Here is a 57,472-nt window from a genome sequence, read left to right as displayed (position 1 = left end):
GGAAAACGTCAACATCTTTTGAAAGTTTTTTCTCCACCAAATCTTCAATCACCGCAAAATACTCTCGATATCAATCAGATATAAAAAAATTATTTTTCTCCAACAACTCTACCGTTTATACGATTCACGGTTCGTTTCCACTCCAGACTGTATCTTTTTCCATATTTTGCCTGCCTTCTTGACCCAAGGCACAAAAACAGCCATGATAGAGGCCATGGAATTATTGTCCCTCCAGGAATTGATCGCTCTTCCCGCCGACTCTCCGATAGCCGCGGAAATTCATGTTCAATTGACTCAGTGTCTGAAAAAGACGACTCGGAACAACAAGCCTTATCTGGACGTCACCCTGGCCGACGGAGAACAATCCCTGACGTTGAAAGTCTGGGAGGACAAGCCATGGTTCACCGATTTCATCCAGTCACAGCCAAAATCTTTCCTCTCTATCAAAGGAATTTGGAATAAAAACAGTTACGGGCACGAGGGCAATGATTTGCAAATCCGCCCCCTCTCTCCGGAGGAAACCGATATGCTTTTTTTAGGCAGTCCGGAGTTGAAGAACAAGCAGGATCGCGATTGGGAATCTATCGTGGAGCTGATAGGCAGCATGAGCGACCCCCGCTTACATGCCCTTTGTACCCTATTTTGCACCAAATTCAGAGATCGACTGAAGAGAACGGCAGCCGCCCGCAACTACCATCATGCCCGAAGGGGAGGAATTATCGAACACATCGGGGGGATGATGTGTTGTGCTCACGCGGTTTGTTCCGTGTATCCGGACTTAAACCGCGACCTCGTTCTTGCCGGATGCCTCTTCCACGATTGCGGAAAACTCTGGGAAAATTGCTATCCCGAAGGCGATTTCTCCATGCCTTATACGGAAGTAGGCGAACTGCTCGGCCACATTCCATTCGGCATTGAACTGGTCAATAAACTCTGGGCGGAGATTATGGACAGCCCGGAAAGTTCCGGATGGCTGGCTCTTGACCCTCCATCGGCTCTCGTACGCCTGCACCTCCTGCATATGATTGCTTCCCATCACGGCGAGCTGGCTTTCGGCTCCCCCGTCCCCCCCAAGACACCGGAAGCAGCTGTCCTGCACTACATCGACAACCTTGACGCCAAGGTGGAAATGTTTCGTTCCGCCTACACGACGAGCGAACAACTCTCCCCCCATGTCTTCCAGCGCAAAGCTCCGTTGGCAGGCAACGAAGTCCTCCCTCTGCCCGCCTATACAGAACTTCCCCCGGCACCCGCATACACGGAACCGGAGGAAGAACCAAACGGGGAAACCTTATTCTGACAAAAGCGCCTCATCACTCCTTCAGACACGGAGCGTTTCGACGGCCGTTGCCATTCTTTCCAAAGCATCCAGCATGGAGCTTCGCTGGGTGCCGAAGTTAAACCGTACACACTGGGGAGACCCGAAATCTGCACCATCGTTCAAAAAAACACCGGCTTTCTCTATGAAAAATTCCTGCGGATTGGAAAGCCCCAGTGCCGAGCAATCCAGCCAAGCCAGATAGGTGGCCTGCATCGGCACCATACGAATATCAGGCATGCGGTCGGACACGAACGCATAGAGAGTCTCGCAATTTTTCCGCAGGTAAGCCAGCAGGGCATTGCGCCAAGGTTCCCCCTGTGAATAGGCGGCACGGGCGGACAGGTAGGCGAAACAGTGGATGGAGGGCTGGAGATGGTCGCGCGTGCGATCAAATTTCTTCCGTAATTCCGGGGATGGAATCACAACCATGGTATAGCCGATACCGGCGATATTGTAAGTCTTGCTGGGCGCCGTCATCATGATGGTGCGCTTGAGGTAGCGTTCCGGCAGAGAAACAGCCGTCTCGTGAGTGACCGAGGTATCCATCATGAGGTCACAATGGATTTCGTCCGAGCATAGAATCAAATCATGGCGTTCGCAGAAGTCGGCCACACGCAACACTTCCTCGCGCGACAAAACTTTCCCCAATGGATTCTGAGGGTTGCAGAGAATGAACATCTTCGTGTCCGGGCGTACGGCTTCTTCCATGGCATCCCAGTCGAACAACCATTCTCCCGCTCGGAAAATATGCGGAACTTCGATAGACTCGCATTTGCCATGGGCATGCGCATGACGGATCGGAGGATACACGGGCGTACAGCACATCACCGAGTCTCCGGGATCGCACACGGCCATGACCGATGTGCTCAAGGCCGGAACGCAGCCTCCCATGTGCAGGATCCATGAAGGATCAATATCTGCGCTATGGTTACGCTTCATGTAGGAGACAAGGACGTCCGCCATATCGTCGGGAGGCAGGGTGTAACCGAACACGCCGTGCTCCACCCTGTCCTTGAGGGCATCAATGACACAAGCCGGAGATTGAAAATCCATATCGGCAATCCAGGCCGGCGTCGTTTCGGGATGAAGATCCCACTTGACGCTGTCGGTTTTCCGACGGTTAATACAGCATTCGAAAATAGAGTCGTCGATATTATTGTGCATTGGTTTTAATGATTCAAAAGTTGACTGCCACAACGCAGCAAAACGGTTGCCGAACTCACGGACAAGATCGGCCTCCCTCTCCGGGGGGGGCTGAATTTCACGTGCGAGGCAAGTCATCCTCACCCCCTGGATTCCGCACGGGGTAATCCACTCAAAAGGAGGTAAACTGGAGGGAAGAATATTCATCGCAAAACCATGCATGGAAACCCACTTCCTGACACCCACTCCAATGGAGGCGATTTTCCTGTCCTCCACCCACACCCCGACAAGCCCTTCCCTCAATCCGGCAGCAACCCCCCATTCGGAACACGCCGCAATCAACGTTTTTTCCAAACTCTCCACGTATCGGTGCAAATCACGGTCAAAGGCATCCAAATGGAGAACCGGGTACCCGACAAGCTGACCAGGGCCATGGTAGGTCGCCTGGCCCCCCCTGTTGATCTCACGGACAGGATAGGGAAGATGAGCCGTGTCACGAAGACTCGTCCGGTCACGCGTCCTGCCGATCGTATAAACGGGAGCGTGTTCCAGAAGCAGCAAGTCGGGTTCCTTGCCGGGACATGCCTGATGTTCGGTAACAAGACTTTCCTGCAATTCGAAAACCTCGTCGTAATCACGCAATCCGGGTAACCAAACTACATTCATGAACCCAGAAAAACCAAACAAGCATTAACGACATCCCAACGCCGTCTTATATTGTAGAATCCCAGAACAAATGGATTCGGCAAGGAAATCCCTATAACTTTCCGTGCGAGCCAATGTCGCTTCCCGAGCATTGGAAAGAAAGCCACATTCCACCAAGATAGCTGGATGCTGGATCGTGCAGAGCACCGAATATCTGGCGCGCTTGATCCCGCGGTCAAACGGCCTCATCCCCTTGGTGACGGATTTCTTCCCTCTTATCAAATTCCCCTGTACAGCCGTTGCTAACGCAATATTGGAACTATCTTGCGAATTACCGGCAAGCGCTTCCCGACGCACATTGCGGGACATGGAGGAAGATGTCCCGGCCGGAGCCAAGGTAAAGGTTTCAATGCCATTGGCAGAAGACGAGCCGTCATTGAAATGGATGCTCACAAACACAGCATTGCGGTAACGGTTGGCAATTTGTACGCGTTCCTGAAGGGTCAGATAACGGTCAGTCTCTCGTGTCATGACCACCTTGTAACCAGCCTTGAGCAATTTACTGCGTAAAAGACGCGCAACTTGAAGATTAAGGTCTTTTTCCAAAGACACTCTATTTCTGGCTCCACTGTCATGACCTCCGTGTCCCGGATCAATTATTACAGTATCCAGCATTCTGCCATTACGAATATATTTAGGGCGTAGAACCGGATCGACAATCTTCGTCACATCAATCCGCGAAATAAGAAGTCCTTTGACCGGATCCTCAGCAATCGGATAGGAAAGTACAAATTTGACACCGTTCATGTACATATCCTGAGAGGCAGGTCGTACCTTGAGCCGATACTCCTTCATTTCGTACACCCGCGAGGAACCTTCCTTTTTCTCCAGAGAAAACCCGTAGAAGGAGCGCAAACTGGACATCGTCACGTAGGAGATCCCATTCTTTTCGACAAAGTCCCACCCCAAGGCACGTGCTCCCATTGCCACAAGAACCAGGGCAACGCAGCAAAAGACCATGAATGTATGTCTGAAACCTGCCATACGGAGAGAGATTGACTAAAATTATCGTTTTTCACTTCCTGTCTCAAGAGGAAAATAAGAGCTTTCACAAATTTCACGGCTTGATTTCTTAAAAAATATACAGAAATATGCAAATGTGAGCATTCCTACAAACCTTGAAGCATTCAGGAAGACCGTTCTGACAAGGCCTCTCCTGTTTGCCGCCTTGGCGCTAGTTACGGGAATTATGGCCGGAAACGGTTCCCGGGGATGGATTGCCGCAGGCCTCCTGATTTCCTTTTTTCCCATAGCAGTCAGCCAATGGAGGCTCGCCATCCTCTGTCTTCTCTGCGTCCTTGCCGGATGTCTGCGGATGGACAGTCTTCAGAGGCAATCGGCCATGTCGTTCACATCCCGCCTGAACAATCCGGATACCATTACCTCAGTCACAGGATCCATTACAAGAATCTACACCTCGACAGCATGGCTGGAAACCGATGACAACCATGAAAAGCTGGAAATCCGTTTCCCGGAAACATCTTCCCCATCCATCGGAGAACACTGGACCTTCCGGGGCATGGCTATTCCTATTGATCCTCCCCGTACTCCGGGAGCCTTCGACCGCCGCTCCTGGCTGCTCAGCAATGGAATCGCTTGCCGGTTCAACGCCTTCGAAGGAAGTCTGTCCGGAAAAGGACATTTCAAAAGCCGGCTACTGGCCCTCTCCGAAAAATGCCGCCATGCCGTTGCCAGCATTCTATCCGAACACGGAGCCAGGAAAGACATCCCGACGCAAATTATGATTTCGGTGCTCCTCGGGGATAAAACATCACTTTCGAACGATGTCATGGACGACTTCCGCACCAGTGGCAGCCTCCATATTTTCGCAGTCAGCGGACTCCATGTCGGCCTGGCCGCCGCCATCCTCTTCTTCTTTCTCTACCTCCTGCCCATTCACCCGATCAAAGCCAAAGCCCTCTCTCTGATTTTGCTGGCCGTGTACGTATTCATCACCGGCATGCCAACCTCCGCCGTCCGCGCCTACATCATGATTGCCTTTTTCGTGCTGGGAATGTGTCTCCGCAGGGAAACCCATCCACTCAACACCCTGGCCCTGGCAGCCATCGTCATCCTGTGCGTAGATCCACGGCAATTATTCACCCCCGGATTCCAGCTTTCCTTTCTGATTTTCGGAGCTATTGTCCTGACTGCCGGACTGGAAAACCGCTTACGGCCCTGGTGGAATCCCGATCCCTTCATCCCTCCCAAAATCTACTCCGCCACAGAACGATTCCTCGTCCGCCAGGAACGCAACACAAGATTGATTCTGGCGGTTTCCTTTGCCTGCTGGCTGGTTTCCATTCCCATTACTGCCGTTCACTTCGGAACGTTCAACTTGTATTCTACGCTAGCCAATCTCCTCATGGCGCCGTTCCTCGCTCCCTTGATGGGATTCAGCATATTAAGCATCCTCATGCACTGGCTCCCCATGGCCTCAGCACTATTCAACGCCTGCGCCCGCGTCCCTGCCGCCATTCTGCTCTCCGTCTCGCAATGGATTGCCGGCCAACCCAATGCCCTTATGCCCTGGACGAACGGAGCCTCTCCCTCCGAAGCCATCGTCCTGGCTCTGCCGGGACAAGCGTATTGCATCGCCCTAGGCAACCCCGGAATTCTCATCAATTGCGGCAACGAATACGCCGCCCGACAAATCGTCACTCCGGCTCTCAGAACCTGCGGTTTCCTGCCCCGTTACCTGATATTGACACAGGCCTCACTTCCTCTGACCGGAGGCAGGCAAGCCCTGTTGCAACAGTGGCCGGACATCCAACAGCTGGATATCTCCCGCATGACAGACACAAAACCGGTCATCCTCCGGCACAAACGCTCCGGATGTTTCACCATTTATCCGGCCCATAAAATCTTCTCCACCGGTATCGCCGCAGACAATACTCCGACCATCCTGTGGGAAAACCACGGGAAACGTCTTCTTTTCATTGGAGATGCCCCCATGAGCAACCTTCTCATGCTGCCGGAACACTCCATCCACGCGGATGTTATCCTTATCGGTCGCAACCGTCACGATCCTATAGACGCCCCCGAATGGATACTCCGAACCGGAGCCAGGGATATCGTTTGCCTTGGGGAACGGGAACCGGCATTCGACCTGCTTCCCAACTCCGTCAGAATCCATCACCTCACATCACACAATACACTAATAATAAATATGAATCATAATTCTCCATCCGTTACCCCATGGCGAAATAACGAGTTGGGACATGAAATTTTTCCACCTTCAACGGCAGGCCTTTACTCTCTTACAACCGAACCGTAAAGGGTAAATCCCGTCGATTCTTCAATCTTCACCGGCACGATTTCTCCTATCATCGCGGACAAGCCGTCCAGAATGACAGGCTTATTCTGGGACGTACGGCCCGTCAACCTTTCGCGGTTTGTTTTGGACGGGCCTTCGACAAGAACCTCCTGCTCCGTTCCTACCAATGCATTATTGCGCTCCACGGCAATTGCATTGACAACCGCCAGGAGATCCTGATTTCGCGCCTCCTTGACACGTTCCGGCAATTGTCCGTCCATCTCGGCAGCGGGCGTTCCGCGACGGGGAGAATAGCGGAAAATAAAGGCGTTGTCGTAGCGGATGCGCTCCACCGCCCGGCGCGTTTCCAGATAATCCTCTTCGGTTTCACCGGGGAAACCAACAATAATATCCGTCGTAATCGCCAGATCAGGTCGTGCGGCTCGCATTTTTTCGCATAATTCCATGTAGGCTTCATTCCTGTATGGACGGCGCATAAGCTTCAGGATGCGGTCGCTTCCGCTCTGCATCGGAAAGTGGATGTGGCTGCACAGTTTAGGCAGGTACGTATACGCCCGAACCAAGTCATCACGGAACCCGATGGGATGTGGCGACGTGTAGCGAATGCGTTTCAGTCCCTCAATGTCGTGGATCCGTTCCAGCAGACGGACAAAAGCCGACTTGCCTTCCTCAAGGCCGAATTGGCGCCCGTACCTGTTGACGATCTGTCCGAGAAGGGTGACCTCTTTGACCCCGTTGTCCACCAGCATCTTCACCTCATCCACCACGTCGCCGATCGGACGGCTGCGCTCCGCCCCGCGCGTGTACGGAACGATGCAGTAAGAACACTTCATGTCACAACCCTGCATGATGGAAACAAAAGCCGAAGAACGGACACCGGGATCGACATGATCCCGGATGGCATTCTGGGAATCCTCCTCCTCGTCTACATCACAGACGTGGGAACCCTGAAGGGAAAGCGCCAGATTATCCATCCGGCGTTCAAGACGGCTTTTCAGGATATCGTCCACATAGCGGAAAACCTTGTGGTACTTCTGCGTCCCGATGACGAGATCCAGATGAGGGAGTGATGAGAACAACTCATCCCGGCGGCTTTGGGCCATACACCCCATCATGGCATAGACGACATGGGGACGGTTTTTCCGAAACTTGCCCATAATGCCCATTTTCCCAAGAGCCTTCTGTTCCGCCTGATCACGCACCGAACACGTATTGATCAGGATGGCATCAGCCTCTTCCTCTTGATCCGTAATCGTATAGCCTCCCTGAATGAACATGCGGGCCACCTGTTCGGAGTCGCGCTCGTTCATCTGGCAGCCGTATGTCTTGATGTAAACCTTGGGCATGGAAATGGAAAGTTTGGATTCTTCAGCCGCGTACAAGCGTCACGACGCATTCCAGATGCTTCGTCTGCGGGAACAAGTCAAAGGGCTGAACGGACGTCACCCGGTAACCGGCTTTGTCAAATTCCGCCAAGTCACGTATCTGGGTTGACGGATTGCAGGACACATAAACCACCTTGGCCGGGGCAAATGCAAAAAGCTGGGTCAGGAAGTTCAAATCGCATCCCTTCCTGGGAGGGTCGATGACGACAGCCGTCTTGCCGGACGGAAAAGTCACCTGTTCGAAAATGGCACTCGCATCCGCGGCAAGGAACTCTGCATGGTCGATTCCGTTCGTCCGGGCATTGCTGCGGGCCCAATCAGCCGAACTTTCGCTCACCTCAACCCCCAGTACTTTTTTGAACCGGGAGGCAAGCGTCAAGGCAAACAACCCGGAACCGCAATAGGCATCCACCAGATATTCTTCCCCACCGGAGGAGGCTTCATCTGCCACATACGATGTAAACAAGGGCAGAATGTACGGATTATTTTGGAAGAAGTCTCCAGCCAGGAAATGGAATTCGAGGTTCCCTACCTTTTCGGAAGCGATACTCCCGTTATTGGTAATAACCGTCCCCTCGGAAGCCCTCATCAGGATGGTCGCCCCTTTCTTGAACTGGGATGCCGCTTTCTGATAGTTCTTCCGCACTTGCGGCAAAGCCTCGTTGATACATTCCAGAGCGATTTCACACTGCGGCACATCGACAATATCACGCCGGGAACCAACCCTCAGGAAGCCAATCGGCCCCAGGCCTGCCTGAGAATTCTTCGGCTTGTCGAAATGGGGGGTAATTTTCGAACGGTAGTGATAACGGACGGGCGAGGCTATCGCCGGCTTGACGTCAAGCGTCAGCCCGGCCTGCAAACGCAACAGGTCGGCAACCTGGCGGGTCTTCCACTCCAGTTGCTTGTCGTAGGAAAGATGCTGATACTGACAGCCTCCGCAAAAACCGAACAACCTGCATTGCGGCTCCACCCGGTCAACAGACGGAGTCAGTACCTCAACCAAATCGGCGGAGGAACAATTCTTGTCATTGCGCCACACCCTGGCCTTCACACGATCACCGGGAAGGGCAAACGGGACAAAAATCACCCAGCCGTTGTCACGGGCAATGCCCTCTCCGGAATTAGACAATGATTCAATCTCCAATTCCAGTTCATGATGATAAGGGTATGGCTCGGGATGAAATTTTTTCGGGGGTTGTATATCGGCCATGAGTCAATGGGAAAGAATAATCGAGGAGTAGGGAAATGAATCAAAAAGTAGAAACGGGAGAAGGCGAAGCAGCCGCAGGATTGATCTTGCCATCCAACGTCAGAGGCAGAACATCGGGAAGAGTCGGAGTCCGGAGACCGTTCGGAACCTCTCCGGGGAGCGGCCCAGAAGGAATGGCGTAATCATCCGGATCGGCGGACGGATCCCGGACTTCGGAAGGCAACGACAAAATTCCAAGGGAACCGGAAGCCCCCGCCCCCTGGCTGCCGGGCAAGACAACGGGAACCACCCGGCTGTCCTCTCCATCCTTTTTGTCAGGAGAGGCTGCAGGCTGTTCAGGAGCAACCTTCGCCTCTCCATCGCTGGCAGGAGGCGTCTGGTTTGTGGAGCAGGAAGAGAAGGACAGACTCAGCAGTGCTCCGGCAATGAACGTCACGTGTCTCATGAGGCCTGATTGTTGCAAGAGGGAGGCCGGGACGCAACACCAATGTCACTCCTTCATTCATTTTTACCATCAATGCCGGTGAATATGATGGCACGGGTCGAAGAGATCGTGTTCAATAGATTCATCCATATGCACCCGACTATGAAAAATGGCACTGTTTACCTGGTAGGCGCCGGTCCCGGAGATCCCGGACTCATGACCGTCAAAGGCAAAGAATTGATCGAAGCTGCCGATGTCCTCGTTTACGACGCTCTCATCTGCCCCGACATCCCGACGTGGGCACCTTCCGGATGCGAACGCATATACGTCGGCAAGCGCTCTTCCAACCATGCCCTTCCGCAGAATGAAATCAACCGTCTCCTTGTCCGTAAAGCCCAAGAGGGGAAAAACGTCGTACGCCTCAAAGGAGGAGATCCCATGGTTTTCGGACGAGGAGGAGAAGAAGCCGAAGCTCTCCAGCAAGAAGGGATTCCCTTCGAAATCGTTCCCGGCATCACATCGGCCATCGCCGGCCCGGCCTACGCCGGCATTCCGGTCACACACAGGAAGCATTGCACCCAATTCACCGTCTTCACCGGCCACGAATCGCCCGATAAACGGGAATCCATACTTGACCTCGAAGGGATTGCCAAAGCAAGCGGCACCAAAATCATCCTCATGGGCATGAGCCGCCTCGGCGAAATCATGAAAGGCCTCATTGCCTGCGGGCAAAATGCCGACACTCCTGCCGCAGCTATCCAATGGGCCACTACAGGACGTCAGAAAACGGTTGCCGGTTCCGTCAAAACACTAGACCAACTCGTCCGGAAAGCCGGACTGTCATCACCGGCCGTCATCGTCATCGGCGATGTCGTCCAGGAACGCGCGTCTATCAATTGGTTTGAAAAACTGCCACTCTTCGGCAAACGCATCGTCGTCACCCGGACAAGGAAACAAGCCGGAGGTCTCAGCAAAAAACTCCGTTCACTGGGTGCCGATGTCATTGAGCTGCCCACCATCCAGATCACCGATCCGACCGATATCAGGAGCTTCGCTGAAACTGTCGTCGATGCCCACTCTTACGAATGGCTCATTTTCTCCAGTCCGAACGGCGTCGAACGATTCTTCAAAGCCTTCTTCGCCGCTTTCAACGATATCCGCCACATCGGAGGAGCCCGCATTGCCGCCATCGGCCCGGGAACGGCAGCCAAACTTAAGGAATACGGACTTGCTGTCGACCTCATGCCTCAGAAATCCGTTGCGGAAAGCCTGGTCAAGGCCTTCAAAGATGCCCGACCGGAAATCGGAGGCATCGAACACAGGACCATACTGTGGATCCACGCCGAAGGAGCAAGAAACGTCATCGCCACGGGACTTGCCGACATGCAAGCCATCGTCGACGAATGTATCGCCTATAAGACAGTCGCCGAAACGGACGACATCCAGGGAGCCCAGGAACGCCTCCGCCACGATGGGGCGGATATCATCACCTTCACTAGTTCTTCTACGGCGGAAAACTTCTTCAAGCTTGATCTTCCCTGGCCGGACAAATGCAAGGCAGCCAGCATCGGCCCCGTTACGACCAAGGCTCTTACGGAACTTGGTCATGCACCTTCCATCAAGGCTTCGCAATACGATATCGACGGACTTGTGACCGCCATCGTCAAAGCCGTCGGCAAGAAGTAACCGTCCCAATCCCATCCCACGGAAACATAAAGGGCGAAGAGGGTACTCCCTCTTCGCCCTGAAAATGTCGGTACGTTGCAGAAATAGCCTTAACGCAACCCCATGATCTCCAACTCCGCATTATTCTGCGTTCTGGCGATATTCTTGAGCAGCAGTTCCAAGCCTTCCCAGCCGGGCAGCACGGCCAACTGGCGGCGTACCTGGAGGATCTTCTGGAACTCCTGTTCGTTATACAGGCGGTCATCATTACGAGTACCGCTCTGACTCAGACTGATAGCGGGATAAATTCTGCGTTCGGACAATTCCCTGTCCAACCGGATTTCCATATTCCCCGTTCCCTTGAATTCTTCAAAAATCACTTCATCCATACGGGATTCCGTGTCGACAAGACAGGTCGCCAAAATCGTCAGGCTGCCCCCCTCTTCCACATTGCGGGCAGCTCCAAAGAATTTTCTCGGTTTTTCCAGAGCATTGGAACCAAGGCCACCGGACATAATGCGACCTCCGCTCTGGTTAGCATTATAGCCACGCGACAGGCGCGTCAGGGAATCCAGAAGAATAACAACGTCCTTCCCCTGCTCCACCAGACGCTTGGCCCGTTCAATCACCAGATCGGAAACCTGGGCATGGCGGCGCGAAGGTTCATCGAACGTAGAGGCAAACACGGACACTCCCACCGTTTCTTCAAAGTCCGTCACTTCCTCCGGCCGTTCATCAAGCAAGAGGACAATCAGTTCAATATCACGGTAATTGGCGTGAATCGAACGTGCGATCGTCTTGAGCAAAATCGTCTTTCCTCCACGGGGGGGAGCCACAATCAAGCCGCGCTGGCCCTTGCCGAAGGGAGTCACCAGATCCAGAACCCGCATCGCCGGTGAATCGATTTCTTTATTCTCCAGAATAATGCGTTCCCGCGGAAACAACGGCGTCAATTTGTCAAAGTCCTTCACGGCGCGATATTCCTCGACAGGGATACCCTCCACCTCCAGCACTTCGCAAGCAGACAGATATTTGTCATGCGGACGCAACCGGCGCAAACGAACCTTGACCATATTACCGACTTTCAGGCCATGTCTCCGAATCAACTCACCCGATACATAAATATCATCGGGAGACGTGCGAAAACTCTTCACCGGATCACGCAACATGGCATAATTATCCTTGGCCTGCTCCATGACTCCCTCTACAACCAGGTCACGCCCTTCACGCAGATACAAGCGGCCCAATTCAAAAACCAATTGGGATTTCGTCAGTCCGCCGATATTGCGAAGCGAAGTATTTTCGGCCATTTGCTGGAGCTCCGTCATGGAATGCAGCCTCAGTTCATTCACGGAAAGAATGGGCAACGGCTCCACAGAAGAGACAGCTTCCGCAATTTGTGAAGGTTGGACACTATCTGCATATTCGGGACTCGCCCCATCTGTTGGGACAATAGTTTCCACAGCTCCCGCCGGAACGACGTCCTGGACGGGGTCCTCCTGATCAAGGTTCAATTCCTGTTGTTCTTCATTCATGAAAAAAATGATGATATAAACGTTCTGTCTGGCTGTAGAGGAGAGATTCGGGTCCTTCATTCCAAAGAACCATGTCCGCCCGAGCCAGCTTTACGGATAATGGCAACTGAGCTGAAAGAATCGACTGGATCAATTCACCGCCAAATCCGTTTCGTCTGGCTAAACGCATACGCTGGGTTTCCGGAGATACACCCACGACACATACCGCGTCTTGACCATAATCCGCCCCTCCTTCGAAAAACAGAGGGACATCAATGACAAAACCCTTAACAGCTTCATTCTGCCGCATGGCATCCACCCGTGCAAGACATTCTTGTTGCAGTACCGGGTGGATTAACGCCTCCAGGCGGGAACGTTCCTCCGGATTTCCAAAAACGAGTTCCCGTAACCAGGAACGATTGACGGAACCGTCGGCCTGCAGGCAATCCGGTCCAAAGGCTTCCAACAACAGAGGCGCCACGCTACCGCTTTCATAGAGACGTCCCACTTCTCTGTCACAGTCAAAACAGACAATCTTCCCATTCCCCAGAGCCAACAAATGCCGGAGAACGGTCGACTTACCGGAGGCCACCCCTCCTGTCAATACAAGCACTTTCATCATCATTGCGATAGATTGGCTTTCTTCTTCCTATCGTTCGGATCACGTTCATCCCACAGAATAAAAAGCAGGCACAGGATAACCTGTGCCTGCCTGCAAAACAAGCCGTATGGCTGGCAATCTCCTTCGATTACGGAACCGGCGGAAGAAGGCCGGAATCAGCTCCACCGATCATGGCGGTATCGCCAGGGGAGGCAGGGGTATCCGAAGCGCCACGACCACGAATCGGCTGGCCGGTAGCATCAATGATCTGACCTGTCACGAAGATCATCAGATTCTTCTTGATGTGGCTTTCGGAATTACCGCGGAAGAAGCGGCCGACAAAGGGAAGATCACCGAAGATCGGTACCTTGTCTTCAACCATCTGGACATTTTCGGAAATCAAACCACCGATGGCAACCGTGTGACCGTCGTAAACGAACAGGCTGGTCTTCACGCTACGAGTGGAGAAGATGGGCTGTTCAATACGGTTATCCGTCAACGTGATGGAAACGGGCTGACCGTCGCTGCCGACACCAGTGGACTGAATCGGACTACCGTAGTTGACGAATCCTTCGAACTCAATAATGGAAGGTTCGAAGCCCATTTCAATCACATAGTCGTTTTCACCGACCTGGGGTTGCACCTTGAGAGTCACACCAACAGGTTTCATTTCGAATTCCGTCGGAGTCGTCGGCGTCACCGGGAACGAGTTCACGGTGGGCTGGCTCGAACCAGTCAAACCGTCGAGAATCGACGACGAACCACGATAACTGTCATTGTAGTTGTTACCCGTACTCTGGGGAAGTTGCGGGGGTTCGAATGCAGTCGGGTAGATAAACTCGCGAATAATCTGGATGGTTGCTTCATCACCGGGCTTGGCCGTCACGCTGGGAGCCGTCAAAACATCGGAACCCTTCTTCTGGTTCAATCCACGCATAATAGCCTGGAAAGCACCTTCATCGTAAATACCGGTCATGGACAGAATGCCGGGAGCCGGATTAATAGCAGTAGCTTCCGTACGATTCTGAGTACGCAACAAGTTATCGATGCCGTCTCTGGAAATGGCAGCGCTACCGGAGCGGACACCACCTGTAGCGAGACCGTTCAGGTTATTAGCCGAATTGATCGGCCAATTGCCGACATTCGAGTTCGGAGCAGAAACGAAGTCATTGGACGTCAAGCCGGAACTGGAACCATTGCCACCACCGACAAAGAGGGAACGGGAATCATTGGCGGAGAACGGAGTCACCACCCAGTCAAAGCTGAGTTCATCCGTGTTTTCCTGAGTGATTTCCACAAACTTGGTCATGATTCTGACCTGCTTGTTCTTGCCCTTCAGGTTTTCAATCAACTGCTCAACCATATCGAGGTTGGCCGTGGAGTTGCGCACCAAAAGGGTGGAGTTACCTGCGAAGTAGGAAGCAGAAGCTCCATCAGGGAAGGAAACGCCAGCGTTCTTCAACAAGGTCGTCACCGGGGGCCGAGGACGGATGCTGGAGGAACCACCGGATGACGATGTATCGGCAAACGGATCGGCCGCTGCACCGTCTCCGGATTCACCGGAAGCGGAATCCAGAGAGGAAATAAAGTTCGGCGGAACAGTGAACGTACGGGTGTAGAAATCCGTATCATTGCCACCGGCAGGAAGAATAGCGACAGCATAGTCTTCCACCTTATAACGCAGACCGGCATTCTGGCAGATGAATTTCAGCACTTCGATCATCGGAACGTTGCGCAACTTGAGCTGCTTGATACGCTTGGTCTTGAGCTCAGGAGCGGGAGCGGGAGCGGGTGTTCCGGCATCGGCCCCTTCGGTTCCTTCGTCAAAGGAAAGATCAAGAGAGGTTTCGGTAGGAGCGGGACTGCCGCCAGCCTGGGAATCACTGATCACAAAGTTGATACCGCGTTCGCCATTCGCACCGGGATTATTATCAAGCTGCTGGGAACGGTTTCTCAGGAATTCAATGGCTTCTTCAACAGTCGTGTCCTCAAAATCGACAACAGGAATGATGATCGACTTGAGTTTCATCGTATTGGCCGTAGCACCATATGCTTCCACCGGCTGGGAACTGCTATTGTCGCCATCTGTAGGCACTTCCAGAGGAAGAGGAGTTTCCCAAGCCTTGGTTACTTCGGCGAGCATTTCGGCACGAGTCTGATCGTAGGCGGCACGGTAGTACTGGTCGCGGCGGCGATCCACCGTTTCCATACCACGACGGGCGGCCGTATTGTACGGATCAATGCGGAGCACTTGCTGGAATTTGCTCTTGGCAGCGTCAAACTGCCCCAAGTCAAAGAACCCGTATGCCATGCGGAGCTGCTTGTTGACTTCTTCCACATCCTTGACGTACTGAGGAGTCTTGGCCGGATTCGTGCGGACAGGATCGTCCAGGTAATCAAGTTCACGCTGGGCAAGCTTGTTGCAGGGGTTGATCTTGAGCGCATCCATGAGAAGCTGGCGGGCTTCGTCATACTGGCCGATCTTCACATACTGCTGGGCAAGGGCAACGCTGGCTTCCCCAATGCTTTGAACAATGAAAGCGCGGCGGGAATCCGTAACGGGAGCCTTGGGCAGAATGTCGAGAGCACGGTTGTATTCATCCAGAGCTTCCTTGTACTTCTGGTCGCGATAGTACTGGCGGCCTTTTTCCAAGGTACTCATGGACTCCTGCGTGCGTTCTTCACGACGAGCCTGAGCCCTGCGGGCGATATCGGACTGACCACCGCCATAGTAACCGGCGGCAGAGGTACCGGCGGCGCTGGAGGCGCCTACGGCTCCGTAGTCACCGGCCTGCACAAAGGGGCAGGAGGCAGCGATGGCCATCAAAGCGATGAGGCTTCGCTTGGAATGATAGAGAGGTGCTTGATCCATAGTTAGGTAATTCTTTTTGCAGATTTTCGAGATTTGTGAAGCTTTTTTTTCAGAAAAGCGCCGATTTGTTTATTATTTGCTCAGGTTCCAGGTTCTGTTCTTGCCATCGATTTCGGCTTTGAGAATAGCCGATCTCGACTTAAGGTCAACGGTTTCCAAAGTGTAAACCGTCTTGTCGTCACCAGGAATCGTGAAAGTTTTTCCTTCTTCAACCTTGATGGTTTCACCAGACTTGGGTCCGGCGGAAATAGTTAACTCAACCGATTTATCTTGGATAACGGCAGGATATTTATTCCCCTTCCGGATCTCGTAAATGGTTCCTGCTTTCGTGGGTTTTAAATCTTCCACGATAGCAACAGACTCATTTTCCTTGATTCCGGTTTTGGACTCAAATTCCTTTTTGGTTACTTCCTTCAACTTGAAGCGCCCCGGATCCTGCACGGCAGGTTTACCTTCTTTGGGCGTGGGCATGGTGGCGTCAACTTTAACGTCTTCACGCCACAATGTGGCACCATTACGCGCCAGCGCCTTGAAGGTGTAGTCGGGAGGCATGTCGTCGGAAGAGAACACGAGCTGATAGCCGGTAGCAGAAAAGCCGGTCAAGCCAAGTTTGGCAATCAGCAGAGGATGACTGTTGGGGTCTTTAGGATTCGTCTTGGCTTCGAATTCCTCTCGAATTGTAAATCCATCTCCATCGGGATCCTGCGTCAGCGCATCAGAAAAACGGAGGATATCCGCCAAGCCGTTCTCCAGGAACCATGTATTGGGAATCGGAGGATGAATGGGAGGTCCGGCATTAATATCGATCGGAGTCGTATCACCAGACTTCAACCACAGTTCCGGAGCAACGAACAGATCGAAATTCTGAGCACCAACCTTGGGGCGTTTGATCTCATGATTTTCGTTCAGATAAGCCTCCAGCTCCAAGGACTGATCCACTCCGGGAACGGATACCTTGTTACTGGAAACGGCCGTGTCTACCTTGTAGGTCTCATCGAGATTGACATAGGTCAATGCGCCAACACCGAGACCTGCCAGGCCCAGGATTCCGCCGACAGCAAGAGCTACTTTATCGTATTTTTCTGAAAAAGACATAACTTGATTCTATCGATGGGGGTTATTTGTTCTTGGTTGCAGTTTCGGGCTGTTCAGGGAAGTAGATGAGACTCACGACCAAATGGACATTGACTTTCTCATTTCCCAGTACCTGGCGAAGGATTTCCACCGACTTGGGTGCATCATTCTCTTCATTGCTGTCGGCCGGCCTCACATCACGCTTGACCTCTCCCGTTCCCACTCCTCCGGCCAAAGATATACCGGGAGAGGAAGGTTTGACAGCCGAGGCCGCCGCAGAGGCAGTCTTGGGCTTCTCATAGGAAGGAGGCGTCTGGATTTCATTCTTAACGCGGAGAGCGGAAATCGTGAAGAGATATTGGTCGTTCGTCGTAATATCATTCAGGAACGTAGCCACCGATTGGCGGTCTCCCATAAATGCGACTTCGAAGGTCAACGGCTGCCACAACTCGGAAGAAGCTTTTTTACCTCCACGAGGACGGGCAGAAACTTCCGGCCTGGCGTTACTTTTAGCCTTGGTATCTGCGCCCACTGCTTCAATTGCAAGAGGAGCACGGTACACGCGCATGAATTTGCTCACTCCACTTTCGGCAAGCTTGGTCAGGAAGTAATTCATTCCCAGACGCTCAAAGTTTAACATCGGAGCTGCCGTCGAAGGCGGAGCCGATGCCATATAGGCATTGAAGCCCATATACTGCGCTTCAGGAGCCACAATAATGTTCTTGGCCGCACAGGCATTCTTCCAATCCGCCGTCATCTTTTTCAAGTCATTCTGGAACGCCTGGGCGTCAATATTCTCCAAAACGCAATTTTTGCGGAATGGAGCATAAAGAGCCTCAATAGACGACATGCTTTCCTTGTAATCCTTAAGGATTTCCGACGATTGCTTCAACACCTCCTCAGTAGGAGGCATGGCATCCCGGGCCATGGATTGAATGCTGCCTTCCGCCGAACGGATTTTTTGCTGAAGTATTTCGGCTTCCGAATTCTTGGAGATGCCCACGGCGGCAATGCCCGCTACGAGAACAACCCCGATTCCTCCGGCAATAATGGATGCTTTGTTTTCTTTGATCCAACTGCTCATAATAGTGTTCGTTTAACTTTTACCGTGGGTGATTAGTTCTGTTGTTCTTGAGTCGTAACCGGCAAGGGACGCTTGAGAGGCAACACCAGAGAGAATGACTTGACGAAATTATTGCTCGTCTTGGCATCGCCTGCAGCAAGAACCTGTCTCATTTCCAAAGGAGAGCCATCGGGCTTCTTGAAGGTAAACAGGGACTTGTCTCCATTGGCTTCGATCTTCTTGCGGATGTCCTGAATGACGGATTCTCCTCCCAAGGCATTGCGAACAAAACCTTTCAAGAGAATGGCATTGACTTCAAGCCGCTTGGGGGCACTCGCCTGCCCCGCCCCCGGGCGTTTGGCAGCAGCCGAAGCATCCGGAGTAGTAGGAACGACAATGGAACTGGCCTTTTCCGTCGCAAAGGTATCCTTCACGATGGCATCGCCCGACATTCCGTCAATGTTGTTGGGATTGTAATTGGTCAACGGCGAAAAATCCGTTACCCAGAAAGCATCGCTAGGAGCCGTATCCACAAACTCGGAGAGCAGGGACGAATAGCCGTAACGTTGCAGGGAAAGAAGTTCGTACTGGGCCAACTTGCCGTTGAGATCGTTGATGGCAGTCTTGTTTTTCGCAATCTTGTTTGCCAACGCCTGCACGCTTTCTTCTTTTGCACCAACGACTTTTTCCACTGCTACGGCACGTTCCAGACTCATGAAGGAAGCTGCCGTATAAATACCGGCACCAATCACGGCGATAACAACTCCCATGATCACCTTTGGCAACTTGCGCTTGGCCTCACGTCTTCTACCGACAGCAGTCGGAACCAGATCGATATTGATCGCAGCACGTCCCACGGCATCCAATGCGGTACCGACAATGCCGCCCAACATGTATGCCTCGGCAGCCACTTTGTCCACATTGACCTGCGAACCTACGCCCACATTGTGCAACGGATTGAAGAATGCAACCGGGATTCCCAGACGTTCTTCAAGGAATTCTTTAGTATAGGGAAGAGAAGCTCCGCCGCCGCACAAATATGCCTTAACAGGGGCACTACCATGCATCTGGGCCCGGTAATGGTTCGTCGTACGCTGGATTTCGGAAGCAAGGCGGGTCATCGCATTGCGAATACTCGTAGCCAAGGCTGCCACTTCAGGATCCATTCCCTCCGTCTGTCCATTGGTCATGGATACGAGGCCCTTGGTAACCTTGGCCTGTTCAGCCTCCATAAAGCTCGTATTAAACTCACGGGCAATAGCGGACGTAATGAACACGCCGCCGGCTGAAATACTGCGGGTAAAGAAACGGCCTGCCTCACAGTAGATCAAGTCCGTCGTCTTGGCTCCGATGTCGATAATCATCGCCGGGTCATTGTCATCCGGGTAACTGTCACGATACGCATTATAGATTGATGCCACAGCGCAATCAACCTGGCCGGTAACTAATCCGTGGGACTCGACGACATCATCAAGACTATTGAGGGCGTCCGCCTTGACAGCGACAAGAACAGCTTCCTGCTCCAGTCCGTTGGAAGGAAGAAGATGGTAGTCCCAGATTACTTCATCGATCGGGAACGGTACCTGCTGCTGGGCCTCAAACTTAACAAGCTGGGTCACATCGGCATTATCGATCGGGGGCAGTTTGATGAAACGGATGAAAACGGATTGTCCGGAAACGGAGTAGTTGACCGTACTGCCTTTAACTTTGAGTTCGCTGACAAGCTCTCCGATGGCGGAACTCATCTGTCCAAGGCGCATGGATTCCTCGGAAGGATCAAGATCAAGGACTCGCGATCCATAACGGCTCAGGGCCAGACCGTTCTTGCCGGAACGGGTAAAGACGCCCATCGTTACCCGTTTGGACCCCACGTTTAACGCTACAATTTGTCGGCTATCAGACATGTACTGGTGGTGTTAGGATTTCGTAATATACTGAGAGAGATAACATAAGTATTTTGATCATGCAACAGGGTTACTCGGTAGCACCGCCTGAGGAATTCTCGTCGCTCTTGGGGGAGATTTCCGGGTAACGGTCATACCAGAGCATCATGAAAGGAGTCTGGTTCTTGCTGAGAAGAGGATAGTTTTCGCTGAGGGTAAGAGATTGGCTCTCCCACCAGTTTTTCTTGCGTCCTCCCGTTTCCGGATAAATGGTCTTGTCACCATAAGAAATAGAAATTCCTGTCTTTTCGAAGAGAGAACCCAGCACGGTTTCCGAACCGGTCAGACGTTTGACGGAAGAGGGAGAAAGGAAAACGCAGGCGTAGAATGTTTCCCCGACAGGGACATTCACATAGGTAATTTCCTTGGTCAACAGGAGGGTTCCGGCAGGACGTTCATCCGGGGGAGTTTTGACAGCCACATAAAATTTGACTTTCAAATCGTTGAGAAACAGAGGCGCCTTCCTGGTTACAGAATCCCGCGCATCGACTTTGATAGCAGCTTCGAGGTAGGCCCATGCCTTGGGCTTGAATCTCATATCCCTCGTCTGAGCCTGGATTGTCGGGGAATCCATGGACTGGACACGTTCAATCTTCACGGGGCCGACCACCTTCACCACCGTTTCTGCCTGAGCAGAGCCCGAGAATAGAGAAAAAGCGCCAGCTACGGCCAACATCATTTTAAGAGCAGTCTTCATAGGAGAATTCAATTCTTATCTCTACTACAATAAATCCCCCCCCATGGCTAGCAAAAGCTTCCAATTTCTCCTCCTTTAGCAAAAAAAAGCATTCTCAAGCCCTCTGAAGGCGGGTAAACCGCGATTTTCCCTATCTCTACCGAATTACCATGCACGCATTCTTGGTTCTTGACCTCAAGCCATCGTAATTCCATTCTGCCCCCGCCATGGAACCTTACGATCTACTGGAAAATTTTTCCAATGCCTCCGGCATCTCCGGTCATGAAGATGAAGTGAGAGCCCTATTCGTCTCCTCCCTCCAGGGATGCGGTCGCTTCTACACCGATAAAACAGGGTCCACCATCTGTGAACACGGAGACTCCGGCCCGCGCATCATGCTGGCGGCACACATGGATGAAATCGGGTTCCTCATCCAAAACATCACTCCGCAGGGATTCCTCCAGATAGTCCCCATCGGAGGTTGGTGGACGCATACCCTGCCCAGTCAACGCGTCATCATTACCACTCGTTCCGGCGAAAAAATCCGAGGAGTCATCGGTTCCAAGCCTCCGCATCTTCTACCCGAATCCCAAAAGAAATCCCTGATGACCATGGAGGCCCTCTTCATCGACATCGGAGCCGAATCCGCCGACCAGGCCATCCATGAATTCGGTGTTCACCCCGGGGATCCCGTCACCCCGGACTCCACCTTCACCTACCTCCGCAACAAAGGAAGAGTCATGGGTAAAGCATTCGACAACCGCGCAGGCCTCGCCGCCATGACCGCAGCCACCCTCAGCCTCACCCGAAGCGGTCACCCGAACATCCTCCTTGCAACCGCCACCGTCCAGGAAGAAGTCGGTATCCGTGGGGCCAAAACAGCTACCCAGGCAATCCTCCCGGACTGCGCCATCATTCTGGAAGGCCCTCCCGCCGACGACACTCCGGGGTTTGCTCCGTCGGAATCCCAAGGGAAACTCGGAGGAGGCGTCCAAATCCGCCTTTACGATCCGACCGCCATTACCAACCCGCGCCTCGCCCGCCTTGTAGAAGAGACCGCCCTCAACGCCGGCATCCCCTACCAGCTCACCGTCCGCCGATCCGGAGGTACCGATGCCGGAGCCATCCACCTCTCCGGACAAGGAGTTCCTTGCATCGTTCTTGGTATTCCCGCACGCTATATTCATGCCCATAACGGCATCATGTCACTAGCCGATTTTGACGCGGCCATCGCCCTTTGCGAAGCCCTTGTCCGCCGTCTGGACGCCAAGGCTGTTGCCTCCCTCACGCAATATATATAAAAACACAAGCGGCTCCCATGTTCGCCACATACATCCACGACCTCAACCCCATCCTCCTCCAACTGGGAGAAACGATTGCCATACGATGGTATGGCATTGCCTACCTGATGGGCTTTGTCGCCGGGTACTTCCTCCTCAAGTACCTCTCCGGAAAAAACCTTTATCCTATCGCCCAAGAGAAACTCTCCGACTTCATCACCTGGACCGCCGTCTTCGGCGTACTTCTCGGAGGCCGTCTCGGCTACGTCATTTTCTATTGGATCCCCAACCGGGGACTGGACGCTTTCCTGGCCGACCCTCTCACCGCCGTCCGCGTCTGGGAAGGAGGCATGGCCAGTCACGGAGGTATCATCGGAGTCACGCTTTTCACTCTCTACTATGCGCGGAAGCACGGCATAAACTGGGTTGCCATCACCGACGGGCTTGCCATTGTCGCTCCGGTAGGGCTCTTCTTCGGACGCATGGCCAACTTCATCAATGGAGAACTCTATGGACGCATTATCCACAGCCACTCATGGGTCGGCATGAAATTCCCCGCCGAATTGCATGAAAACATGCAACTGCGCCACCAGGCTCTTCAAAAAATCTACGACGAATGCCCCGACTCCATCCTCCAAAACCTGGCAGCGGCATCTCCTTTGCCCGACCGAGCCGACGCCTATTCGGCCCAATGGATGATCGAACGCGTTCGTGATACCCCGGCCATCAAAGACATCGTCGGATCCGTCCTGCCCGAACGCTACCCGTCTCAGCTTTACGAAGGCCTGGCCGAAGGCATCATCCTTTTCACTGTCCTTTGGGGTATACGTATCCTCTACCCCAAAGCCTACAACGGCATCTTCAGCGGCATTTTCTGTTTCCTCTACGCCATAGGACGAATTATCGTCGAAAATTACCGGGAGCCGGATTCCCCTGTCTGGTTCAATCTCACTCGGGGTCAATTCCTTTCCCTCTTCCTCTTCCTGATCGGAACCGGCTTCTTCATCTACGCGTTCAAAACGAAAAAAACCGTCCAGGCCGTCAATTAGCCAGATCATCCAAAAACTTTTTTCTCCAAATACAAAAAAGGGCTTGATCCGACTACATAAAACAGGTAGATTCCGCCCGCACCACGTGAACGGGTAGGTTCCGGAGCGGTCAAACGGGGCAGACTGTAAATCTGTTGTCTTTCGACTTCGCTGGTTCGAATCCAGCCCTGCCCACCATTGTGGTTCAACAAAGCCCTTCGTTAGAAGGGTTTTTTTATTGCCTTAATCAGGATAACGGGCCGGATTTGCCCCTTTCTCCCCAATCGTCCGTGTAATACAACGATTTATCATGGTAATAGGAAACAATTGACGTATCATGTGCTTGGCAAATGAGATATTTGTGTAACCCAGTCTCCCTCTTGCGTCCGGGCTAATCCATACCAATCGTTTATCCATGAAAACGCATCACATTTGGAAGAAGTGTCATATCGGGCTTCTGTGTATCGTATGTGCGTTTTTCATTGAGGTGAAAAGCGCGTCAAGCGCAGAACATACCGAACATTCCCTAAAACGGGCCGTTGAAGGAAACTTTCTGATGGGAGTCGCCCTCAACACCCGCCAAGTTAACGGACGGGATCAACAGGCAACCCGGCTCATCAAGCAGCACTTCAATTCCATCGTGGCAGAGAATTGCATGAAGAGTTCCGCCATCCATCCGGAAAAAAACCGATTCAACTTTGCCGATGCAGATAAGCTGGTGCATTTCGGCGAAAAAAACGGCATGGTCGTCATTGGTCATTGCCTCATCTGGCATTCCCAACTCGCTCCATGGTTCTGTATTGACGAAAACGGAGCCAAGGTATCTCCCGATGAACTTAAAAAGCGCATGAGGGACCATATCCATGCGGTCGTAAGTCGCTACAAGGGACGCATCAAAGGCTGGGACGTTGTCAATGAAGCTATTGAATCCAACGGTTCCTGGCGCAAAAGCCCCTTTTATGAAATCCTGGGAGAAGAATACATTCCCCTTGCCTTCCAGTATGCCCACGAGGCAGATCCCCAAGCCGAGCTATACTACAACGACTACGGCATGGATGCAAAAGCCAAGCGCAACAAAGTTGTGGAACTGATCGGAATGCTCAAAAAGCGGGGTTTGCGCATTGATGCTGTCGGCATGCAAGGCCATATGGGGATGAAGTATCCCGAATCGGACAATTTCGAGAAAAGCATCTTGAGTTTCAGCAATGCCGGAGTCAACGTCATGATTACGGAATGGGATATGAGCGCCTTGCCAAACGTTCAAACCGGTGCCAACATCGCCGACACGGTCGCTTATCGGAAATCAATTGATCCATACACCGATGGTCTGCCGGATGCCATATCGCAAGCGTGGAACAACAGGATGAAAGAGTTCTTCAATCTTTTTCTGAAACACTCCAATGTCATTACACGTGTCACGGTATGGGGATTGACGGACGGAGACTCATGGAAAAACGGATTTCCCGTCCGGGGCCGCGTAGATTATCCCTTGTTATTCGATCGACACTACATGCCCAAACCTTTCGTTCAGGAGATTATGGAACACCAAGCGGATCCCTCAAGATAACTCCATGATTCACCCGCCCCGCCTATCCCTCGCCAAGGAAACAGATCTACCGGATATCTTGAACCTCCAGTATCTGGCCTACCGCAGCGAAGCGGAACTGGTCGGAGATCACCGCATTCCTCCCCTGTTGGAAACTCTGGATGATTTGAAACGCCAATATGAAACCGGCACAATCATCTGTTCCATGCACAATAATGCAGGACTCCTCATCGGCTCCGTCCGAGGTACAATTCGAGACAAAAATCTTTTCATCGGCAAAATCATGGTCCACCCTCGCTACCAGGGGCAAGGCTACGGGAAGCAACTGTTGAATTATATAGAGCACAAAGCTCCCGATACCGTCGTTCGCTTCGAACTTTTCACCAGCAATCTCAGCAAACGCAATCTGTCCCTCTACCTCTCCATGGGGTACTCTGTTTTTCGGGAACAAGCTGTCGCACAAAAAAAATGGGTATTCGTTTTTATGGAAAAAATCATACCAAGGGCCATAATCTTCCCCATCCGTGAAGAGCCATAAATTCCACTGCAAAAACCACAATCGCCCCTAATTCTAAAAAAAACTTTCAACGGGAAACTCTTCGAGTACAATACATGCGATTTATGAACTGGCTCCTATCAATTGCACTGCCTGCGGCAGTATTCGCGACCTCTGCCTCCTCTCAGGAACAAACTCTTAAGGAACAGGAACAACGCCCCAACATCATTATGATCATCACAGATGATCATGCCTATCAAACTCTTGGCACCTGCGATAAGGATTCTCCAATGCCTTATCCCAATTTCCACAAAATGGCAGATGAAGGCATGGTCTTTGATCGCAGCTACTGCGCCAACTCGTTGTGCGGTCCATCCCGCGCCTGCATTTACACAGGGAGGCATTCCCATATGAATGGCTACCTGTTCAACGAACATGCCAAGCCTTTTGACGGTTCCCAGCCCACCTTCCCCAAAATGCTTCAGAAAGCCGGCTATCAAACGGGGCTTGTCGGCAAATGGCACTTGGAATCCAACCCGACCGGATTCGACTACTGGGAAATCTTCCCCGGTCAGGGCAACTATTTCAATCCCGACTTCATCACTCCCGGAAAAGACGGCAAAAGGATCGTCACCCGCGTCCCAGGCTATGCCACCGAGCTCGTAACCCAAAAGAGCATCGACTGGCTGGATAAGCGAGACAAGGACAAGCCTTTCATGCTCGTCGTCGGCCACAAGGCACCGCACCGCAACTGGTGTCCGTCCATCCAGAACCTGGGACGAGCCAAACAATTTGCCGACACGATTGATCCCCCCTCTAACCTGAAGGACGACTTTTCCGACCGTCCCGACTTCTTGAAAAAGACGGAACAAACGCTCGCCAACCACTTCGATGTATGGTCCGACGAACACCTTATCAAAGAAGTCGTTCCGGAAGACATCCGCAAAATGATCGTATGCCCCAAATACGAATGGCCTATGCCCGAATGGGGGCGGATGAACCCTGAACAGAAAAAAGCCTGGTACGACTACCATAAGGCCCGTACCGAAAAACTAGTTAAAGATATCAGAAGCGGCAAAATCAAGAACAAGGACGATATCCTTCTTCAACGCTGGCGCCACTACATGGAGGATTATCTCGGCACCGTCCTGTCCGTCGATGAAAGCATCGGCCAACTCATGGACTACCTCGACAAAAACGGTCTTGCCGAGAATACTATCGTTCTCTACTGCGGCGACCAAGGTTTCTACATGGGCGAACACGGCCTCTACGACAAACGCTGGATTTTTGAAGAGTCCTTCCGCATGCCCCTCATCATGCGCTGGAAGGGGCATATCGCACCCGGAGTCCGTTCCGAAGCCTTCGTTCAGGAAATCGACTATGCCCCTACCTTCTGCGATGTAGCCGGTATCGCCACGCCAGAAAACATGGCAACCTTCCAGGGGAAGAGTCTCACTCCGCTCTTTAAGACCGGAGAACACAAAGACTTCTCCGACCGCCCCCTGTACTATGCCTTCTACGAAAACCCGGGCGAACACAACGCCCCCCGCCACGACGGGCTGCGTTCCGGCAAGTACACCTTGTCCTACCTCTGGACCAGTGATGAATGGATGCTTTTCGATAACGAAAAAGATCCTGCTCAGATGCACAATGTGTACAACAAGCCGGAATATGCCGAAGACACCCGGAAACTCACCGAACTCTACAAACAACTCCGTCAAACATATCAGGTGCCGGATGGATTCCCCGGAGCCAAAGGCAAACTCAGCGTCACCCCCAAGTGGGACTGTGCGCCCAAGGGGAGTAACGCCAATCCCGAACCCGCCTCCACCAACTAATAAAGCATCAGCACAAATACGATTCCAAAGTCCCCCGTCCCAACCTTGCCTTCAAAAGTCCGGACGGAGGACTTTTTCACATCCGACTCCCCGCCATGAAAACGTACATAGCACTTATTCTGGGATTGTTCTGCCAGATTTGTTTCGCCGGCAGCCTTTATAACATCATCCCCGAACCTGCCGAGGTTACCCCCGGTACCGGCACTACAAAAAACCTCAGCGTCATCCGGGCCCAGAAAACAGCAGGGCTTGGGGATGAGGGATATACCATGGATATCACACCTGGAGGAGTCATCATCCAATTTTCCACTCCCGATGGGCGGGCCATGGCGACAGCCACCCTCTTCCAGTTGCGGGACCAACTCTCCGATATCCCCCAAGGCATCCCCTGCGGTAAAATTGCAGACCGCCCCAACTTCCCTTGGCGCGGCATGATGGTCGACGTCGGACGGTATTACTACCCCATGTCCGAGCTTCTCAAGTTCGTAGATGCCATGCACTACTACAAATACAACGTCCTCCACCTGCACCTCACGGAAGACCAGGGATGGCGTCTACCCGTCGTCCCCGGCTACGATAAATTGCGCACCATCGGAGCCGTCCGTCCCTCCGCTCCGAAAAACCAGAACAATTCCCTGCTCGCCAACGAAGGAATGTACACCAAAAAGGAACTCGCCGATCTCGTCGCCTACTGTGCCAAACGCGGGATCAAAGTCCTGCCGGAAGTTGAAATGCCCGGCCATAACATGGCCCTGGCCGCTTCCTATCCCGAATTCTGTTGCAACAGTAAAAAAGCCCAGGTCTGGACGCATGGAGGTGTTTCCTCCAAACTCATTTGTCCTCAAAAGCCGGCTACCAAAAAATTCATCACCGACGTCTTCAATACCCTGGAATCCATTTTCCCGTTTACCTATGTCCATATCGGCGGTGACGAATGCCCCATGGGCGATTGGAAAAATTGTCCGGACTGTCAAAAAGCCAGGGCAGCCAAAGGCCAGGGCGACGACGTCCATGCGGAAATGAGCGACTTCACCACCTCCCTCACCCAACAGCTGGCCCAAAGAAAACGTAAACCCATCCTTTGGTACGATATTAACAAATCGTACTATCACAAGGGGGAAACCGTCATGTCCTGGCTGCCGGGAGAATTCCCCCGTTGCATCGACAAAACTAAAGAACAGGGTATCGATCTCATCGTCACACCCCAGTTCAAATACTATCTGGCACGCTGCCAGTTTAACTACCCCAAGGGGGATCCCCGCTTCAAGCCGGAAGGCAGTCCCATCCTGCTAAAAGACTGCTACAACTTCGATCCCCGCAATGGACGAACCAAGGAAGACACCAGTCACGTCAAAGGCATCCAACTCTGCATGTGGGCCGAATGGATTCCCTCCGCCGAACTCCTGATGTACATGACCTTTCCCCGCGCCATCGCCGTCTCCGAAAACTGCTGGGGAGAATTCAGCAAGCACCCCTCGCTGGAAGAATTCGAGAAAAAGCTCGAATCCCACAAAAAACACTTTCAGAAACGCTTCGGCTACACGTTGGAACGCAATATGACCAACAAACCCTTGCGCGAAAATTCCATCACTCAGAAGGAAATCGACCGCATCAACTCCAACTACGAAAAAGGCCAGAGACAGGTCTCCTGAAGTCATTACCGGCTTCCTCTAGATACCGAAACTCAAAAAGAAGCGGAGCTGAGCAACGCAGCTCCGCTATTATTTATCAAGCCGAAACACATGTTTATGGAAAGACAGGAGGTTTCTGCCCGGCAGGCAGGCCGGTATCCTTCCCATCCGTCAGCCAATTGATCGTAACGGGCACGAATTTCAGATTTTTGATGTTGTTCGCATTTTCCTCATAGAGCACCCCCACCACGCCGGGAGCCACCATCGCCGTACTGGAATAGGCAAAACCGCCCTTGCCAAGCAATTTGCTTACAGGCCATGTTTTACCGTTGTCGTAGCTCATGGCAATCGTACCTTTGACGCGGCGTCCGGCACCGGGAGCAGTAAAAATCAAGCGACTTTTATTCCCATAGGCCGTCTGGTCCGACAGAGAATACGTCATCAGGGAATTCTGTGTACTGTCACAAAATAAATCCGGAGCATCCTGTACCTTGCCCCATGTCTCACCTCCGTCTTCCGACCAGACGATACGACGGCAATTGCCGCCACCCCAATGGCGAGCCACCATGACAACGCCACCGTTATCCGTTTCGGCAATAGAAGTCTCATTCACCATTCCCTGCTGATTCGTCGTCGGGTTGCCAAGTTTCCAGTTCTTGCCTCCGTCATCGCTGTAAATGCAAGAAATCACCCACTTCCCGAAAGGGCCTTCATTTGCCGGTATCAGTAGCCGTCCACGATGAGGACCATTCTTCAATTGCACACCCGCATTAGGGCCGAAAGCCATAATATCCACTCCGGCAGGCCGCTTAGTAGTCTGAGTTATCTCTACAGGCTTGCTCCAGGAAGTCCCACCATTACGGCTCTGAATCATGAAATTGCGAATACACCGCGAATCATCCCACCCATCGGGGATATTTCCTTGACGCTCCGACACTCCTTCCGGATACCGCTGGAAAACCACTGTGATTGTCTTACTCTTTGCATCATACACTGGACTGGGATTATTAAAAGTCGCACCATGTGATTTGGCAATCGCCCGCGGACGGCTCCATGTTTTACCTCCGTCCTTGCTGCGGCTCATAATGATATCGTTCTGACCTTGGTCCGTATTTTTGTACCTCCCCTCAGCAAAGGCAATCAATTGCCCCGGTCCCATACTGATCAGGGCAGGAATACGGATCGAGGCGTAGGAATTGCCATGACCTGTACTAAAAACATTGACCGCCCTGTCACAGGGGAAAACCTCCTGAACCGCCTCTTGAGTAAAAACGGGCAATGCCACAGCGCATATGATACCGGCAACCGATCTGACAATAGATTTCATCATGCCCTTTATCATATACGCACACCTGGCCCGGCACAGCATCATTCCAGCTCCATGATAAAAGACCATATCCAAACCAGATATCCTGCCCTTTCATCTCACCAGTACTGTCCGGATGAAAACAGCAATCCGGCATGAAATCGACTTACCGTAAATTTTCATATCAAATCAGATTAATCTAAATATATGACAATAAAGAATCTATCTCACTCCCTTATCATTTTATGGATGATAATTAGAAGCATCATACACGTATCATCCTATCTTTTCTGATAAATAAAAAAGCCTTCATCCGTATTTTTTTAAGGTTTCCCCACTCACTCCGAGCACACACCAAATAAGATATTCCGACCGCAATCACCCCCATCTTCCTCAATCCATACTCTCATGATTTCATGAAAAGTCTCTTTTCAATCCTTATTGGCCTTCATCTCTCCCTCCTCTCTCCGGGGATAGAATACCACGTATCGCCGAATGGAAACGACAACCATGCAGGTTCGCCGGAAGCTCCCTTGAAAACCATTTCCGCAGCTACCCAGAAAGCAGCTCCGGGAGATATCGTTACTGTCCACAAAGGCATTTACAGGGAAACGGTATCTCCACCACGGGGAGGGCTTTCTCCAGAACAAAGGATTACCTTCCGGTCAGCACCGGGAGAAAGGCCCGTCATTAAGGGTTCAGAGATCGTCAAGGGATGGATTCAAACTGATGATCCCAATGTCTGGAACATCAAACTCCCCCATTCCTTTTTCGGTAAACACATGCACCCTTTCCGGGAATTGATCGAAGGAGACTGGTTTTCCAACCAGGGACGCAACCATCACACGGGAGCCATTTTTGTGAATGGCAAGGCTCTTTTTGAAATGGACACCCGAGAGAAAGTGCTGAATCCCAAGCCCTTTCCCGGAGCCGTTTATCAGCAGGACTCCTTGAGGACATGGTTCGTCGAATCGGATGACGATGGTGTTACTCTCTGGATCAACACCCAAGGGGAAAATCCCAATGAAGCCCTTACGGAAATCACGACGCGTTCCACCTGTTTTTATCCAGAGAATGAAGGCGTCAACTACATCACTCTTCAAGGTTTTGAAATCTGCCAGGCTGCCACCCAGTGGGCAGCCCCCACCGCCCACCAGGTCGGTATGGTCTCGACCAACTGGAACAAGGGATGGATCATAGAAAACAATATCATCCACGATTCCCGTTGCAATGGTATCACTCTCGGCAAGGATGCAGCTACCGGTCATAATCTTGAGTGTACTCAAAAGGATAAAAACGGGACAATTCATTACATAGAAGTCATTTTCAGAGTCCTCCGCAAGGGCTGGAACAGGGAGGATATCGGCTCCCACATCGTCCGTAACAACACGATCTACAACTGCGAACAAACCGGCATCTGCGGAAGCATGGGCTGTGCCTTCAGCACGATCGAAGGAAACCACATCTATGACATCTGGACCCAGAGGCAATTCTCCGGTGCAGAAATCGCCGGCATCAAATTCCATGGAGCCATCGACGTAACCCTGGCCGGCAACCACATCCATCAGACAGGCCGGGGAATCTGGCTGGACTGGATGGCACAGGGGGGTCGCGTAACTCGCAATCTCCTGTACAAAAACGATCAGCAGGATCTCTTTCTGGAAGTGGATCACGGCCCCGGCATGATTGACAACAACATTATGCTTTCCCCGCAAAACCTTCTCTGCGACTCGGAAGGATATGCCTTTGTCCACAATTTCTTCGGCGGTTTTCTCCGTATCTTTCCAGACCATTCCCGCTTCACACCCTACCACCTCAACCACTCAACGGACATCAAGGGGCTGGAAATCATCCGGGCTGGAGACGACCGGTATTACTACAACATCTTCGCACCCCTGCATGGGCAAAAAACAACGGGGCTGGAAGCACTTGCACAATATCCCTACCCCTCCCGGATCAGTGGCAATCTCTATTTTGCCGATCTCAAACCAGCACCCGGAGAAACGGATGCCATCGAAACCACTCTTCCGGCAAAAGACATCAAACTCGCATTCGATGAAAAGAACACGCTGCGTGCCATCTCACTTCCGTGGAATCAAAACATTTCCCTGAAACAGCTTCCCCCTGTCACCACACAATTGTTGGGAAGAACCCACATCGCCAAATGTCTGTACGAAAATCCGGATGGCTCCCCCATGACGATCGACCATGATTTCCAGCGCGCTTCCAGAAATGTGCCTTCGTGTATCCCAGGCCCATGGAGCAGTCTGCCCATGAAAGCCCCCATGGAGATCCAATCTCAACCAGCCCCATAATCATGAAGCCAACCCCAGCTATCCTGGCGGTAATTTTACTGTCAGGTATCACAACCCATGCGAAAGTCACCCCGCTTGCCCATTACAACTTCGGGCGATCAGGAAATGTCACGTACGCTGTTGCACCGGAATCGTTGCCGTCCTCCTCTGGAGACGATGTCCTGCGCTCTGTTGGCAAGCCTTTGTTCTATGCCGATGCGCCGGCAGACAAAGCTTTGCAGGGCGAAGGTTGCGTTCTGTTCAAGGAGGGAGCCGGCTATGCCATCAACAAGGCACTGGGGACTTCTCCCGGTAACCGGAACCAGCTTCTGGAAGTCTGGGTTAAAGCGGTTGAAATCCCGCAAAACGATGTCTTTCACCAGGTTCTATGCAATGGAGAAGCCGGAAAAGGTTGTTCCATAGGCATCCGGCAAGGAAAATGGGCCATCGACTCCAAAGAATCCGTCTCACTCGGCAAAGCACAGCAGAATCAATGGGTACACCTCGCCATCGTCGTGGAAGACGGCAAGGGAATAGCCTATCAAAATGGAGAACAAGTGGCCACATTCTCCACCCCTGCGGAGTATGCCCCCCATTTTTCCATTGCCGCCAGCGCCGGGGGGATGCAGGAAAGCTTCCAGAGTATGGTTTATGAAGTACGTGTCAGCACGTTTGAGAAGGGGGAATTCTCTGCAGAGACAGACCTGTTGTTCAACAGGCAATCCATGAGCGAGGAAAACGTCAAACGCCTGGAGGAGCGGAAAACACTCATCCGGGAACTGGAAAGCCCTGCTCCCGGAAAAGAAATCGTACAGGTGTTTCCCGAAGAGAAGCCCTCTTGCGACTGGCTACTCTCTCCTGAAGCGAGCTCCTGCAAACTACTCGTCCGGAAAGCGAAAGAAGGTGGTTCAACGCGCTTCCAATTAACCAACGGACTGGTCAGCAGGACATTCCACCTGGGAGACAATATCGCCTGCATCAGTTACAAAAACCTTTCCAACGGAGCTGAATACATCCGTGCCGTCAAACCGGAGGCGCGTCTCAAAATTGACGGCGTCTGGTATGATGTTGGCGGCCTGAAAAACCAGCCGGAGTGTTCTTATCTTCTGGAAGAATGGTTGCCAGAAATGAAGTCCGACAAGCAGGCATTTCAACTCGTCTCCATCAAAACCGACACGCCCGCAAAGCGATACACATGGAACAAAAAATACAACGCTCAGCCCGCCGAATGGCCGCCAAAAGGTCTCCAGGTCGTCATGACCTACAAACCCACGGAAGAGATGACCCATGTCAAAGGGCTGGAAGTAAAGGTTCATTACGAGATTTACGAAGGAATCCCCGTCATGGCCAAGTGGATAGAAGTCGAGAATGCTTCCGACAGGGATATGATTTTGAATGAAACCGAATGTGAAATTCTGGCCGTCAATCAGGATCAGAGGGACCGCCTCCATGTAGAAAGCGACTTCTCATTCGCCCTGGTCAACGGCAACATCAAGGGTAGTGCTCTCATGCACTTCAAAGGCACGCCCCAACCCTACCAGGCAGGAGAAAGCACCACCTTGTGGAGCGTCGATCCTGACTACAATACATGGGCATCGCAGAACCAGGCCGAAGACGCCTTCCTCGACTTCCCGCACCGCAACATGCTCATCAGCCGGCTTCCGGTCGGCCCGGATACGGCCGTTGCAAAAAATCGTCCGTTCCAATCATTTGTCACCTTCGAGTTGCTGCAGGACAGCGATGACCGGGAACGCAAATCCCTCGCGCACCGCCGCATGTATCGGGTTTTGGCTCCCCAGGTAACAGAATCGCTACTCACCGGGGGTATCACATCCAATGATCCGGCAAAGCTCAAAGCCTTCATCGACCAGATGGCCGAGCTCGGCATGGAACGCCTCGACATCATGGCGTGGGTCGGCATCCAGCACGACAATCTGAATCCCGACTACGTGAATTTCTGGAAAGACATTGCCACCTATGCCCGGGAACGGGGTATCATCATCGGAGGGTACGAACTCCAGATCGCTTCCCGGGGACGGGGGAAACAAGTTGATTGCGTCAACCCGGAAACCGGCAAGCCCGGTTCCCTGTTCGGGCAAAGCGTTTGCGTCGCCAGTGCATGGAAAGACAGTTATTTCCCCAAAATGTGGGAGTTCTTCGATAAAACGGGGCTGAAAAGCTACAACATGGACGGCCCCTACCATGGCGACATCTGCGCATCCACCAAGCACCCCCATCACCGAGGCATGAATGATTCCCAATGGGAACAATGGAAAGCCTATGTGGACATCCTCCATGAACTGCAACAGCGCGATGTTTTCATCCCCATCCCGGACTGGTATTTCCTCAACGGCCAATGCACCACCGGCATGGGCTACAGAGAAGCCAGCGCCAACCTCAGCCCTCAGCAGCAGCTTTTGCTAGGCCGCCAATACATCTACGATGGCACCTGGCACAAACTCCCCACCATGGGCTGGATGACGCTCCAGCTCGTTGGCTTCTACACCAACGACCCCCGCGTCGGTCTGGAACCCCTCAAGGACAATCTGTCCCGTTACGAACAACAACTCATCCAATACCTCGCCAGTGGTTGCATGCTCACCATACGTGGCAACCGGCTCTATGATACGCCGGAAACCAAGGCCATGGTCAAGAAATGGATCGACTGGTACAAGGACCACCGCGCCATCCTGACATCGGAGATCATCCACATCAGTCGTCCGACCGGGCGCGATCTGGACTGCATCATGCACGCCAACCCATTCCTTGAAGAAAAAGGGCTGGTAGTCGTCTTCAACCCAACCAACAGGGACATCACACAAACGCTAACCCTTCCCCTCTACTATACCGGGTTGAAGGGACAGGCCACTGTCACGGATGAAACAGGCACCAGCCGTCCATTTGAGATGAACGACGCCTGCGAAATCCAGATTCCCGTCACCCTCACCCCCCAAGGAACAGCATGGTTTGTCATCAAAAAATAATGGCCGGCCTTCTCCTGGCTATTTCCATATCCCAAGGGATGGCTGAGGAACGAATTCCGTGGATTCCAATCGATGCCCCTTCCGCTCCGGACATGTACCACATGGAGGCCCACCTGTCTCCTGTGTTGTCCCCGTTCCAAGGAAGGGTGCGTCTTCTGGAATGTCGGTATGAGAAAGCATTGCTAAAACAACTTCATTTGTTCTCCGGCGAGCTACAAGGAAAAGAATGGGAGTATGCGATCATTGCCTCCAAAATTCCACCAGGGAAAGGAATTAGGCAAGAGCCCATGCCAGAAGGGACCACAGCAGCAGAAATCACCTTCAACGTGCGCCGACTCGGGCCTTCACAGGATTCGACAGGATTCGCCCTGGCCTTTGATTTCCTCAATTGGGATTCGGAAAACTACCTCATGATCCCCTCCTCCGTGTACAACGGCAACCGGAATCGCCTAGTCAACCGCCCCTACGCTCAAGGCCTTGATCGAAACGATCTTTACAAAAAGGATCTGCCTCAGACAACGGCGCCCGTCCCACAGCTCTCACCCAATCAAGGCGATGTATCGCGTCTGGAAGTGCTGACAGGGAACGCCGCCACGCCTGCCATGTGTATTTTCGACAGGAAAAACAACCGTGGCTTTATCCTGCTGGCGGAACAGGGAATCAGAAAAAATGGAGAGATACTCGACAACGGGCTTATCTTCGAAGAATCCCCAGACCGGACACAGGCTTCACTGGTCGTTTCTTTTCCCGGCGTCCGGGAAAAGAAACCGGAATTCATCGGATTCAGTACCAGTCCTGATCGCGGCACAACCTGGAATACCGGGGACACCTGCTCCGTTCGCGTCCAAATTTACTCTTTCCCGGCTCGCGATATTCCTGCTCTTCTGGATCAGTTCATGAGCATCAGGAAAAACCTCACCGGGCCTAATAGTCCACGAAACCTGATACCCCAGTCTGAAGTTCTCCGGATGATGACCGATCTCATCGACGGGCGTTTCTACAGAGGCCGGAAACATCAGTTCTATTGCCCGGAAAATGCAGAATGGATTTCATACGGTTGGATTGGCGGACTCATGAACACGTTCCCCATGTTGGCCCTCGGTGACCAGAGACACCGCAATCAGGTAAAATCCACATTCGACTTCGGCCTCGGATACGGACAAGGAAAATCCGGATATTTTTACGGAGCCTTGAACAAGGACGGCAAGCCTTTCGGACGCGAAGGATATGATGAAACACCCGAAATTGTCCTGACCCGCAAGAATGCCGACGTCCTGTACTGGATGGTCAAACAATTCATGCTCCTCAAGCAACAGGGACATGCCGAAGAAATCAATCCGGAATGGGAACAAAAAGTTTGCTACCTTGCCGATGCCTTTGTCAAAACGTGGAAACGGGAACGCCAATGGGGGAATTTCCTGCACAATGGCACAGGTGACATTGCCGTGTACAACACATCCGGTGGCGTCATGGCAGTCGCCGGTCTCACCCTGGCTGCTACGTATTTCAACGAACCAAGCTATCTGACCACCGCCCAAGAGGCCGCCGAATATTACAACGGGCTTTTCCAGAACACGGGTATGACGACGGGAGCCTGTGCCGACATCTTGCAAAATGCGGATTCCGAAACCGCCATTGCCCTTGCAACATCACTCATGACGCTCCACGAAGCAAGCGGAGATTCCGTATGGCTCGACCGTTGCCGAAATGCCGCTCACCTGGTTGCGACATGGACGGTGTCCTACGACTACATCCTTCCGCCACAAACACCGTTGGCACAACACGGTGCCAAATTGGCCGGAGCTGTCTGGGCCAGTACCCAAAATAAACATAGCGCACCGGGATTCTGCACTCAGTCCGGCGAAGTCCTGTTCAGGCTCTATCGTCAAAGTGGGGACGAACGATATGCAGAACTGCTCCGTGACGTACTCCATGCACATGCCGAGGGAATCCAGCCCAATGGCCGTATTTCCGAACGCCTGACTTATTGCGATGCAGATAGTCGAGGTTCCTGGGAAGGATATACAGGATGGAACGAAACCAACGGAGCCATGATGGCCTTGGAAATTCCGGGGATCTACGTCAGCACGGATTCGGAACATTTCTACTGTTTCGACCATGTTCAGGCTACCGTGAAAAGCCGATCCGGCAGCAGCGCCATTCTTGAAATATTCAATCCGACAGTATTCGATGCCAATGTGTCGATCTTCGCGGAATCCAAAGCAGAAGCTGGCAAGCCGCTCCCGGTCATCGCTTTCCCGCAATGGCAACATGTCACTATCAAAGCGGGACAAACAATCACTGTCGACTGCCCTGCTCAGGCATTGCAAAAAACAAACTACTGAGGGACTCACCTCAAAGGCATTTATAAGAAATACACTCACCCCATCACCATGAAAAAGCTATGCGCCATCAGCGTCCTGTGCCTCCTTTTCCCAGCCCCTCTGTATGCCTGGACTCCCGACAACGGCAACGGCACGTTTACCAACCCCCTCATGTGGGGGGACTGGCCGGATCCCGATGTCATCCGCGTAGGAGACGATTTCTACATGGTATCCACCAGCATGCACTATGTTCCTGGCTCGCCCATCGCCACATCCAGGGATCTGGTCAACTGGAAGATGATCGGTTATGCCATTGACCGTTACGACGAAGACCCGCGATACGATTTGAAAGGCGGCAGTCTCTACCTCAATGGCTCCTGGGCTAACTCCATTCGCTACAACAAGGGCAAATTCTACGTCGCCTTCTGCACTCCTTATGGGCGCGGTATCGAAAAGGGACATTTTTCCGTGTGCGAAGCAGACAAACCCGAAGGCCCCTGGAAGAGAACGATTTTCCCGGAATATCTGTATGATCCCGGTCTGTTCTTCGATGATGATGGCAAGGTTTATGTCGTTCATGGACAACACGATTTGTACATCACCGAACTCAATTCCGACGTCAAATCCGTCAAGGGAGAAAACGTCAAAATATGGGACAAAGGCTTCAAGGACAGTAAGACTCTCGGCGGCGGATTCGGCATGGAAGGGTCGCACATGTACAAGATCAACGGAAAGTACTACATCACCTGTCCGGCAGGAGGTACCGGAGGATGGCAAATATGCCTCCGGTCCGACAGCATTTACGGGCCTTATGAGCACAAGCTGATCATGGACGACGACAGTTCCTACCCCGGCAATGGATTGCACCAGGGGGGTATGGTCCAATTAAAAAACGGGGACTGGTGGTTCATCATCATGCAAGACCGTGGTGCTATCGGACGCGTACCCTACCTAGTTCCAGTCACATGGGTGGATGGATGGCCCATGCTGGGAGCCAATGGTAAAGATGCCATCACATATCCCAAACCAGCTGTCGGCAAAACATTCCCCGTAAGCAGTCCCGCAACGACCGATGAATTTAATGCGCCGAAACTGGGATTGCAATGGCAGTGGAACCACAATCCCGACAATACCAAATGGTCGTTGACGGAAAAGTCCGGATTCATGCGCTTGAAAGCACTCCCGGCCAGGGATCTGAAAGATGCGCGCAATACTCTAACACAGCGTGTTCAGGGGCCCAATTCGGAAGGAACCGTGGAAATGGATGTCTCCGGGCTAAAAGATGGCAATGTCGCCGGATTCGGTATTTTCCAATTTCCCTATGCCTATGTCGCCGTCACCCAGGACGGAAACACCAGAAAAATCGTCATGTGCAACAACGGTGCAATTATAGAAACACCTGTCGAGAAGTTCACCGGCAATAAACTCTGGATACGGGCTCGCGCCATGGACAAAGATTTTACAGCCCGCTTCTATTATAGCACCGACGGTCAGCATTTCATACCCATTGGCAACACTTTGAAAATGGGCCTCGGCCTGCCCTGGACAGCCAACCGTTTTGCCCTGTTCAACTTCACCACCAAAGATGAAGGCAAAGACGGACACGTCGACTTCAATTGGTTCCGCTTCACTGACAAATAATGTTCACCATCCTAATTTTCCACGCCCTCTTCCTCTTGCACGGAATCGTTATCGTTCCCCATAAGTCTGTTTTAATACAGGACATAAACAGATAATGCAGGATTGACTTGTCTGCCCTACAGAATAAGCCGGGAACCAGCAAATAACAGCCTTATTGCAAATATAAATTCAACCAATTATATATACAATAAACTGTAAATTAATTATTTAAACAATTCATTATTGTCCAAATGGCAGCTAATCGAATCATAATAAAATCATTTTCAATTATTTTCTGATAATTCAAGAAGTCTCTATCCGTATTTTAAAAAGATTTCTCATACCTTCCGCTCCTTCCATCATATTGATAACACATTCTCCTTCAATCTTCATGAAATCGTTTCCTATCACTTCATTGATATTACCACTGGTATGCCTGTCGCTGCAAACGTATGCATCTCCATCGTATCAGCTCAAGTCTCCCAACGAGCAATTAACCTGCCAAATCCGGCAAACTCCACAGGGGAATGTCACGTACACATTGTCGTATCAAGGTACTCCTCTCATTGCGGAATCTCCTATGGGCTATACCACAAAAGATGGTACGCAAGTCCCCGGCTCCGGCTGGCACATTTCCACCCCGCAACATAAATCCTATCGGGGATTCTGGAAACCAGTTTGGGGTAAACGATCCCTCGTTCCGGAACGCTATGAAGAAGTCATTCTGCCCCTGGAATCCCCGGAATCCGGTACACAACAAACATTTCCGGCTAACATCGATATTGTCGTCCGGCTTTATGATGATGGGCTGGCCTTTCGTTACAACATTCACCATACGGAAAACAATACTCGCCCATTTGAAAAAGAATCGACCGAATTCCGTTTTGCCGGAGATTACACCGCTTGGTTCTACAATGGAGAAAACGCCAATATCGGCCCGGAAAAACTCTCCGTATGTCATGCCGTACGCCTCCCCGTCATGACCATTGATACTGGCACAGGCCATTTCATGGCTATCCATGAAGCAGATCTGAGAACCGGAGAGCCTATGAAATTGCAGTCGGAAGAAGGCTCTTGCGACTTCACTATCCCTTCCCGTCCCGGCATGCTGAACAGCGACACCCCATCGCCCTGGCGCGTGGTATTCTGCGGGGAAACCCCCGGAGTTGCAATCGACTCCCATCTGCTGGAGCTGTTGAATCCCCCACCTGATCCATCCTTGGACTTCTCATGGGTACGCCCCGGAGTCTGTGTCTGGGACTGGCGGATCAACGGAGCGAAAACCGATGGATTCACATACCACATGGATTACCCGTCGTGGGTACGCATGGTAGACTTCGCTTCGGACCACAACATCAAACACCTTGTTCTGGATGCCAATTGGTACGGCCCCGAATTCCAGAAGGACTCCAATCCCCTCCAAGGCGGCAAAACGGAAGACGTTCAAAAAATTATCCAGTACGGCAAACAAAAAAATGTCGGTGTCTGGCTGTATCTGAACGATGTCGGAGGCCGCCAATATCCGCTCGACAAAACGCTGGAACAATATGCCCGATGGGGAGCGGCCGGTGTCAAATACGGATTCATGAACGGGACTCCCGAAGAAAAAAATGCCCGTACCCGCCGTATCACCGAACTCTGCGCCCGCAACCATCTGCTCATCGACTTCCATGACGGTCCCGTTCATCCATATGGGCAAATGAGAACATGGCCCAATGCCATTACCCGGGAATACTGCCAAGCACAATTAGATGGTCACAAGGTATTCCCGCCAGCCACCTTCCTCACCTCCGTATTTGTCAATATGGTTGCCGGCCCCCTGGACATGAACAACGGCATGTTCGACCTGAGGCAGGGTCCAACAACGCGGACCGATGAAAACAAGCCGGTTCCCTCCACTCTCGTCTCGGAAGCGGCCCGTACCTTGATTGTCTTTTCCGGCGCCACTATCCTTCCCGACATCCCGGAGTATTATACCCGGTATCCGTCCCTCCTGGAATTCATCTCCGCCCAGCAAATGCCCTGGGTCGAGAGTAAAACCCTCGATGGAAAAATCGGCGAATACATCGTCATGGCTCGCCAAACGCCCCAGGCCACACTGATCGCCGCCGCCGGAAACGAATCCCCCAGAGACCTGATCATCAGCCTCTCCTTCCTGAAGCCGGGAAGTTACCAGGCCACCATCACCCAGGATGGTCCAGAAGCTCACTACCTGCACAACCGGGAAACACTAACTACCGAAACCAGAACCGTCACGCCCCAAGACTCCATTCCCATCCACCTGGCCCCCGGAGGTGGAGCCTGCATCCTGCTCAAGCTCTTAGAAAAATAGCCATGTTCCCGAATCCGGAATACCCTCATCCATTCTGACGGGAAACAAGCCACTTCCTGCATCTCCTTAAAAGAATAAAAAACATGTAACCTTCAACAACTCATTACCATGATAAAAAAGTTTATCACATTATTCATCATTCCACTGGTATGCCTGTTGTTTCAATCAATCGGACATGCTCAAGTCAACCCGGAGGTCACAAAAGTTTATATCGTCTTCAAAACCCATCTGGATGTGGGCTTCACCGACTTGAGTTCCGTTGTCACTCGGCGCTATCTATCGGAGTTTATTCCCAAGGCTTTGGATCTATCCGAAAAATTGTACGCCGAACATGCCAAGGAAAAGTATGTATGGACAACGGGAGCATGGTTGATCTGGAAGTACCTCCATACTGCCTCTCCGGAAAACGTGAAACGACTGGATGCTGCAATCCGGCGGGGAGATATCGTCTGGAACGCCGTTCCCTATACGGTCGAATCAGAGTCGATGAATCGAGATTTATTTGAAACCTGCCTGCGCCTATCACAACAACTGGACAAAAAATACGGCAAGCAAACAATTGCGGCCAAAATGACGGATGTACCGGGACATACGCGAAGCATCGTATCTCCGATGTACCACGCGGGGATCCGTTTTTTGCATATCGGAGTCAATCCCGCTTCTCCGATTCCCTCTGTACCGGATTTTTGCCGATGGAGAGATACGGACGGCAGCGAACTGATTCTGGTCTATCAAAAAGATTATGGGTCGGAAAACCTGCTCCCCGGAGGCAAGACAGCCATTTCGATCAATTTTACCGGAGACAACCACGGACCGCATACCTATGATCAGGTAAAAGCCATTTATGCCGGCCTGCATAACCGCTACCCCAATGCTCAATTAATTTCCTGTTCTTTCGATGAAATCGCTCGAGAACTGCTAGCCATGAAGGATCAACTCCCGGTAGTTACCTCCGAAATCGGCGATACCTGGATCTATGGTTACGGCAGCTCTCCTAAGCGCATGGCCCGGTTCAGAGCCTTATCCGAACTTTATTCCCAATGGCTGCGTGAAAAGAAAATAGACAAGAACAGCGAATGCGCGATCAATTTTGCCGTGGAACTGGGCCTGATTGCCGAACATACCCAGGGTATGGATGTGAAAACCCACCTCCGAAACTGGGATAAATACGACATGGATGCCTTTCTGCCTGCCCGGACATCCCAGACCTTCCAAAAGGTGGAACAATCGTGGAAGGAACTGGACCAGTACATTGATTCGGCGATCGGGTATTTACCTCTCTCCTTGCAACGGGAGGCCTTAGCCAAAATGAAAGAAATCAACAATCCGAAGTCCCCCTCATTGACAGACAAGGCCCGGACGATTTCTCCGATCCCGTGGAAGACATCGCTCTTCAAAGGGGGATGTTTGAAAATAGAAGGATTGTCGTACCAGATGTACGACAAAAATGATTTCAAGAATTATCTGGGCAAGTATTTGAGAACTCAGGCAAGCTGGGCGTTTGACGATATCGGGAAAACGGGACTGGATCAATCCGGAGCGGTAAGTGTAACTCTGTCCGCCAACGCGATTAAACAGGAAATACGCAAAGAACCGAAGGGTACGAGGACGATATGCGAGTTGGAATTCCCACACCAGGAAGGAGTTGATCCACGTGTTTACCCTCATAAAATGTATGTCGATATTCTGGAAGATCAAACCGGGAAAAAAGCGGAAATTGACCTAACCATTCTGAACAAGCCGGCAGTCCGATTGCCGGAAGCTTATTGGCTGTCTTTCAATACGGATCAAATTGTTTCCATCGTTGCTGAAAAGATAGGGGAAAGAGTCGATATTCTGGATGTGGTGGAACAAGGGAACCGGCAAATGCACGGTATCGACCATTATGTGGATTTGATCACCTCCGCCGGAACAATCCGGATATGGAGCGAAACTGCTTTCCTCGTCAATCTTGGAGAAGCCCAGGGCATCAACTATTCCCGCAACTATCCGGATAAACGGGGAGGTATCCATTTCAACTTGAGCAATAATCTCTGGGGGACGAACTTCAGCATGTGGAATGAAGGCTCCCTGACCTACCGGTTTATCGTCGAACGGCTTGATTAGCAATCATGTAAAATTATCTTCCAACCGACCTCCTCATCCATTTCTTCCTACAATGAAAATCAATTCGATCATCCTGCCGTGTCTGGCCTGCCTGGCCCAGGCTGTTCTCGGCACTCCCTCCGACTGTATCCTGAAGGACAATGTACCGGCTTCCGCATGGGATCACGGATATGGCGTCGGGAACGGGCGTCTCGGAGCCCTTTCCTATATGGATCAAGGACAAACAGTCATCCTCCTGAACGAAAAATCCATCTTTGCCAACAGCCCCATCCCCGATGTACCGGAACGGGCATCAGCCTTCCGGGAAGTTATCAAATTGTGCCAGGAAGGAAAATACGACCAGGCTACGGAGACCTATTCCCAAAAGGTAATGGACAAATGGTCTTTCAGCGGATGCTTCCAACCCGCCGGATTTGTCCGAATCGACTTCTCGAAGATGGGGGCACCCGGGAAAACGAACCGCAAACTCGACATGCGACAGGGACTTGTCTCCGAAGAATACACGACGTCAACAGGAGGTTACACCATGCAAATGCTGGCGGCTCCGACAACGGATTGCATCGCTATTCTGCTGCAGGCAACCGGCCGGGACAATCTGGATATCAGTCTCTCCGCCGACAGGCCTGAAACCGATTCCCTGAAGCAGGAAGAAAACGATTTCGTCATCTCCGGCCAGGCTTCGAATGGAGGTACCCGATTTGAGACGAGGTTCCGCCTCATCGTCCCCCAGGGAAAACGGGAATTCCGCGACGGGAAAATCCATGTGGAACAAGCCAGGCAGGTTCTTCTTCTCGTCTCCATCGCAACGGATTACGACATGCAGAATCCGACAAAACCCAACCATCACAATCTGGTTCAAGAAAACAAAAAGATACTGGATCAGGCGGAAAAACAAGGGTGGTCGTCCATGGTACGGCAAACATCCCAACACTTTTCCACGTTGCTGGACCGTTGCATCGTCGATCTGGGGGATTCGCCCCGGGATGTTTTGGAACTGACAACTCCTGAAAGGATTAAAAGATTTCAACTTGGAGAGGCTGATCCCGACCTGGTTGAGCTTTTGTTCCAATTCGGCAGATATTGCGTCATTTCCTGTTCCCGCCCGGGAACCCTGCCCAGCACGCTGCAAGGAATCTGGAATCCGGATACGACTCCTCCCTGGGAAAGTTGCTTTTTCCTGAACATCAATTGTCAAATGAATTACTGGCCCGTTGAGACGACCCATTTGGGGGAATACCACAAACCTTTCACCGATTTCGTCATCGGCCTCCTGCCCGGAGGGCAACACTTCGCCAAAGAACTAGGATACGAAGGCTTCTGCTTCGCCCACAATACGGACTGCCGCCTAGGCTCCAATTTCCGTTTCTTCGATCCGGGAGCCGCCGGAACCTTGCTCAACGGAGCATGGGCCACATCCCATCTGCTGGAACATTACCGGTATGGCGGAGATAAAAAGGAACTGGCCAAAGCCCTACCAATGCTACGGGAGAATGTCCGCTTCATCCTTTCATGGCTGGAGGAAGAACCCGGTACCGGCAAATTGATCACCGGCCCCGGTAATTCTCCTGAAATGGGATTCTCCTACAAAGACAAGGACGGAAACAATAAATCCGGCAGCATCAGCACCGGAACGACTCATGACCTTCTACTGGCCCGCGAAGTCATGAAAAACTACGAAGAAGCCTGTCGTGAACTGAATGTTCCCTCCAATGATCCGATCCGGGACAAAGTCCGGCAGACCCTCCCCCGTCTGGCCATGCCGACCATTAACCCCGATGGACGACTGGCCGAATGGAGAAACGGCCAAGAGGAAACCGACAAGGGGCACCGCCACCTGAGCCATTGTTACGGACTGTTCCCCGGCAATGAATTCGATGTTCTCAATACGCCGGATTATACAGAAGCCGTACGCAAGTCCCTTGATTATAGATGTGCCAACGGCAGCGGCCATACGGGCTGGAGCTCCTCCTGGATCATTTCCCTGTATGCCGCCCTGCGGGATGGAGAACATGCGGAAAAATTCATCGACAAACTCATGAAGGAAAAAATCAATCCCAACCTTTTCGACATGCATCCGCCCTTCCAAATCGACGGCAATTTCGGCTTCACGGCAGGAATTGCCAACTGCCTTCTGCAAAGCCAGATCGTCAAGGACGGCAAACGTGTCATTTCCGTCGCCCCGGCCTTGGTTCCCAGTTGGGAAACAGGTTCTGCCCAAGGAATGTGCACACGAGGAGGATTGATCGTCAATCTCTCTTGGACGAGAAACAAGATCATGGCCGACATCCGCGCCACACGGAATGGAACTTTCCTGATCGAATATAAAGGAGCCCTCAAACCCCTCACCTTGAAATCCGGAGAAAAATCGTCCATCGAATTCTCTCGATAATTCGTACTTTTCCTGTAACCCGAACCATGCGCTTTTCGTTAGGAAGATAACAAGATAACAACAGAAAAAACTGCCATGGAAAAAGAAACACAGACAAACACTACTGACTGTCAGTCTATTAAATCGGACAATGGAGCCATTGTTGCTACTCTTCACAACGAAGCGGAAAGGAAGTTCATGAGAATCTACGACGACAATGACCAGCCCTGTGCCGATATCGAAGAGCACATCGTGACAAAAGATGAAGCAGGACACGGTATCTTTGCCAATTTCCCTGCCGGGAGCATCGGCTTCATCATTACTCCCGCGGAAAACTCAGAAGAACGTCAATTCATGAAATTCGAAGAATTCAGCCAGTTTGTCTCTTTCTCGGAAACAGGGGAATTGACCATGGAGGAACTGGATATGATTGTCGGAGGAGTCAATTGGAAGAAAATCTGGCAAGGCATTAAAAAGGTCACCAGTACTCTCGTAGGATTCATCCCTGTCATCGGGACTCTTCACTCGGTCGGAAACATGATTGCCTCCGCCTCCAGAAAAGATGGAGAAGGCATGATGGAATCCGTTATCCCCGGAGGAGGCCTCTTGTTCGACGCGTTGACGGGCAAGCAACCCCACTGGCCCTGATCAATACCTATTGAGACATTTTCGTCACTGCTGAAGATTTGGTACAAATCCTCAGCAGTTTACATTTGGGTCCACGGAGAAAGCGTCTGGAATCCTCTTGCATGCTTCTCGTATTTTTCCTAATCTATCGAAAGGGAAACTTACTGTTTATGATTACCATGGAATCCATGGAAAAGTACTACGAGGCATATGCGCAAAAGGTTGTTAATTACCTGATAGCAAGTGGACTAGATTACGCAACAGCAGCAGATGTCACCCAATCCGCTTTCTTGAAGATCTGGCAAAAAAGAGAAACTCTTTCTTTGGAAAATGAAGATGGTTTCTCAGGTTATGTGTTTACGGTAGCTCGTAATGAACTTGTCGACGGTTATCGCAAAAACAGTCGGATCGTGTTTACCGATGAACTGCCCGAACCGGAACACGAAGACGACGGTCACGATTCCGGCAAGTTCTCCAGAGACGAAGATTACATCCGGGAACGCATCTCTTCCGCCATGAACCAGCTTCCCGATGCCATCCGGGAAGCTTATTCACTGTTCGCCGTCAGCGAATGCTCCGTCAGCAAAATTGCGCGAATTATGGGCTGTAAGGAAAGTCTGGTAAAAGTCCGCCTGTTCCGGGCACGACAGAAGCTTCAGGCACTATTGGCCGACTTGAAGCCGTAAGGAAACGGATCCAATGAAGATACAATCATGACTGTCCCACGCAACATCTTCTCGGAGCGAGCCCTTGCCAATATGAACAAAGGGGAACAAACGGATTATATAGCAGATTCGCGTTCCGGATGGACGGTTTTCTTCCTTATCGCCTTGACGATTGGAGTTGCCTCAATTGTCTATTGGGGATTTTTTAGTACGATGGTTTCTACGGTCGAAGGGATGGGCATCGCTATGCGTGAAGATGGCCTGGGGGTCGTCCGTTCCAAAGGCAAGGGAGTCATTGATTATCTGAATATCGAAATCGGTTCTCCGATCCAGCGAGGACAAATCGTAGGCCAAATCTACAACCCCGAAAATTTTTTCAATATCAAATCCATCGCGATGGATTACCACCAGTTGACTTCCTATGTGGATCAATTTAACAACGGTTATAAGAGACTGACAGACGAGAAATTAAAGTTGGAAGATTTCCGCAAGGAACGTATCGGCCTCATTCTCGACAAACAAAAGGACAGCCAGACCAGAGCCACGGAACTTGCCGACATCTACAATGTCCTCCGAGGCCGCGGTTCCGCCAGCAAAGTCGACTATTACAGGCAGTTGGAGCAAATGCTCCAAAATGAATCCAGCATCACGTCCATGCTGATCCAATCTGCCGAATTCGGAGTCACGCAGAAGGATGCCATCTGGTCCTTTCACCGGAACAAGCTGGATCTGGAAAGGCAAATCGCAGTCAAAGGAGCGGAATTGGATCTGGCCGAAAAAATCTTTCAAGACTGCAGCTGGATTCGTGCCGACGAAAATGGACGAATTATCGAACTGCTTAAGAATGTCGGCGATCCCGTCGTCCCGGGAGACATGATCGCACTAGTCGGTTCTGAAGAACAGGCCAATATACATGTCGTTGCCTATGTCCCCATGGAAAAAGGTAAAAAAGTACAACCCGGGATGAGCGTTTATTTTTCTCCTGCCTCCATGAACGCCAAGGATTACGGATATATCAAAGGTGTCGTGCGCGAAGTAAGCCCATACGCCGTTAGCTCGGATTCCATCCTGACGGAATTGAAAAACCGGGACTTTACGGCTATGTTGGCCAAGTCGGGCGCCATGGTCCGTGTCGTCGTTGAACTATTACCCTCCCGGAAGACTCCAAGCGGATGGTTGTGGACGAGTCGCAAAGGATCTCCTTCCCTTCTTGAAGCCGGAGCAGTAGGTACGATTCTGATCAATACGTCCTACAGGAATCCTGTCTCCTATATAATTCCCTATCTCCGCCAAATAATTATGGGAGTAGGTTCCAGCCATTCCGAACAACAGGAAGACAGATAAATGTCATGAACTGGATTGGAAAGCTGCTGCCATGTCTGTCCGGGCACCGTGTCAAGGTTCCCATGGTATTCCAGATGGAAGCGACCGAATGCGGTGCCGCATGCCTGGGAATGGTTCTGCGATACTACCATTGCTATGAACCTCTGGAAAAGCTACGCGTAGCCTGCGGCGTGTCCCGCAATGGCAGCTTTGCCTCTCTGATTATCAAAGCAGCTGCCACATATGGGCTGAAAGGAAGAGGGTTCAAGGTTACTCTGGAAGGGTTGGATTCCCTCCCTCTGCCAGCCATCCTATTCTGGGATTTCAATCATTTTGTCATCTATGCAGGCCGACGGGGAAAACATTACTACTTGAACGACCCTGCCATGGGACTCCGTAAACTGAGTGAAGACGAATTTGCGGATCACTTCACGGGAGTTGCCCTGACATTCGAGAAAACTCCCGACTTCAAGGCATTTGGTCATGAGAGAGGGATGCTGGCCCGTCTCATCCCCCTGTTGGGCCAAGTTAAAGGCAATGTCTGGAAAATGCTCTGGATCGGCATCCTCTTGATCCTGCCCGGCGTCGTACTACCTGTTCTGACACAGGTCTTCGTCGACGACGTCATGCAAACGCGACCGGAGTGGCTCGTCCCGCTGATTATCCTGTACATGATCCTGCTCATCATCCAGTTTTTGCTGACTTGGCTGGAAAATTTACTGATGCGGCGAACGGAAGTTAAAATGGCCGTCAATAGTACGATGAACATGCTGGTTCACATGTTCAAACTGCCCATGGAATTCTTCCAGAACCGTTCGGCGGGAGATTTGCAAAACCGGGTCGCTCTCAACAGAAGCGTTGCCAACTCGGCTTTCGGTACGATTTCCGGCAACGCTGTCAAAATGTTCACGGCCACGTTTTTCCTGGTCATGATGGTTCAGTTCAGTCCATTTCTATCGGCAATAGCCGTAGCGACGGCCATCCTGAATTTCCTGGCATTGTCATTTGTCAACAAACGCCTCCGCATATCCAACCAACGGCTCATCATGGTTGAAAGCCAATTGTTGAATTTTACGGCGACAGGCATTTCCATGATGGAAAACCTGCGGGCCGGAGGCCGTGAAGACGAGATGTTCTCCCAGTGGGGTAACTATATTGCCGATTATGCGGACAAAAGGCGAAGAATGCAAAGTGCCTCTACCTTCTTCTCTCTGCTACCAAATTTCCTGTTCGGGTTGAACAACGTATTGATCCTCTGCTTCGGAGCCTGGCTTGTTATGAGGGGAGAATTATCCCTGGGCGGCATGCTTGCCTTCCAAATGCTGATGGTCTCTTTTATGACTCCCGTCAATGCCCTGGTCGGTTCCGGAGCCCAGATTCAAATGCTCCGCGGAGCAATCGACAGAGTGGATGACGTCTATAAATACGATGGAGAAAAACGTTTTAAGGAAGAAGACGGCAACACCTGCGAACTCACGGCCGGCGCCGGAATGCTGGAAATGCGAGGCATATCGTTCGGATACAACAGATACCAAGCACCTCTTCTGGAAGATTTCAACCTCATCCTCAAACCGGGTACACGGGTTGCACTCGTCGGAGCCTCCGGTTCCGGCAAAAGTACCGTCGCCAAACTGGCTGCCGGTTTGATCACCCCATGGTCAGGGGAAATCCTGATAGACGGACAACCGTTGGAGTCATATTCATCACGGGAATTTTACCATTCCCTGGCTACCGTCGATCAAAGCATCATGCTCTTCTCCGGTTCCGTCCGAGATAACCTGACTCTGTTCCGCAAACGCGTCAACCAGGCGGAACTAAACCAGGCTCTGCGCGATGCCGCCATCGAAGGAGAACTGCTTTGCCGAGGCACCGCACTTGACGTTCCTGTCAATGAAATGGGAAGCAATTTCTCCGGAGGACAAAGACAAAGACTGGAAATTGCCCGGGCGTTGGCAAAATCAACCCCGATTCTCATCCTTGACGAAGCAACCAGCGCTTTGGATCCCATCACGGAGGTAATGATTGACAAAGCCATCCGCCGCCGGGGATGTTCCTGCCTCATTATTGCCCATCGGTTAAGTACCATCCGGGACTGCGACGAAATCATCATGATGCAGGAAGGGCGCATTCTGGAAAGAGGAACGCACGAACAATTGATGGAAGCGGGAAATGCCTATGCCTCGCTCATGCGTTTTGAATCGCACACGGAGGAAGTACTGGGATGAAGAAAGAATTTGCAGGAAAAACCGTCATGCCACAGGGGACATTGCAGGAAATGGCCTCCAACAGGATTTACGAATTGAAGATCCACGGAGGAAGTCCCCTGGTCGTTACTGCCGGAGAAATCAATCTGTTCCTGATAGAGTCCGATTCCGATGGCAACGAATGCGGGCGTACCTTTCTCGCCTCCCTTTCTTCCGGTGACTGGTGCTTTCCCCTCCCTCCGGGAGAATGGCAGGGAAGAACGGGGCGTGTCGTGGCAATAGCGGCCACCCATGCCGCATGGATGGAGTATCCCGCCACTATTCTAGAAAGCCATTCTTCACTGGCAGAGGAAATAAGTGACTGTATCGATACCTGGATTTGCCGTCTGATCGAACGCCTCTGTTCCGGAGAACCAGCCCGTTCGACAGGATTAACCCCGCTCGGTACGGAAATGGAAGTTACGGATGGGACGGCAATCGGTTCGGCCAGAACAGTCCGCTGGATTAATCTGACAAAGGGAGACTTGGTGCCCATGGGTGACTCCGGCTATGCACCGGTTCAGAACGGCATGGCAATAGCAACAGTGGATCCCCTTTGGTTTGACGCCCGGGGAACGGCTTGTCTGGAAACGACAACCACGGAGGAATTGCTCACGATGGGAATTCTCCCCGAATGTCTTTCCGTTTTCCACCGGCTTCTGACGCTCTGGTTAATCAGGAAACATGCGGTTTCCGTTTGGGACAGAAACCGCAAAGAATGTGCGGACAATGAATTTGCCGAACAGAGAATGTACTCCCAGCTCCACTCTCTGGCGGAGTTAATCGGAGTCTCCCAGCCGATTGCCGCCTTTAAGGACGACCCCATCCATGCCTCATTTGCCAGAATAGCGCAAGAGTGCAACCTGCCTTTTGAGTTCGATGTGAATGAAGACGAGAGCGACAATCTCTACGAACGCATCGCCCAGCTAACTTCCCGGAACCGCTGGCGCATGCGCCGAGTCTTGCTGCCTTCCGATTTCTACCGGACCGATGCAGGAGTATTCATCGGATTCCGCAAGGAAAATGCCTCCATCGTCGTCCTGATTCTCCGAGGGAAGGGGCATTCCCTCCTCTTTGATCCCGAAACGGGGCAAGAACGTCCCCTCACCCGTGAAGACACCGCCTCTCTCGACCGGACCGCCTTGAAATTCTATGATCTTCTGCCGGAGCACAAACTGACATGGAAAGATTTGGGGCGTTTCATGTTCAAAGGGGCCAAGGGAATGTTCGTTTCCCTCCTGACCGTAGGAGTCATTTCAAGCTTGATTGGCCTGGTCATGCCGGTTGCTATGGAATACGTCACGGGCAGTATCATACCATCGGCCAACACTCCGGAATTGTGGCAAATCATGATCCTGCTGGTTTGCCTGACAGCAGCCTCAGTCCTGTTCGGCCTCGTTCCTCAGCTCATCATGCTTTCGTTCGGGACCAGCCGTTTCGAACGCTTCCAAGCCGCCATGTGCGATCGTCTGCTGCGCCTGCCCGTCAACTTCTTCCGCCAATTCGACGCCGGAGACCTGACAAACCGAATCCTGGCGGCCACCCGTATCCAGGAAACCCTCTTCGGAGTCGTATCCAATCAGTTCTTGGGAGCCCTGTTTTCACTGGGAAGCCTGATCATGTTGTTTTATTACAGCCCCCGGCTGGCTTGCGTCGCCGTAGTCGTGGAAGTCATGTTTGCCGGGCTGTTACTGCTACTCTATCAGCGCAATTTAAAACCTCTTTCCGCATCTCTGGCTGCCGAAGGCCGCTTGTCCGGTTTATTGATACAATTGATTGAAGGCATGGCGAAAATCCGTTCCTCCAACGCGGAAAAACGTGTTATTTCGCGCTACCTTGAAGATTTTTCGACCGCAACACGAGCCGATTTTCAGTCTAATGTCAACGGTTCTTTCGTCAACATGGCATCCATTGTCTTTCCCGGGCTTGTTTCCGTCCTGTTCTTCCTGTTGATAGGTAAATTCTGGAAAGGCAGCCTTTCACTACCCGAGTACATGGCATTTATGAGCGCCTACGCAGGCTTTCAACAGGGTTTGATCAGTATTGTAAATGATATATGGACACTTCAATCCATCCGCCCCGAATTGAAACGCCTTCAACCTGTCCTGGAGGAAATACCGGAAGTTTGCCCCGGCATGCATGTTCCCGGCCGTCTGGACGGCAAAGTCGAATTAATTCATATAACGTTCCGCTATCAACCGGATGGTCCTACTATTCTGAACAACGTTTCCATCTCCGCCGAACCGGGAGAATTCATTGCCATCGTAGGTGCGTCCGGATCCGGCAAAAGCACATTGGTACGCCTTCTTCTCGGATTTGAAAAACCGGAAAGCGGCGGAGTCTATTACAGCAATCAGGAATTATCGAACATGGATGTCAGGGCTGTGCGACGCCAGCTCGGCGTCATTCTACAAAACAGTAAAGTACTGCCTGACAGTATCCTCGCCAATATCATCAAAGGTACTGACTACACGGCGGAAGATGCCATGGACGCACTGGAACTTGCAGCCATGAAAGAGGATATTCAAAACATGCCCATGGGTATCCACACGCTCGTGAGCGATACGCTCATTTCCGGAGGTCAGCAACAACGCATTCTGATCGCACGGGCGCTAGTCGGCAATCCGGCCGTCGTCATCATGGATGAATCGACAAGCGCCCTTGATAATGCCACTCAGGAAATTGTCCGGAAAAACATGGAACAGCTCCGTTTCACGCGCATCGTCATCGCCCATCGCCTTTCCACCATCATCAATGCCGACCGCATTTACGTTCTGGACAAAGGTAGAATATGTCAGGTCGGTACATACAACGAGCTCATCAACCGGGAAGGTGTGTTCCGCCAACTCGCTTCCCGTCAAATGTTATAAACAACCCTTCTTCACCACAAAACATCCCATGAAAAACGGAATTATCGCCCTTCTTTTCCTCTTGGTCGTTTTCCTGCTGTTATACGTACTGGGAGCCTTCAATTACGGTTCCATAACCGATCACGATTATAACGGGGCATTTCTCAGTACTCGGGAGGAGGCTGTGTCAAAATCTCCAGTCTGGAAAGTAGGTATCGCCTTGGATTTGAGGGATGGCATGGGCCGAGAAACGGTACGGGGCATACAATTCGCCCGTGATTATTTAAACTCACGAGGAGGAATTCTCGGCAAGTATATCGAATTGGAGATCCATGGCGAAGCCACCTCTCCACAACAGAACAAATTACTAACCCAGGAGTTTTGCGAACGTCCGGATATCGCCCTGCTCATTGGCGGACTGAATACGGAAGAAATCCCAACGCTGAGAAGCATCACCCAGTTCCAAGGGTTGCCGTTCGTCTCTCCCGTCGCCTCCCTGCCGGACTCCCTGCCGGAACTGAAACCCGACATGACGTTTTCCTACTTCCCTCCTCTGTCCATCCTGACAAACAAACTGGCAACCGAATTGGCCCGGAGAGGGAAAAAAAGGCTTCTGGTTGTTTCCCCCGGGGACGATTCCTATGGAAGCATTTTCGGAACCAAGCTGGAACGCAGGCTCCACGAAGATAAATCATTCGTGGAAATCTATCGCGTCAATTTCAAAAATCCCGCCCGTTTTGCAGATTTGTACCAGTCTCTCAAGCTGTTTACTGAAAACCGTACGATCGACGCGATCATTTTCACTGACGACGAACCTTGCCTCAAAGTCCTGGGAGAAGTCATCAAAGCCTTAAACATTTCCATCGAAGTATGGGGAAACGATTATCTGGATATCACGCACAGCGAAAATTCGCTCAAGGATTTTCCTTGTCCGATCTTCTATACGGCCTTTGGCAACTGTCGCTTCGTCAACAAAGATTTCATCAAAGCCTGGCAAGAAAAATTCGGTTCTCCTCCCTCCCTTTGGAACCAACTGGGAGCGCAGTGTCTGCTCGGTTTCGCTGAAGCCGTCGAACGGGAAAGCAAATATAAACCCGGAAAAATCATCGACATCATGCGTGAATTACACGAAAGGAAACTGGCCTTGGGTAAAGTCCCGACCGAAGTCAACATCCGACAAATGCCAAGGGGAAAACAATAGCCCCGCATCCGGCTCATGACCAGACACGGGGAAGTAATATTACCGGAAGAAGAAATGCCTAAAAAGTATAGACCAATCCGGCGGACACCGTGACGTAGTACCGATCCTTCGTTCTGGTATTCATTAATTCGGCATTGCCATTGACGGAATAAAGGGGGCCGCAATCGGACCCGAAGGTCTGCAGGAAATCGAAACCGATATACATAAATGAAGTATCGCTGACTTGGACTTCAGCTCCGATACCGGCGCCTATCACAGGTTTTACTTTGGTAGAATTGGCGTCAAACCGGCTTTCCCCATACAGTTGTTCGGCTTCTCCTTTCGCTTCTGTCGTCCGAATGAGGACACCGGTACGCAAACCACCGCGAATTATGAAATGTTTATCAAGCCCATACACATAATCATAAGTCGCAAGGACAGGCACAACAGACACGCGAGTCTTGAGTCTATATAATTCATCAGTCTCGTCGAAGGATTCTAAATTGTACCATTCGGCCGACTTATAGGTATCGTAAAAATAACCGCTCTGAAGACCGATCCGTTGAGCATGCCTGTCCTTACGGAAAATTTCGCCCGACAGATTAAGCTGGATGCCATACAAATTGGAGGGGATCCATTCCTCTCCATTCGCAAAATGCTCATTCCCGTTGGAAGCCATCATACCGAATCCCATGCTCAGATACAACCGGTCACCCAGGCCGAACTCAGCCTGCATCGGGCGATTCAGTTGGACCGGTTCATGAACCAAGGTTTTTTCTCCCGCCTGGAGGGAAAGAACCCCACAAAGGGCAACCCCCAATATACAAATACTTTTATTCATGGTGCAAGAAGGATTAGAATTTCAAAGTAAGGCCAAGACTTGCCGTTCCGGAAAGGGCTGAATGCTTATCGGAAATCTGGGGATCACACGTCTGGCGGCGGAGGGAGGAATACAAGGTCGCCGTATAGCCGGCAAACAACTCCACCCGGGGCGTAATCTTGTAGCGAATCCCAACTATCGCACCTCCGGCCAGCGTCGATGAAGTAATAGCATACTTCCAGTAATAATCCTGCACCGGAGAAGTCTGCTTCTTTTCATCCTTGGAGTGAACATACCCAATCAACCCTCCGACATAGGCTTCCCAATGCTCGGATAATTGCATTTCATAACGGTATCCGAAATAGAACGGTACGACTTCCTGAGCAAAATGATAGCGGAAAATACTATCGGATGGGGTGACCGACTCCGTACCCCGGAACCATCCTGCCTGAAAAAAAGCGTAATGGGCGCTGTCGCCCATATGGGCTATTTCATATGTGCGGGCAACGGAAAAACCGTACAGACCGTCCACCGTCATATGGTCGTTCATATCGAACATGTAATCGATCGTCTGATCCATTGAAGAGCAATACCGCGGTTGCTCCGTCAGCTCAATTAGGTCGACACCGGATGCAAAATGAGGAGACAGGCACAAAAGAGCCAGTAATAAGAAATGCAATTTTTTCATAATGGAGAGAAAAGTACGGAGCTACCGTAATAGGTTCGGATGAATAACGTCCAGGCTATCGTTAAAAATTATGAAGATTTGTCAAGGTATAATGGAAAAAGAAACCCGTCGCAAAAATAATAGTAACCTTTTCGCCTCTTAAACCGTTTCAGGAAGTGAAGACCTGTAAAATAGGAAGACCAGGAAAAACTTTTCCAGGGGTCTTATCCGCAGAAACACATAGAATGGATCAACGATGAATAAAGAACGAGAAGAAATCAGAACTCCCCTAGACGACTTGGTCAGGGACAGCTTCAAGGCGGCCCCTCCGCCCATGCCTGCATTTCTTGACAACGATCAGGAGCAAACGGAAAACCTCGTCGAGCTGGAGGAAGAAGATATGGATATGCTTGCGGCAGCAGCCTCTCAAATCAAGCATGAATCTCCTCCCCGTAAAAGATTCATCTGAACAAGAAACACCAGAACCGCTATACTTCATGGACGAACAAAAAATACATGTAGCGGAATTGAATGAAACAGAATTGACGGATATCACCGCCGGCTGTACCAGCATTTTGTGCGTGGCAGACCATTCGGACGAATCCGACATGGAAGAAACTCATCTCCGCTTCATCTTCACGGAACTCACATCATCCAACCATTAACATCCAACCTGATTCATACATATTATGAGCAATACCAAACCAGAACAAGACGGCAAAGCCTCCGATACCCGGAACCTTTCCGGAGAAGAGCCCAAATGCTGCCATTCTTCAAAACCGGCCCCAGAAGGAATATCGGAATTGAAACAAGAAGAACTGGACGGCCTTGCAGGAGGCCAAAGCCCCGTGCAAAGACAACACGAAGGCCAGAGAATCCAATATAAAAAGTAACGCATATTTGATTTGAACGGCACTTCGACAGAGGCTGTCTCGCTAACCCGAGACAGCCTCAAATAATAAAAAGAGCTAATATTTGATTACCACGGAGGGTAAAATGCTTCGTGGAATCGGAGCAGGGCTTCGAGGATCGCAACCACGAAGCCCTGGCTTGTATTGAGCACGAGAGA

The 57,472-nt window shown here is 51.6% G+C and carries 39 protein-coding genes and 1 tRNA gene; 25 read left to right on the top strand and 15 right to left on the bottom strand.

Features of this window, described 5'->3' with window-relative positions; genetic code table 11:
• Positions 1–202 precede the first annotated feature (202 nt).
• The gene (locus QET40_RS00560; protein ID WP_280125220.1) at positions 203–1,300 is read left to right on the top strand and encodes an HD domain-containing protein; all 1,098 of its coding nucleotides are present in this window, start codon (positions 203–205) and stop codon (positions 1,298–1,300) included.
• 21 nt (positions 1,301–1,321) lie between these two features.
• Here QET40_RS00560 and lipB read toward each other — a convergent pair whose 3' ends face one another.
• Positions 1,322–3,130 (bottom strand): lipoyl(octanoyl) transferase LipB, encoded by a 1,809-nt coding sequence (gene lipB / locus QET40_RS00555; protein WP_280125219.1) that lies wholly within the window; start codon positions 3,128–3,130, stop codon positions 1,322–1,324.
• Between the two features lie 24 nt (positions 3,131–3,154).
• On the bottom strand, positions 3,155–4,129 hold the full coding sequence (locus tag QET40_RS00550; protein WP_280125218.1) for an N-acetylmuramoyl-L-alanine amidase: 975 nt from the start codon (positions 4,127–4,129) through the stop codon (positions 3,155–3,157).
• Between the two features lie 139 nt (positions 4,130–4,268).
• Between QET40_RS00550 and QET40_RS00545 the strand changes: the two genes are divergently transcribed.
• The gene (locus QET40_RS00545) at positions 4,269–6,446 is read left to right on the top strand and encodes a ComEC/Rec2 family competence protein (RefSeq protein ID WP_280125217.1); all 2,178 of its coding nucleotides are present in this window, start codon (positions 4,269–4,271) and stop codon (positions 6,444–6,446) included.
• On the opposite strand, the gene miaB is transcribed toward QET40_RS00545, so the two are convergent.
• The 3 genes from miaB to QET40_RS00530 are packed head-to-tail and all read right to left on the bottom strand — an operon-like array spanning position 6,422 to position 9,489.
• Positions 6,422–7,792: a tRNA (N6-isopentenyl adenosine(37)-C2)-methylthiotransferase MiaB gene (gene miaB / locus QET40_RS00540; RefSeq protein ID WP_280125216.1), complete on the bottom strand. Its 1,371-nt coding sequence runs from the start codon at positions 7,790–7,792 to the stop codon at positions 6,422–6,424. The two genes, QET40_RS00545 and miaB, sit on opposite strands and share 25 nt — an antisense overlap.
• Positions 7,793–7,814: 22 nt before the next feature.
• Positions 7,815–9,044, bottom strand: coding sequence for a class I SAM-dependent RNA methyltransferase (locus tag QET40_RS00535; protein WP_280125215.1), 1,230 nt, complete (start codon positions 9,042–9,044; stop codon positions 7,815–7,817).
• 40 nt (positions 9,045–9,084) lie between these two features.
• Positions 9,085–9,489: a hypothetical protein gene (locus QET40_RS00530; protein ID WP_280125214.1), complete on the bottom strand. Its 405-nt coding sequence runs from the start codon at positions 9,487–9,489 to the stop codon at positions 9,085–9,087.
• Between the two features lie 141 nt (positions 9,490–9,630).
• Here QET40_RS00530 and cobA point away from each other — a divergent pair, with 141 nt between their 5' ends.
• Entirely contained in the window at positions 9,631–11,154 is a 1,524-nt protein-coding gene (gene cobA, locus QET40_RS00525; protein WP_280125213.1) for a uroporphyrinogen-III C-methyltransferase, read from the top strand.
• Positions 11,155–11,243: 89 nt separating this feature from the next.
• Here cobA and rho read toward each other — a convergent pair whose 3' ends face one another.
• The 7 genes from rho to QET40_RS00490 form a co-directional block, all read right to left on the bottom strand.
• A complete protein-coding gene (rho, locus tag QET40_RS00520; protein WP_280125212.1) occupies positions 11,244–12,668 on the bottom strand; it encodes a transcription termination factor Rho in 1,425 nt (474 codons plus the stop codon).
• Positions 12,661–13,272 (bottom strand): dephospho-CoA kinase, encoded by a 612-nt coding sequence (coaE, locus tag QET40_RS00515; RefSeq protein WP_280125211.1) that lies wholly within the window; start codon positions 13,270–13,272, stop codon positions 12,661–12,663. The genes rho and coaE overlap by 8 nt, the downstream gene beginning before the upstream one ends.
• A 124-nt stretch (positions 13,273–13,396) precedes the next feature.
• Positions 13,397–16,120, bottom strand: a complete 2,724-nt coding sequence (locus QET40_RS00510; RefSeq protein ID WP_280125210.1) for an Amuc_1098 family type IV pilus outer membrane protein — start codon at positions 16,118–16,120, stop codon at positions 13,397–13,399.
• A 72-nt stretch (positions 16,121–16,192) separates the two neighbouring features.
• Positions 16,193–17,215 (bottom strand): Amuc_1099 family pilus-like system protein, encoded by a 1,023-nt coding sequence (locus tag QET40_RS00505; RefSeq protein WP_280125209.1) that lies wholly within the window; start codon positions 17,213–17,215, stop codon positions 16,193–16,195.
• Between the two features lie 22 nt (positions 17,216–17,237).
• Positions 17,238–18,278 (bottom strand): Amuc_1100 family pilus-like protein, encoded by a 1,041-nt coding sequence (locus tag QET40_RS00500; protein WP_280125208.1) that lies wholly within the window; start codon positions 18,276–18,278, stop codon positions 17,238–17,240.
• A gap of 32 nt (positions 18,279–18,310) precedes the next feature.
• A complete protein-coding gene (locus tag QET40_RS00495; RefSeq protein ID WP_280125207.1) occupies positions 18,311–20,161 on the bottom strand; it encodes an Amuc_1101 family PilM-like pilus complex protein in 1,851 nt (616 codons plus the stop codon).
• Positions 20,162–20,231: 70 nt separating this feature from the next.
• Entirely contained in the window at positions 20,232–20,897 is a 666-nt protein-coding gene (locus tag QET40_RS00490; RefSeq protein ID WP_280125206.1) for an Amuc_1102 family pilus-like protein, read from the bottom strand.
• A gap of 206 nt (positions 20,898–21,103) precedes the next feature.
• On the opposite strand from QET40_RS00490, the gene QET40_RS00485 reads away from it, so the two are divergent.
• From QET40_RS00485 to QET40_RS00455, 7 genes are all read left to right on the top strand, one after another.
• Positions 21,104–22,177, top strand: a complete 1,074-nt coding sequence (locus QET40_RS00485) for a M42 family metallopeptidase (RefSeq protein WP_280125205.1) — start codon at positions 21,104–21,106, stop codon at positions 22,175–22,177.
• Positions 22,178–22,194: 17 nt separating this feature from the next.
• Complete coding sequence (gene lgt, locus QET40_RS00480) at positions 22,195–23,205, top strand: prolipoprotein diacylglyceryl transferase (RefSeq protein ID WP_280125204.1); 1,011 nt, start codon at positions 22,195–22,197, stop codon at positions 23,203–23,205.
• A gap of 91 nt (positions 23,206–23,296) precedes the next feature.
• Positions 23,297–23,382: transfer RNA gene (locus tag QET40_RS00475), tRNA-Tyr, on the top strand.
• A gap of 217 nt (positions 23,383–23,599) precedes the next feature.
• Positions 23,600–24,751 carry an endo-1,4-beta-xylanase gene (locus QET40_RS00470; RefSeq protein WP_280125203.1) on the top strand — a complete coding sequence of 384 codons (1,152 nt, stop codon included), beginning with the start codon at positions 23,600–23,602 and terminating at the stop codon, positions 24,749–24,751.
• 4 nt (positions 24,752–24,755) lie between these two features.
• Positions 24,756–25,268 carry a GNAT family N-acetyltransferase gene (locus QET40_RS00465; protein ID WP_280125202.1) on the top strand — a complete coding sequence of 171 codons (513 nt, stop codon included), beginning with the start codon at positions 24,756–24,758 and terminating at the stop codon, positions 25,266–25,268.
• Positions 25,269–25,351: 83 nt separating this feature from the next.
• Complete coding sequence (locus tag QET40_RS00460) at positions 25,352–27,064, top strand: sulfatase (protein WP_280125201.1); 1,713 nt, start codon at positions 25,352–25,354, stop codon at positions 27,062–27,064.
• 95 nt (positions 27,065–27,159) lie between these two features.
• On the top strand, positions 27,160–28,716 hold the full coding sequence (locus QET40_RS00455; RefSeq protein WP_280125200.1) for a beta-N-acetylhexosaminidase: 1,557 nt from the start codon (positions 27,160–27,162) through the stop codon (positions 28,714–28,716).
• Between the two features lie 94 nt (positions 28,717–28,810).
• On the opposite strand, the gene QET40_RS00450 is transcribed toward QET40_RS00455, so the two are convergent.
• Positions 28,811–30,025, bottom strand: a complete 1,215-nt coding sequence (locus QET40_RS00450; RefSeq protein ID WP_280125199.1) for a sialidase family protein — start codon at positions 30,023–30,025, stop codon at positions 28,811–28,813.
• A 392-nt stretch (positions 30,026–30,417) separates the two neighbouring features.
• Here QET40_RS00450 and QET40_RS00445 point away from each other — a divergent pair, with 392 nt between their 5' ends.
• From QET40_RS00445 to QET40_RS00385, 13 genes are all read left to right on the top strand, one after another.
• The gene (locus QET40_RS00445; RefSeq protein ID WP_280125198.1) at positions 30,418–32,316 is read left to right on the top strand and encodes a right-handed parallel beta-helix repeat-containing protein; all 1,899 of its coding nucleotides are present in this window, start codon (positions 30,418–30,420) and stop codon (positions 32,314–32,316) included.
• Between the two features lie 2 nt (positions 32,317–32,318).
• Entirely contained in the window at positions 32,319–35,279 is a 2,961-nt protein-coding gene (locus tag QET40_RS00440) for a LamG-like jellyroll fold domain-containing protein (RefSeq protein ID WP_280125197.1), read from the top strand.
• A 287-nt stretch (positions 35,280–35,566) separates the two neighbouring features.
• Positions 35,567–37,624 (top strand): hypothetical protein, encoded by a 2,058-nt coding sequence (locus QET40_RS00435; RefSeq protein ID WP_280125196.1) that lies wholly within the window; start codon positions 35,567–35,569, stop codon positions 37,622–37,624.
• 48 nt (positions 37,625–37,672) lie between these two features.
• A complete protein-coding gene (locus QET40_RS00430) occupies positions 37,673–39,244 on the top strand; it encodes a glycoside hydrolase 43 family protein (protein WP_280125195.1) in 1,572 nt (523 codons plus the stop codon).
• Positions 39,245–39,614: 370 nt separating this feature from the next.
• A complete protein-coding gene (locus QET40_RS00425; RefSeq protein WP_280125194.1) occupies positions 39,615–41,555 on the top strand; it encodes a glycoside hydrolase family 97 protein in 1,941 nt (646 codons plus the stop codon).
• A 108-nt stretch (positions 41,556–41,663) separates the two neighbouring features.
• Positions 41,664–43,661, top strand: a complete 1,998-nt coding sequence (locus QET40_RS00420) for a DUF5054 domain-containing protein (protein ID WP_280125193.1) — start codon at positions 41,664–41,666, stop codon at positions 43,659–43,661.
• Between the two features lie 52 nt (positions 43,662–43,713).
• A complete protein-coding gene (locus QET40_RS00415; protein ID WP_280125192.1) occupies positions 43,714–46,050 on the top strand; it encodes a glycoside hydrolase N-terminal domain-containing protein in 2,337 nt (778 codons plus the stop codon).
• Between the two features lie 75 nt (positions 46,051–46,125).
• On the top strand, positions 46,126–46,677 hold the full coding sequence (locus tag QET40_RS00410; protein ID WP_280125191.1) for a hypothetical protein: 552 nt from the start codon (positions 46,126–46,128) through the stop codon (positions 46,675–46,677).
• A 158-nt stretch (positions 46,678–46,835) separates the two neighbouring features.
• Positions 46,836–47,342, top strand: a complete 507-nt coding sequence (locus QET40_RS00405; RefSeq protein WP_280125190.1) for a sigma-70 family RNA polymerase sigma factor — start codon at positions 46,836–46,838, stop codon at positions 47,340–47,342.
• Between the two features lie 27 nt (positions 47,343–47,369).
• A complete protein-coding gene (locus tag QET40_RS00400; RefSeq protein ID WP_280125189.1) occupies positions 47,370–48,665 on the top strand; it encodes an NHLP bacteriocin system secretion protein in 1,296 nt (431 codons plus the stop codon).
• Positions 48,666–48,670: 5 nt separating this feature from the next.
• The gene (locus tag QET40_RS00395) at positions 48,671–50,869 is read left to right on the top strand and encodes an NHLP family bacteriocin export ABC transporter peptidase/permease/ATPase subunit (RefSeq protein WP_280125188.1); all 2,199 of its coding nucleotides are present in this window, start codon (positions 48,671–48,673) and stop codon (positions 50,867–50,869) included.
• On the top strand, positions 50,866–53,757 hold the full coding sequence (locus QET40_RS00390; RefSeq protein ID WP_280125187.1) for an NHLP bacteriocin export ABC transporter permease/ATPase subunit: 2,892 nt from the start codon (positions 50,866–50,868) through the stop codon (positions 53,755–53,757). The genes QET40_RS00395 and QET40_RS00390 overlap by 4 nt, the downstream gene beginning before the upstream one ends.
• A 28-nt stretch (positions 53,758–53,785) precedes the next feature.
• A complete protein-coding gene (locus QET40_RS00385; RefSeq protein WP_280125186.1) occupies positions 53,786–54,937 on the top strand; it encodes an ABC transporter substrate-binding protein in 1,152 nt (383 codons plus the stop codon).
• 58 nt (positions 54,938–54,995) lie between these two features.
• Here the strand turns inward: QET40_RS00385 and QET40_RS00380 are convergent, their stop codons facing one another.
• Positions 54,996–55,757 (bottom strand): hypothetical protein, encoded by a 762-nt coding sequence (locus tag QET40_RS00380; RefSeq protein WP_280125185.1) that lies wholly within the window; start codon positions 55,755–55,757, stop codon positions 54,996–54,998.
• A 13-nt stretch (positions 55,758–55,770) separates the two neighbouring features.
• Positions 55,771–56,424 (bottom strand): hypothetical protein, encoded by a 654-nt coding sequence (locus tag QET40_RS00375; protein WP_280125184.1) that lies wholly within the window; start codon positions 56,422–56,424, stop codon positions 55,771–55,773.
• A 235-nt stretch (positions 56,425–56,659) separates the two neighbouring features.
• Here QET40_RS00375 and QET40_RS00370 point away from each other — a divergent pair, with 235 nt between their 5' ends.
• Positions 56,660–56,872, top strand: coding sequence for a hypothetical protein (locus QET40_RS00370; protein WP_280125183.1), 213 nt, complete (start codon positions 56,660–56,662; stop codon positions 56,870–56,872).
• A 28-nt stretch (positions 56,873–56,900) separates the two neighbouring features.
• The gene (locus QET40_RS00365; RefSeq protein ID WP_280125182.1) at positions 56,901–57,068 is read left to right on the top strand and encodes a hypothetical protein; all 168 of its coding nucleotides are present in this window, start codon (positions 56,901–56,903) and stop codon (positions 57,066–57,068) included.
• Positions 57,069–57,472: the final 404 nt, after the last annotated feature.

The sequence above is a fragment of the Akkermansia sp. N21169 genome (assembly GCF_029854675.1).
Taxonomy (GTDB): Bacteria; Verrucomicrobiota; Verrucomicrobiia; order Verrucomicrobiales; family Akkermansiaceae; genus Akkermansia.
Note: the sequence above shows the minus strand (reverse complement) of the source record. Positions and strands in the feature narration are given on the sequence as shown.

Bases quoted from the DNA above. Each gene is read 5' to 3' on its own strand.
- QET40_RS00560 (WP_280125220.1), top strand. From the start codon at position 203: ATGATAGAGGCCATGGAATTATTGTCCCTCCAGGAATTGATCGCTCTT.
- lipB (WP_280125219.1), bottom strand. From the start codon at position 3,130: ATGAATGTAGTTTGGTTACCCGGATTGCGTGATTACGACGAGGTTTTC.
- QET40_RS00550 (WP_280125218.1), bottom strand. From the start codon at position 4,129: ATGGTCTTTTGCTGCGTTGCCCTGGTTCTTGTGGCAATGGGAGCACGT.
- miaB (WP_280125216.1), bottom strand. From the start codon at position 7,792: ATGCCCAAGGTTTACATCAAGACATACGGCTGCCAGATGAACGAGCGC.
- QET40_RS00535 (WP_280125215.1), bottom strand. From the start codon at position 9,044: ATGGCCGATATACAACCCCCGAAAAAATTTCATCCCGAGCCATACCCT.
- QET40_RS00530 (WP_280125214.1), bottom strand. From the start codon at position 9,489: ATGAGACACGTGACGTTCATTGCCGGAGCACTGCTGAGTCTGTCCTTC.
- cobA (WP_280125213.1), top strand. From the start codon at position 9,631: ATGAAAAATGGCACTGTTTACCTGGTAGGCGCCGGTCCCGGAGATCCC.
- rho (WP_280125212.1), bottom strand. From the start codon at position 12,668: ATGAATGAAGAACAACAGGAATTGAACCTTGATCAGGAGGACCCCGTC.
- coaE (WP_280125211.1), bottom strand. From the start codon at position 13,272: ATGATGATGAAAGTGCTTGTATTGACAGGAGGGGTGGCCTCCGGTAAG.
- QET40_RS00510 (WP_280125210.1), bottom strand. From the start codon at position 16,120: ATGGATCAAGCACCTCTCTATCATTCCAAGCGAAGCCTCATCGCTTTG.
- QET40_RS00505 (WP_280125209.1), bottom strand. From the start codon at position 17,215: ATGTCTTTTTCAGAAAAATACGATAAAGTAGCTCTTGCTGTCGGCGGA.
- QET40_RS00500 (WP_280125208.1), bottom strand. From the start codon at position 18,278: ATGAGCAGTTGGATCAAAGAAAACAAAGCATCCATTATTGCCGGAGGA.
- QET40_RS00495 (WP_280125207.1), bottom strand. From the start codon at position 20,161: ATGTCTGATAGCCGACAAATTGTAGCGTTAAACGTGGGGTCCAAACGG.
- QET40_RS00490 (WP_280125206.1), bottom strand. From the start codon at position 20,897: ATGAAGACTGCTCTTAAAATGATGTTGGCCGTAGCTGGCGCTTTTTCT.
- QET40_RS00485 (WP_280125205.1), top strand. From the start codon at position 21,104: ATGGAACCTTACGATCTACTGGAAAATTTTTCCAATGCCTCCGGCATC.
- lgt (WP_280125204.1), top strand. From the start codon at position 22,195: ATGTTCGCCACATACATCCACGACCTCAACCCCATCCTCCTCCAACTG.
- QET40_RS00470 (WP_280125203.1), top strand. From the start codon at position 23,600: ATGAAAACGCATCACATTTGGAAGAAGTGTCATATCGGGCTTCTGTGT.
- QET40_RS00465 (WP_280125202.1), top strand. From the start codon at position 24,756: ATGATTCACCCGCCCCGCCTATCCCTCGCCAAGGAAACAGATCTACCG.
- QET40_RS00460 (WP_280125201.1), top strand. From the start codon at position 25,352: ATGAACTGGCTCCTATCAATTGCACTGCCTGCGGCAGTATTCGCGACC.
- QET40_RS00455 (WP_280125200.1), top strand. From the start codon at position 27,160: ATGAAAACGTACATAGCACTTATTCTGGGATTGTTCTGCCAGATTTGT.
- QET40_RS00450 (WP_280125199.1), bottom strand. From the start codon at position 30,025: ATGATGAAATCTATTGTCAGATCGGTTGCCGGTATCATATGCGCTGTG.
- QET40_RS00445 (WP_280125198.1), top strand. From the start codon at position 30,418: ATGAAAAGTCTCTTTTCAATCCTTATTGGCCTTCATCTCTCCCTCCTC.
- QET40_RS00440 (WP_280125197.1), top strand. From the start codon at position 32,319: ATGAAGCCAACCCCAGCTATCCTGGCGGTAATTTTACTGTCAGGTATC.
- QET40_RS00435 (WP_280125196.1), top strand. From the start codon at position 35,567: ATGCCAGAAGGGACCACAGCAGCAGAAATCACCTTCAACGTGCGCCGA.
- QET40_RS00430 (WP_280125195.1), top strand. From the start codon at position 37,673: ATGAAAAAGCTATGCGCCATCAGCGTCCTGTGCCTCCTTTTCCCAGCC.
- QET40_RS00425 (WP_280125194.1), top strand. From the start codon at position 39,615: ATGAAATCGTTTCCTATCACTTCATTGATATTACCACTGGTATGCCTG.
- QET40_RS00420 (WP_280125193.1), top strand. From the start codon at position 41,664: ATGATAAAAAAGTTTATCACATTATTCATCATTCCACTGGTATGCCTG.
- QET40_RS00415 (WP_280125192.1), top strand. From the start codon at position 43,714: ATGAAAATCAATTCGATCATCCTGCCGTGTCTGGCCTGCCTGGCCCAG.
- QET40_RS00410 (WP_280125191.1), top strand. From the start codon at position 46,126: ATGGAAAAAGAAACACAGACAAACACTACTGACTGTCAGTCTATTAAA.
- QET40_RS00405 (WP_280125190.1), top strand. From the start codon at position 46,836: ATGGAATCCATGGAAAAGTACTACGAGGCATATGCGCAAAAGGTTGTT.
- QET40_RS00400 (WP_280125189.1), top strand. From the start codon at position 47,370: ATGACTGTCCCACGCAACATCTTCTCGGAGCGAGCCCTTGCCAATATG.
- QET40_RS00395 (WP_280125188.1), top strand. From the start codon at position 48,671: ATGAACTGGATTGGAAAGCTGCTGCCATGTCTGTCCGGGCACCGTGTC.
- QET40_RS00390 (WP_280125187.1), top strand. From the start codon at position 50,866: ATGAAGAAAGAATTTGCAGGAAAAACCGTCATGCCACAGGGGACATTG.
- QET40_RS00385 (WP_280125186.1), top strand. From the start codon at position 53,786: ATGAAAAACGGAATTATCGCCCTTCTTTTCCTCTTGGTCGTTTTCCTG.
- QET40_RS00380 (WP_280125185.1), bottom strand. From the start codon at position 55,757: ATGAATAAAAGTATTTGTATATTGGGGGTTGCCCTTTGTGGGGTTCTT.
- QET40_RS00375 (WP_280125184.1), bottom strand. From the start codon at position 56,424: ATGAAAAAATTGCATTTCTTATTACTGGCTCTTTTGTGCCTGTCTCCT.
- QET40_RS00370 (WP_280125183.1), top strand. From the start codon at position 56,660: ATGAATAAAGAACGAGAAGAAATCAGAACTCCCCTAGACGACTTGGTC.
- QET40_RS00365 (WP_280125182.1), top strand. From the start codon at position 56,901: ATGGACGAACAAAAAATACATGTAGCGGAATTGAATGAAACAGAATTG.